The sequence below is a fragment of the Microbacterium sp. K36 genome, assembly GCF_004794355.1.
Classification (GTDB): domain Bacteria; phylum Actinomycetota; class Actinomycetes; order Actinomycetales; family Microbacteriaceae; genus Microbacterium; species Microbacterium paraoxydans_D.
Genome location: NZ_SSDN01000072.1, coordinates 1 through 55,536 on the forward strand (window position 1 = coordinate 1; position 55,536 = coordinate 55,536).

At 70.9% G+C, this 55,536-nt stretch carries 51 protein-coding genes and 1 pseudogene (1 of these 52 only partly in view); 28 read left to right on the plus strand and 24 right to left on the minus strand.

The genetic code is table 11. The annotated features are described in order from the left end of the window. The 3 genes and pseudogenes from DW296_RS07960 to DW296_RS07970 form a co-directional block, all read right to left on the minus strand. Window positions 1–322, minus strand: a pseudogene (locus DW296_RS07960) (hypothetical protein); the annotation flags it as partial. A 2-nt stretch (window positions 323–324) separates the two neighbouring features. Further along, window positions 325–1,296, minus strand: a complete 972-nt coding sequence (locus tag DW296_RS07965; protein ID WP_136051793.1) for an electron transfer flavoprotein subunit alpha/FixB family protein — start codon at window positions 1,294–1,296, stop codon at window positions 325–327. Window position 1,297: 1 nt separating this feature from the next. Further along, entirely contained in the window at window positions 1,298–2,074 is a 777-nt protein-coding gene (locus DW296_RS07970; protein ID WP_136051794.1) for an electron transfer flavoprotein subunit beta/FixA family protein, read from the minus strand. Window positions 2,075–2,249: 175 nt separating this feature from the next. Here DW296_RS07970 and DW296_RS07975 point away from each other — a divergent pair, with 175 nt between their 5' ends. Genes DW296_RS07975 through DW296_RS07985 form a run of 3 tightly spaced genes read left to right on the plus strand, consistent with a single transcriptional unit; the run spans window position 2,250 to window position 3,696 of the window. Further along, on the plus strand, window positions 2,250–2,786 hold the full coding sequence (locus tag DW296_RS07975; RefSeq protein ID WP_136051795.1) for a MarR family winged helix-turn-helix transcriptional regulator: 537 nt from the start codon (window positions 2,250–2,252) through the stop codon (window positions 2,784–2,786). Then, window positions 2,786–3,256, plus strand: coding sequence for an SRPBCC family protein (locus DW296_RS07980; protein WP_136051796.1), 471 nt, complete (start codon window positions 2,786–2,788; stop codon window positions 3,254–3,256). Before DW296_RS07975 ends, DW296_RS07980 begins: the two co-directional genes overlap by 1 nt. Continuing rightward, the gene (locus tag DW296_RS07985; protein WP_136051797.1) at window positions 3,253–3,696 is read left to right on the plus strand and encodes a YdeI/OmpD-associated family protein; all 444 of its coding nucleotides are present in this window, start codon (window positions 3,253–3,255) and stop codon (window positions 3,694–3,696) included. Before DW296_RS07980 ends, DW296_RS07985 begins: the two co-directional genes overlap by 4 nt. Before the next feature lie 93 nt (window positions 3,697–3,789). Here the strand turns inward: DW296_RS07985 and DW296_RS07990 are convergent, their stop codons facing one another. The 4 genes from DW296_RS07990 to DW296_RS08005 form a co-directional block, all read right to left on the minus strand. Then, window positions 3,790–4,566 (minus strand): enoyl-CoA hydratase-related protein, encoded by a 777-nt coding sequence (locus DW296_RS07990; protein ID WP_136051798.1) that lies wholly within the window; start codon window positions 4,564–4,566, stop codon window positions 3,790–3,792. Window positions 4,567–4,668: 102 nt separating this feature from the next. Beyond that, on the minus strand, window positions 4,669–5,547 hold the full coding sequence (gene mmsB, locus DW296_RS07995; protein WP_136051799.1) for a 3-hydroxyisobutyrate dehydrogenase: 879 nt from the start codon (window positions 5,545–5,547) through the stop codon (window positions 4,669–4,671). Continuing rightward, window positions 5,544–6,725 (minus strand): acyl-CoA dehydrogenase family protein, encoded by a 1,182-nt coding sequence (locus DW296_RS08000; RefSeq protein WP_136051800.1) that lies wholly within the window; start codon window positions 6,723–6,725, stop codon window positions 5,544–5,546. The genes mmsB and DW296_RS08000 overlap by 4 nt, the downstream gene beginning before the upstream one ends. A 9-nt stretch (window positions 6,726–6,734) precedes the next feature. After that, window positions 6,735–8,234 (minus strand): CoA-acylating methylmalonate-semialdehyde dehydrogenase, encoded by a 1,500-nt coding sequence (locus DW296_RS08005; RefSeq protein WP_136051801.1) that lies wholly within the window; start codon window positions 8,232–8,234, stop codon window positions 6,735–6,737. A gap of 393 nt (window positions 8,235–8,627) precedes the next feature. Here DW296_RS08005 and DW296_RS08010 point away from each other — a divergent pair, with 393 nt between their 5' ends. Next, on the plus strand, window positions 8,628–9,602 hold the full coding sequence (locus tag DW296_RS08010; RefSeq protein WP_136051802.1) for a DUF559 domain-containing protein: 975 nt from the start codon (window positions 8,628–8,630) through the stop codon (window positions 9,600–9,602). A gap of 154 nt (window positions 9,603–9,756) precedes the next feature. After that, window positions 9,757–10,359 (plus strand): antibiotic biosynthesis monooxygenase, encoded by a 603-nt coding sequence (locus DW296_RS08015; RefSeq protein WP_062765537.1) that lies wholly within the window; start codon window positions 9,757–9,759, stop codon window positions 10,357–10,359. Window positions 10,360–10,368: 9 nt separating this feature from the next. On the opposite strand, the gene DW296_RS08020 is transcribed toward DW296_RS08015, so the two are convergent. After that, complete coding sequence (locus DW296_RS08020) at window positions 10,369–11,856, minus strand: MFS transporter (RefSeq protein ID WP_136051803.1); 1,488 nt, start codon at window positions 11,854–11,856, stop codon at window positions 10,369–10,371. 187 nt (window positions 11,857–12,043) lie between these two features. Here DW296_RS08020 and DW296_RS08025 point away from each other — a divergent pair, with 187 nt between their 5' ends. Beyond that, window positions 12,044–12,484 (plus strand): hypothetical protein, encoded by a 441-nt coding sequence (locus DW296_RS08025; protein WP_205807900.1) that lies wholly within the window; start codon window positions 12,044–12,046, stop codon window positions 12,482–12,484. A 33-nt stretch (window positions 12,485–12,517) separates the two neighbouring features. On the opposite strand, the gene DW296_RS08030 is transcribed toward DW296_RS08025, so the two are convergent. The 5 genes from DW296_RS08030 to DW296_RS08050 all read right to left on the minus strand — a co-directional run bounded on the left by DW296_RS08030 (window position 12,518) and on the right by DW296_RS08050 (window position 18,001). Beyond that, the gene (locus tag DW296_RS08030) at window positions 12,518–13,651 is read right to left on the minus strand and encodes a bifunctional 2-methylcitrate synthase/citrate synthase (protein ID WP_136051804.1); all 1,134 of its coding nucleotides are present in this window, start codon (window positions 13,649–13,651) and stop codon (window positions 12,518–12,520) included. Between the two features lie 2 nt (window positions 13,652–13,653). Next, complete coding sequence (gene prpB, locus DW296_RS08035) at window positions 13,654–14,556, minus strand: methylisocitrate lyase (RefSeq protein ID WP_136051805.1); 903 nt, start codon at window positions 14,554–14,556, stop codon at window positions 13,654–13,656. A gap of 118 nt (window positions 14,557–14,674) precedes the next feature. Then, a complete protein-coding gene (locus tag DW296_RS08040) occupies window positions 14,675–16,201 on the minus strand; it encodes an MmgE/PrpD family protein (RefSeq protein ID WP_136051806.1) in 1,527 nt (508 codons plus the stop codon). Then, window positions 16,198–16,863: a GntR family transcriptional regulator gene (locus DW296_RS08045; RefSeq protein WP_136051807.1), complete on the minus strand. Its 666-nt coding sequence runs from the start codon at window positions 16,861–16,863 to the stop codon at window positions 16,198–16,200. The genes DW296_RS08040 and DW296_RS08045 overlap by 4 nt, the downstream gene beginning before the upstream one ends. Window positions 16,864–17,056: 193 nt before the next feature. Then, on the minus strand, window positions 17,057–18,001 hold the full coding sequence (locus DW296_RS08050) for an EamA family transporter (protein WP_168428998.1): 945 nt from the start codon (window positions 17,999–18,001) through the stop codon (window positions 17,057–17,059). 38 nt (window positions 18,002–18,039) lie between these two features. On the opposite strand from DW296_RS08050, the gene DW296_RS08055 reads away from it, so the two are divergent. The 8 genes from DW296_RS08055 (at window position 18,040) to DW296_RS08090 (ending at window position 26,350) form a co-directional block, all read left to right on the plus strand. Further along, window positions 18,040–18,576 carry a CGNR zinc finger domain-containing protein gene (locus tag DW296_RS08055; RefSeq protein WP_136051808.1) on the plus strand — a complete coding sequence of 179 codons (537 nt, stop codon included), beginning with the start codon at window positions 18,040–18,042 and terminating at the stop codon, window positions 18,574–18,576. 131 nt (window positions 18,577–18,707) lie between these two features. Further along, a complete protein-coding gene (locus DW296_RS08060; protein WP_136051809.1) occupies window positions 18,708–19,976 on the plus strand; it encodes an ABC transporter substrate-binding protein in 1,269 nt (422 codons plus the stop codon). Window positions 19,977–20,075: 99 nt separating this feature from the next. Further along, the gene (locus DW296_RS08065; protein WP_240743034.1) at window positions 20,076–21,059 is read left to right on the plus strand and encodes a carbohydrate ABC transporter permease; all 984 of its coding nucleotides are present in this window, start codon (window positions 20,076–20,078) and stop codon (window positions 21,057–21,059) included. After that, the gene (locus DW296_RS08070) at window positions 21,059–21,913 is read left to right on the plus strand and encodes a carbohydrate ABC transporter permease (protein ID WP_017204137.1); all 855 of its coding nucleotides are present in this window, start codon (window positions 21,059–21,061) and stop codon (window positions 21,911–21,913) included. Before DW296_RS08065 ends, DW296_RS08070 begins: the two co-directional genes overlap by 1 nt. After that, window positions 21,910–23,826: a hypothetical protein gene (locus DW296_RS08075; RefSeq protein WP_136051810.1), complete on the plus strand. Its 1,917-nt coding sequence runs from the start codon at window positions 21,910–21,912 to the stop codon at window positions 23,824–23,826. The genes DW296_RS08070 and DW296_RS08075 overlap by 4 nt, the downstream gene beginning before the upstream one ends. After that, window positions 23,823–24,605 (plus strand): RraA family protein, encoded by a 783-nt coding sequence (locus DW296_RS08080; RefSeq protein WP_136051811.1) that lies wholly within the window; start codon window positions 23,823–23,825, stop codon window positions 24,603–24,605. Before DW296_RS08075 ends, DW296_RS08080 begins: the two co-directional genes overlap by 4 nt. Next, window positions 24,575–25,519 (plus strand): aldo/keto reductase, encoded by a 945-nt coding sequence (locus DW296_RS08085; RefSeq protein ID WP_136051812.1) that lies wholly within the window; start codon window positions 24,575–24,577, stop codon window positions 25,517–25,519. Before DW296_RS08080 ends, DW296_RS08085 begins: the two co-directional genes overlap by 31 nt. A gap of 21 nt (window positions 25,520–25,540) precedes the next feature. Further along, window positions 25,541–26,350, plus strand: coding sequence for an amidohydrolase family protein (locus tag DW296_RS08090; RefSeq protein ID WP_136051813.1), 810 nt, complete (start codon window positions 25,541–25,543; stop codon window positions 26,348–26,350). A gap of 194 nt (window positions 26,351–26,544) precedes the next feature. On the opposite strand, the gene DW296_RS08095 is transcribed toward DW296_RS08090, so the two are convergent. The 4 genes from DW296_RS08095 to DW296_RS08110 all read right to left on the minus strand — a co-directional run bounded on the left by DW296_RS08095 (window position 26,545) and on the right by DW296_RS08110 (window position 32,463). Continuing rightward, window positions 26,545–27,195 carry a GntR family transcriptional regulator gene (locus DW296_RS08095; protein WP_136051814.1) on the minus strand — a complete coding sequence of 217 codons (651 nt, stop codon included), beginning with the start codon at window positions 27,193–27,195 and terminating at the stop codon, window positions 26,545–26,547. Between the two features lie 19 nt (window positions 27,196–27,214). Continuing rightward, the gene (locus DW296_RS08100) at window positions 27,215–27,820 is read right to left on the minus strand and encodes an SGNH/GDSL hydrolase family protein (RefSeq protein ID WP_136051815.1); all 606 of its coding nucleotides are present in this window, start codon (window positions 27,818–27,820) and stop codon (window positions 27,215–27,217) included. Beyond that, the gene (locus DW296_RS08105; protein ID WP_136051816.1) at window positions 27,811–31,884 is read right to left on the minus strand and encodes an Ig-like domain-containing protein; all 4,074 of its coding nucleotides are present in this window, start codon (window positions 31,882–31,884) and stop codon (window positions 27,811–27,813) included. The genes DW296_RS08100 and DW296_RS08105 overlap by 10 nt, the downstream gene beginning before the upstream one ends. A 135-nt stretch (window positions 31,885–32,019) precedes the next feature. Continuing rightward, a complete protein-coding gene (locus tag DW296_RS08110; protein WP_136051817.1) occupies window positions 32,020–32,463 on the minus strand; it encodes a hypothetical protein in 444 nt (147 codons plus the stop codon). A 246-nt stretch (window positions 32,464–32,709) separates the two neighbouring features. Here DW296_RS08110 and DW296_RS08115 point away from each other — a divergent pair, with 246 nt between their 5' ends. From DW296_RS08115 to DW296_RS08140, 6 genes are all read left to right on the plus strand, one after another. After that, window positions 32,710–33,564, plus strand: a complete 855-nt coding sequence (locus tag DW296_RS08115; protein WP_205807903.1) for a carbohydrate ABC transporter permease — start codon at window positions 32,710–32,712, stop codon at window positions 33,562–33,564. Next, window positions 33,561–34,466, plus strand: a complete 906-nt coding sequence (locus tag DW296_RS08120) for a carbohydrate ABC transporter permease (protein WP_025105392.1) — start codon at window positions 33,561–33,563, stop codon at window positions 34,464–34,466. Before DW296_RS08115 ends, DW296_RS08120 begins: the two co-directional genes overlap by 4 nt. A 50-nt stretch (window positions 34,467–34,516) precedes the next feature. Beyond that, window positions 34,517–35,842, plus strand: coding sequence for an extracellular solute-binding protein (locus tag DW296_RS08125; RefSeq protein ID WP_136051819.1), 1,326 nt, complete (start codon window positions 34,517–34,519; stop codon window positions 35,840–35,842). An 11-nt stretch (window positions 35,843–35,853) separates the two neighbouring features. After that, window positions 35,854–37,659, plus strand: coding sequence for a BNR-4 repeat-containing protein (locus tag DW296_RS08130; protein ID WP_136051820.1), 1,806 nt, complete (start codon window positions 35,854–35,856; stop codon window positions 37,657–37,659). Window positions 37,660–37,696: 37 nt separating this feature from the next. Continuing rightward, complete coding sequence (locus DW296_RS08135) at window positions 37,697–39,958, plus strand: FAD-dependent oxidoreductase (RefSeq protein ID WP_136051821.1); 2,262 nt, start codon at window positions 37,697–37,699, stop codon at window positions 39,956–39,958. Between the two features lie 68 nt (window positions 39,959–40,026). Beyond that, the gene (locus DW296_RS08140; RefSeq protein WP_240743035.1) at window positions 40,027–40,914 is read left to right on the plus strand and encodes a LacI family DNA-binding transcriptional regulator; all 888 of its coding nucleotides are present in this window, start codon (window positions 40,027–40,029) and stop codon (window positions 40,912–40,914) included. An 11-nt stretch (window positions 40,915–40,925) separates the two neighbouring features. Here DW296_RS08140 and DW296_RS08145 read toward each other — a convergent pair whose 3' ends face one another. Continuing rightward, on the minus strand, window positions 40,926–41,735 hold the full coding sequence (locus tag DW296_RS08145) for a DeoR/GlpR family DNA-binding transcription regulator (RefSeq protein WP_136051822.1): 810 nt from the start codon (window positions 41,733–41,735) through the stop codon (window positions 40,926–40,928). A gap of 80 nt (window positions 41,736–41,815) precedes the next feature. On the opposite strand from DW296_RS08145, the gene DW296_RS08150 reads away from it, so the two are divergent. The 7 genes from DW296_RS08150 (at window position 41,816) to DW296_RS08180 (ending at window position 48,195) form a co-directional block, all read left to right on the plus strand. Beyond that, a complete protein-coding gene (locus DW296_RS08150) occupies window positions 41,816–42,790 on the plus strand; it encodes an acetylxylan esterase (RefSeq protein ID WP_136051823.1) in 975 nt (324 codons plus the stop codon). A 123-nt stretch (window positions 42,791–42,913) separates the two neighbouring features. Next, a complete protein-coding gene (locus tag DW296_RS08155; protein WP_060923618.1) occupies window positions 42,914–43,489 on the plus strand; it encodes a glucose-6-phosphate isomerase family protein in 576 nt (191 codons plus the stop codon). Window positions 43,490–43,498: 9 nt separating this feature from the next. Then, window positions 43,499–44,989, plus strand: coding sequence for a xylulokinase (xylB, locus tag DW296_RS08160; RefSeq protein WP_136051824.1), 1,491 nt, complete (start codon window positions 43,499–43,501; stop codon window positions 44,987–44,989). Continuing rightward, window positions 44,989–45,966: a phosphoglycerate dehydrogenase gene (locus DW296_RS08165; RefSeq protein ID WP_240743036.1), complete on the plus strand. Its 978-nt coding sequence runs from the start codon at window positions 44,989–44,991 to the stop codon at window positions 45,964–45,966. Before xylB ends, DW296_RS08165 begins: the two co-directional genes overlap by 1 nt. Continuing rightward, window positions 45,963–46,907: a shikimate dehydrogenase family protein gene (locus DW296_RS08170; protein WP_071329172.1), complete on the plus strand. Its 945-nt coding sequence runs from the start codon at window positions 45,963–45,965 to the stop codon at window positions 46,905–46,907. Before DW296_RS08165 ends, DW296_RS08170 begins: the two co-directional genes overlap by 4 nt. Further along, window positions 46,907–47,875, plus strand: a complete 969-nt coding sequence (locus DW296_RS08175) for a phosphotriesterase family protein (protein WP_136051826.1) — start codon at window positions 46,907–46,909, stop codon at window positions 47,873–47,875. The genes DW296_RS08170 and DW296_RS08175 overlap by 1 nt, the downstream gene beginning before the upstream one ends. A 23-nt stretch (window positions 47,876–47,898) precedes the next feature. Next, complete coding sequence (locus DW296_RS08180; protein ID WP_126894150.1) at window positions 47,899–48,195, plus strand: putative quinol monooxygenase; 297 nt, start codon at window positions 47,899–47,901, stop codon at window positions 48,193–48,195. Between the two features lie 709 nt (window positions 48,196–48,904). On the opposite strand, the gene DW296_RS08185 is transcribed toward DW296_RS08180, so the two are convergent. From DW296_RS08185 to DW296_RS08200, 4 genes are all read right to left on the minus strand, one after another. After that, complete coding sequence (locus tag DW296_RS08185) at window positions 48,905–49,906, minus strand: ABC transporter substrate-binding protein (RefSeq protein WP_071329175.1); 1,002 nt, start codon at window positions 49,904–49,906, stop codon at window positions 48,905–48,907. A 135-nt stretch (window positions 49,907–50,041) separates the two neighbouring features. Next, on the minus strand, window positions 50,042–51,076 hold the full coding sequence (locus tag DW296_RS08190) for an ABC transporter permease (RefSeq protein WP_205807905.1): 1,035 nt from the start codon (window positions 51,074–51,076) through the stop codon (window positions 50,042–50,044). Then, window positions 51,076–52,578, minus strand: coding sequence for a sugar ABC transporter ATP-binding protein (locus DW296_RS08195; RefSeq protein ID WP_136051827.1), 1,503 nt, complete (start codon window positions 52,576–52,578; stop codon window positions 51,076–51,078). The genes DW296_RS08190 and DW296_RS08195 overlap by 1 nt, the downstream gene beginning before the upstream one ends. A gap of 179 nt (window positions 52,579–52,757) precedes the next feature. Next, complete coding sequence (locus DW296_RS08200; protein ID WP_136051828.1) at window positions 52,758–53,627, minus strand: sugar phosphate isomerase/epimerase family protein; 870 nt, start codon at window positions 53,625–53,627, stop codon at window positions 52,758–52,760. 186 nt (window positions 53,628–53,813) lie between these two features. Between DW296_RS08200 and DW296_RS08205 the strand changes: the two genes are divergently transcribed. Continuing rightward, window positions 53,814–54,815, plus strand: coding sequence for a LacI family DNA-binding transcriptional regulator (locus DW296_RS08205; RefSeq protein WP_136051829.1), 1,002 nt, complete (start codon window positions 53,814–53,816; stop codon window positions 54,813–54,815). A 9-nt stretch (window positions 54,816–54,824) separates the two neighbouring features. On the opposite strand, the gene DW296_RS08210 is transcribed toward DW296_RS08205, so the two are convergent. Together DW296_RS08210 and DW296_RS08215 are read right to left on the minus strand one after the other, a co-directional pair. Continuing rightward, window positions 54,825–55,244, minus strand: coding sequence for an RbsD/FucU family protein (locus tag DW296_RS08210; protein WP_136051830.1), 420 nt, complete (start codon window positions 55,242–55,244; stop codon window positions 54,825–54,827). 25 nt (window positions 55,245–55,269) lie between these two features. Continuing rightward, window positions 55,270–55,536 carry the 3' end of an aldo/keto reductase gene (locus DW296_RS08215; RefSeq protein ID WP_136051831.1) on the minus strand. 702 nt of this gene lie beyond the right edge of the window, so the window shows 267 of its 969 coding nt (coding positions 703–969); its start codon lies off the right edge, out of view; it ends in the stop codon at window positions 55,270–55,272.

Genomic DNA, 55,536 nt, shown 5'->3' on the forward strand with positions numbered 1-55,536 from the left:
CCGCAGAAGAGGACGCCCGTCGATCGACGGGCGTCCTCTTCGCGTGTCCGGCGGATGCGCGCGGGAGGCCCCGACGGAGAGTCGGGCGCGGGGCGGCGTCCTCCGGGAGAGAGGGGGTCGCGACAGCGGCCTCGACCTCGGGGGCCGTGCCCTCGACGCGCTCCGTCGTCGGGGACTCCGGCGCCGACGCCGACGTCTCGACGGCGGCGGCCACCTCGACCACCTCGGCCGACTCGACGGTCTCGACCGTCACGTCGGCGGGCGGCCACGGCTCGCCGCCCGGCACCCGCGGAAGCCCGCGGCGCAGCACCCGCGTCGCCATGACTACTTCTTCCGCGCCTCGAGCGCGGCGATCACCTGCGGGACGATCGCGAACACGTCGCCGACGATGCCGAAGTCGGCGACGTCGAAGATCGGCGCCTCCGGGTCCTTGTTGATCGCCACGATGTTCTTCGACGTCTGCATGCCGGCGCGGTGCTGGATCGCCCCGGAGATCCCGAGCGCGACGTAGAGCTGCGGCGACACCGAGACCCCGGTCTGCCCGACCTGGTGGGACTGCGGGATGTAGCCCGCGTCGACTGCAGCGCGCGAGGCGCCGACCGCGGCCCCGAGGGCGTCGGCGAGCTCCTCCACGAGCACGAACTTCTCCTTCGAGGCGAGACCGCGGCCGCCGGAGACCACGCGGGTCGCTCCGCGCAGCTCGGGCCGGGACGAGGTGGCCTCGACCGTCTCGATGGGGCCCGCCGTCGCGGCGACTACTCCGGACGGAGTGACCGCGAGCTGCTCGACCTGCGGGGAGGCGACCGCCTCGGCCCTGGCCTCCACCGCACCCTGGCGCACCGTGACGACGAGCGTGCCGTATGTCGCGGCCGCGTCGACGAGGTACGCCCCGCCGTAGACCGAGTGGTGGGCGACGATGCCCTCGTCGTCACGGGAGACCCCGACCGCATCCACGGCGAGCGCACTCTTCGTCCGCACCGCGAACCGGCCGGCGACATCGCGTCCGGCGATCGAGTTCGAGATGAGGACGGTCGCGGGCTGCACCTGCGCGGCGGCGGCCTGCAGCGCGTCGACGATCGGGACCGTCAGCGCGGACGGGTCGCCGTCGGCCGTGAGCACGACCGCGGCTCCCGCCTCCGCCGCCCTGGCGACCGCGGCCTCGGTACCGCCGACGATCAGCGCGACGGGGCTGCCGACACCCGCCGCCGCGCCGAGGAGTCCGGCGGCACTGCTGGCGAGCTCGCCGGACGGGTCGACGTCGAGGAGCACGAGGATCGGGTTCTCGGGGTACGCCATGTCACACCAGCCTGTTCTGCACGAGGAACTCGACGAGCTTCTCGGCGGCATCGCCCTCGTCGGTGATCTTGACGCCGGCGGCCCGCGGGGGCTTCTCCGAGACCGCGGTCATGATGGTGCGCGGCGCCGCCGCCGGGTCGGCCGACACGTCGAGGTCGGCGAGGGACAGCACCTCCAGCGGCTTCTTCTTCGCCGCCATGATGCCCTTGAAGTTGGGGAATCGGGCGTCCGGGAGCGCCTCGGTGATGGAGATCACGGCGGGCAGCGGCGCGGTCACCTGCTGGTTGCCCGCGTCGGAGCCGCGGGTGCCGGAGACTCCCTCGGCGGTGATCTCGACCGCCGTGAGGGCGGTGGCCTGCGCCCAACCGAGGTGTTCGGCGAGCATCGCGGGGAGGACGCCGCCGGCACCGTCGGTGGACAGGTTGCCGGTGATGACGAGGTCGGGGGCGCCGCGGCGGATCGCGGCGGCGAGGACCTCGGCGGTGAGGCCCAGGTCGGCACCGACGAGCTGTTCGTCGACGACGTGCACGGCTGACGCGGCACCGATCGCGAGGGCGCGTCGCACGGAGGCGGTCGCGCTCTCCGGCGCCATCGTGAGGGCCACGACCTCGGTGCCCTCGTTCTTGTCGGCGTGGGCCAGGGCGACCTCGAGGGCTCGCTCCGTGATCTCGTCGAGGACCACATCCCCGGCGCCGCGTTCGGCGAGTCCGGTCTCGAGATTCAACGTGCGATCGCCATAGGTGTCCGGTACCTCTTTGACCAGGACGAAGATCTTCATCGAATGCTCCTCACGACACGCTGAGTCTATCCGCACGCTCTTCTATGTAGCCAAAGGCAGAGGGATCCGCAGGCCGCACCCCCGATTTCCGCCGCGAATGTATACATAGTCGACAGTCGCGCCCCACGGCTCGCCGCTGGCGACCGGGGGCGGCCTCCCCCGGTACCGTAGAGACGTGGTCCGACCCCGCCCGCTTCCCGTCGACCCGCTCGCCGAGGCGAAGCGGCAGTGGATCGCGCACGGCTGGACCGAGGCCGCGGACGGCATGACCGTCGTCACCTCGGTGATGCGCGCTCAGCAGCTGCTCCTGGCCCGTGTCGACGCGGCCCTCAAGCCCTTCGCGCTGAGCTTCGCCCGCTACGAGGTCCTCCGCCTGCTGGCCTTCAGCCGCGCCGGACGCCTGCCGTTGTCGAGCGTCGTCGCGCGCCTGCAGGTCCACGCCACCACCATCACGAGCACCGCCGAGCGGCTCATGCGCGACGGCCTCGTCATCCGCGAACCGCACCCGCACGACGGACGCGCGGCGATGCTCGCCCTGACCGACGACGGCCGCGACCTCGTCGAGCGCGCGACGACCGCCCTCAACGCCGACGTCTTCGCCGACCCCGGCATGAGCGAGACCGACGCCGCCGAGCTCGTCGCCATCGTCGCCCGCCTGCGCCGGGACGCCGGCGACTTCATCGACCCGCGCCCTCTCCCCGAACCGCTCTGATGCCCCGGTTCGTGATCGAGACCGTGATCGCGGCATCGCGCGCTGTCGTCTTCGCCGCGGCACTGGACCCGGAACTGCATCTGCAGTCGATGGCGCGCTACGACGAGACGATGATCGAGGAGCCCGCGGGCGGCGCGTTCACCGAGGGGTCCACGGTCACCTGGCGCGCGCGGCACTTCGGCATCCCTTTCCGCCTGCGCTCCGTGGTGTTCGACATCGACGCGCCGCATCGGTTCACGGACCGACAGATCGCCGGGCCGTTCCGCGAGCTCCGGCACGAGCATGTGTTCGAGGATCACCCGCGCGGCACCCTCATGCGCGACACGATCGAGTTCCGCTCGCCCTTCGGACCCCTCGGCCGCCTCGTCGACGCCCTCGTGCTCAGCCGGTACATGGAGCGGCTGATCGCCGAACGCAACTCCGCTCTGGTCGCCGCGATCGAGGACGGCGGGCGTACTCTTCCTGCATGAGCGAACTGCGCGTGCACACCGTCCTCACCGGTCGCGGCCCCGCTGCGGCGATCCTCCTCACCGACGAGCAGGTGGCCTCCTTCGGCGCGGGCAAGGCCTTCCCGGTCGCGGTCACGATCGGCGGCCGCACCGCTCGCCTGCGCCTGGCCCGCATGGGAGGCGAGAACATGATCGGTCTCAGCAAGGCCGCCCGCGCGGACCTCGGGGTCGAGATCGACCAGGAGGTCGACGCCGTGATCCGGCTCGACACCGCCGAACGCACGGTCGAGGTGCCGTCGGCGCTGGCCGCCGCCCTCGACGCCGATCCGGCCGTGCGCGCGGCGTTCGACGCCCTCTCCCCGTCGGCTCGCAAGGAGCACGCCAGGGCGGTCGCCGAGGCCAAGCAGGAGGCGACGCGCGAGCGCCGGATCGCCAAGATCGTGGAGTCCCTGCGCGGCTGACCCGTTCACAACTCAGGAGAATTGCGGCCGACCGGGCCCCGACACCGCAGAACGGCGATTCCGCGACCGATTTTCCTGAGTTGTGAACCGCGGTCAGCGGTTCTGGAAGTCCGGCGTGCGCTTCTCGCGGAAGGCTGCCATCCCCTCTTTCTGATCATGCGTGTCGAACAGTGCCGCGAACGCCTGCTTCTCGTGGGCGAGGCCCGCGGAGAGCGTCGTCTCCATCGCCGCATCGAGCGCGGCTTTGGCGGCGTAGACCGAGGGCAGCGACTTCGACGCGATCGTCTCGGCCAGCGTCGTCGCCTCGGCCAGCAGCTCCGCCGCGGGGACGACCCGGGACACGAGTCCGGAGCGCTCCGCCTCGTCGGCGCCCATGAAGCGGCCGGACAGCACGAGCTCCGCCGCCTTGTAGTACCCCACCGCGCGGATGAGCCGCTGCGTGCCGCCCATACCGGGGATCACCCCGAGGTTGATCTCCGGCTGACCGAACTTCGCGCTGTCCGCGGCGAGGATGATGTCGCACATCATCGCCAGCTCACAGCCGCCGCCGAGCGCGAATCCGGAGACCGCCGCGATGACTGGCGTGCGCACGGCCGCGAAGTCGTGCCAGACGCCGAAGTGGTCGGTCTCGAGCATCTCCGCCGCGGACATGCCCTCCATCTCCTTGATGTCGGCGCCGGCCGCGAAGGCCTTCTCGGAGCCGGTCACGACGATGGCCCCGACGCCGTCATCCGCATCGAAGGCCTGCGCGGCCGCGGTGACGTCCTCGGCGAGCCGGCTGTTCAGCGCGTTGAGCGCCTCCGGACGGTGGAGGGTGATCCAGCCCACGCGTCCGCGCTGCTCCACCAGGATCGTCTCGTACTCGGTCATCGCTCCCGCCTTCCTGTCGTTATCCACCCTCCCCTTCGAATCGCCCGATTTGCTGCATTTCGGCCGGATTCGCGACCATTCAGGCGATTCGAAAGCCGGAGGTCAGCCACGGATGTCCGTGATGATGCCGGAGAAGTCGCGGGTCGCGCCCTCGCCGGCGGCGTACGCGGCGTACAGCTCCTGCGCCAGACGGCCCATCCGGGCGTCCGTCGAGGTCTGCTCGATGGCCTGCAGCGCGAGACCGAGGTCCTTCGCCATGAGGGCACCTGCGAACCCCGGCTGGTAGTCCCGGTTGGCGGGGCTCGTGGGCACCGGTCCGGGGACGGGACAGTTCGTGGTGAGCGCCCAGCACTGCCCGGACGCCTGGGACACCACGTCGAAGAGGGCCTGATGCTCGAGCCCGAGCCGCTCCCCCAGCACGAAGGCCTCGGCGACGGCGATCTGCGACACCGCGAGCACCATGTTGTTGCAGACCTTCGCCGCTTGACCGAGCCCGGGTCCGCCGCAGTGCACGATGCGCTTCCCCATGATCTCCAGCAGCGGCAGCGCCGCCGCGAAGTCGTCGTCGGAGCCCCCGACCATGAACGCCAGGGTCCCGGCCTCCGCCCCGACCACGCCGCCGGAGACCGGAGCGTCGATGTGCCGGTGGCCCGCGGCGAGCGCGAGCGCATGCGCGGCCCGCGCCTCGTCCACGGCGATGGTCGACGACTCGATGAACAGCGTCCCGGGGCGCGCGGCCGCCAGCAGCTCCGTGCGGTAGGCCTCGATGACGTGCTTCCCCGCCGGGAACATCGTCACCACGACCTCCGCGTCCGCCACCGCCTCCGCGCCGCTCGCCGCCACGGGGATCCCGGCCGCCCCGGCCGCCTCGATCGCCGCGGGCACGAGGTCGAAGCCGTGCACCTCGTGTCCGGCGGCGACGAGGTTCTTCGCCATCGGCAGCCCCATGTGCCCGAGCCCGAGGAACGCCACGCGGGTCATGACGCGCTCCGCATCGACGTCGACCCCGCGGGTCGCAGCATCTCCCGGCCGACGATCAGGCGCATGATCTCGTTCGTCCCCTCGAGGATCTGGTGCACGCGGAGGTCGCGGACGATCTTCTCGATGCCGTAGTCCTGCAGGTAGCCGTAGCCGCCGTGCAGCTGGAGGGCGCGGTTGGCCACCTCGAAGCCGGCGTCGGTCGCGAAGCGCTTGGCCATCGCGCAGCGCATCGTCGCGTCCGGCGCCTTTTCGTCCACCGCCTGCGCGCCGTCGCGCATCATCAGCCTCGCGGCCTGGAGGTCGGTGCGCATGTCGGCGATCGCGAAGAGGATCGACTGCTTCTCCGCGAGCGGCTCCCCGAACGCGACGCGCTCGTGCACGTACTGCACGGCCTTGTCGAGCGCGGCCTGCGCTCCCCCGAGAGAGCACGCCGCGATGTTGAGGCGGCCGCCGTTGAGCGCCGACATCGCGATCGCGAAACCGCGCCCCTCGTCGCCGAGCATCGCGGACGCCGGCACCCGCACGCCGTCCATGATCACGGGGCGGGTCGGCTGCGCGTGCCACCCCATCTTCTTCTCCGGAGCACCGAAGCTCAGGTTCTCGGCGTCGCCGGGGACGAGGAAGGCGCTGATCCCGCGGGCTCCCTGCTCGCCGGTCCGCGCCATGACGACGTACACCGCGGCCTCACCGGCTCCGGAGATGAACTGCTTCACCCCGGTCAGCACGTACTCGTCGCCCTCGCGGACGGCACTGGTCGCGATGTTCGCCGCGTCGGATCCGGCCCCCGGCTCGGTGAGGCAGTAGCCGCCGAACTCCTGCATGGCGGTCAGCGACGGCAGCCAGCGCGACCGCTGCTCGTCGTCGCCGTAGGTGTCGATCATCCACACCACCATGTTGTGGATGGAGATGTAGGCGGCCACCGCCGGGTCGGCCTTGGCGAGCTCCTCGAAGATGGCGACGGTGTCGACGCGGGTGAGGCCCGTGCCGCCGAACTCCTCGCTCACGTAGATCCCGCCGAGGCCGAGCTCGCCGCCGCGCTGCAGCGACTCCCGCGGGAACAGGTGCTTCTCATCGCGTTCCGCGGCGAACGGGGCGAGCTCCGCATCGGCGAACTCTCGCACGGCGTCGAGGATCGCCTCGCGCTCGTCATCGGTGGTGGTGACGGTGGTCATGGTCATCGCGTGTCCTTAGTGCATCGTGGGGATGACGAAGCTGGCGCCCTCGCGTATCCCCGACGGCCAGCGGCTCGTCACCGTCTTGGTCTTCGTGTAGAAGCGGAAGGCGTCGGCGCCGTGCTGGTTGAGGTCGCCGAAACCGCTGCGCTTCCAGCCGCCGAACGTGTAGTAGGCGATCGGCACCGGGATGGGCACGTTCACGCCCACCATCCCGACCTCCACGCGTGCGGCGAAGTCGCGGGCGGCGTCACCGTCGCGCGTGAAGATGGCGACGCCGTTGCCGTACTCGTGCTCGGAGGCCATGCGCAGCGCCTCTTCGTAGTCGGCGGCGCGGGCGATCACGAGCACCGGGCCGAAGATCTCCTCGCGGTAGATCGCCATGTCGGTCGTCACGTGATCGAACAGGGTCGGTCCGAGGTAGAAGCCCTCCTCGTGCCCGTCGACCGTGAAGCCGCGGCCGTCGGCGAGTAGCGTCGCGCCCTCGTCGATCCCCTGCTGGATGTAGCCCTCCACCCGCTCGACGGCTGCCCGCGTGACCAGGGGTCCGTAGTCGACGTCCGCGGCGAGGGAGGGCCCGACCCGCAGCTGAGCGACGCGTTCGGTGAGCTTGGCGGCAAGCGCGTCCGCGGTCTCCTCGCCGACCGGCACGGCGACCGAGATGGCCATGCACCGCTCCCCCGCGGAGCCGTAGCCGGCGCCGATGAGGGCGTCGACGGCCTGGTCGAGGTCGGCGTCGGGCATCACGATCATGTGGTTCTTCGCGCCGCCGAAGCACTGCGCCCGCTTGCCGTGGGCGGCCGCGGTGGCGTAGATGTACTCGGCGATGGGTGTGGAGCCGACGAAGCCGACCGCGCGGATGCGGTCGTCGGTGAGCAGCGTGTCGACCGCCTCCTTGTCGCCGTGCACCACGTTGAGGACGCCGGCCGGCAGCCCCGCTTCGAGGAACAGTTCGGCGAGGCGCACCGGCACCGAGGGGTCGCGCTCACTGGGCTTGAGGACCACGGCGTTGCCGGCGGCGAGCGCGGGACCGGCCTTCCACAGCGGGATCATGGCGGGGAAGTTGAAGGGGGTGATCGCCGCGACGACCCCGAGCGGCTGCCGCATCGAGTACACGTCGATGCCGGCCCCTGCCCCGGTGGAGTACTCGCCCTTGAGCAGGTGCGGGGCTCCAGCGGAGAACTCGATGACCTCGAGCCCTCGCTGGATGTCGCCCTTGGCATCGTCGACGGTCTTGCCGTGCTCACTCGCGAGGAGTTCGGCGAGCGAGGTCATCTCCTGCTGCACGAGGTCGAGGAACCGCAGGAGGACGCGGGCGCGCTTCTGCGGGTTGGTCGCCGCCCACGCGACCTGCGCCTCTTCGGCGTTCGCGATCACGCGGCGCACCTCCTTCGCGGACGCGAGCGGCACCCGGGCCTGCACGGCTCCGGTGCTCGGGTCGAAGACGTCGGCGAAGCGGCCGTCTTCCGGGGTGACATGCGTTCCGCCCACGAAGTGCGGGATAGTACGGGTCATTGTGCGACATCCCTCCGTGCCCTCTTTGGCACATCGGCGAGTTTACTCCGACGACCGTGAAAATACGAGGACGTCCTTGTATCTTGCGGCGCCCCACGTCCGGACGTCGCCGTCGCCCGTTCTCCGGCCGTTCACCCGCCGGACATCCGGGCCGATTACAACTGCAGATGCACGGCACAGACTCAGACCGGATCGGGTAGTCGCGTCTCCCGTGCACACGGTGAGCACTCTCGCTCCCGAGACCCCCGCCGAATCGGGTCGGCGGGGGTCTTCTCTTCCTTCGAATCGCTTGCTTCGCTCCACTTCGGCCGGGGATGGAGCAAAGCAAGCGATTCGAACGGGGGCTGTGGACAGCCGGCCCCGGCCCGACCGCAGGGGTGCGAGCGTGGGGGCATGGGACGACGACAGCAGCTTCCGGCCCGCTTCGAGGCGGACTTCGCGGTGCGGACGGCGCGCCTGCACGGGGTCAGCCGCGGCCGGCTGCGCGGATCCGACCTCGAGGCTCCGTTCCACGGGGTCCGCGTGCGCCCCCGCCCGGCTCTCGGGCCGGACATCGCAGACCCGTACGAGCGGCAGCGGCGAGCGCGGGTGGCACGAGCGCAGTCCTATGCCCCGATCCTGCACACCGGGCACTTCTTCAGTCACGAGACCGCCGTGTCGATCTGGGGAGGCCCGCTGCCGCTCGCCTTCGACGACCACGGGGGTATCGCGACGGCGGACGGCCTCGCCCTCCACGTCAGTGCGTCCGGCGGGATCCCGTTCCCTCGCGCCCGCGGCGTGACCGGACACCGCACGCTGTCCAGCCTCACCTCGATCCGCTATCGGGACGGCCTCCGCGTGACCTCCCCCGCCGCGACCTGGGTCTCCCTGGGCACGCTGCCGCTCGTGGACCTGGTGGCGCTTGGCGACTACTTCTGCCGGCACTGGAGACCGGGTGTCGGAAGGCCGGGTGTCGGGCGGCAGCCGTGGGCGACGGTCGACGAGCTGCGGGAGATGCTGGCGGCCGGGCGCAGACGCGGGGCGGCACGGTTGCGGGAGGCGGTCGAGCTCGTGCGGGAGGACTCGTGGTCGCCGCGGGAGAGCCGGCTGCGGTGCCTCCTGGTCGCGGCCGGAATCCCGGAACCGCAGCTCAACGTGGACGTGTTCGACGACCGGGGCCGCTTCCTCGCCTGCGTCGACATGGTCTGGGAGGCCGAACGCGTCGCAGTGGAGTATCACGGCATGGTGCATGGCGCGCAGTGGGCACGGGATGTCGAGCGGGTCGCGGCGCTGCGGGCTGCCGGGTGGACGGTGATCGAGGTCACCGCGCCTCTCCTCCACAAGCGAGAGGAGCTGATCCGTCGAGTGGCGTCGGCGCTGCGGCAGTGACCCCGCGTTCGAATCGCGCGAATGGCGGCATCCGGCCCGGATTTACAGCCAATCGCGCGACTCGAACGGGAACTAGAATCGACCAGGCGCCGCGACCCTGGCGCCGCCACCCCGCGTCCGCACCCCGACGCCGCTCACCCCCGAGGACCGCACCATGTCCGCATCCGCGCCCGTCTCCGAACCCGTCACCGTCTCCATCCGCCGCGAGGTCGACCCGGAGCGCATCGCCGAGGCCACCGCGTGGGTGCAGACCGGGGTGAACCTCGCGACGAAGTACCCGGGATTCCTCGGCTCCGGCTGGGTCCGTGCCGGCGAGGACTCCCAGGTCTGGCACATGCTCTACCGCTTCGCGAGCGAGGACGCGCTCACCGCGTGGGAGCAGTCCGGGGAGCGCGCGTGGTGGCTGTCGATGGGCCAGGGCTTCGTCCGCAGCGAGCGGTCCAAGCGCCGCTCCGGCATCGAGGGCTGGTTCGACGAGCCGTCCACGGGCTCCATCCCCGTCGTCGACCCGGACGGCACGACCAGCACCGTGACCGTCGCCCCCGCGCCGCCGCGGTGGAAGCAGGCCGTGTCGATCTGGCTCGGCTTCTTCCCCGTGAACCTCGCGTTCACCTACGCCATGAGCCCGGTGCCGGGATGGGACGCCGTGCCGCTGTGGCTCCGCGTGCTCATCACCACCCTCGTGCTCACGCCGATCATGACGTACTGGGTGCTTCCGTTCGTCACGCGCTCCCTGCGGAACTGGCTCGCCCGCTAGCGCCGCCCCTCAGGAGCCGGACTCCGCGCCCGGGGTGACACCCTTCTTCGCCGGTTCCACGAGCGAGAGCGGATCGGCGATGTCCTCCAGCGACTTCCCGGCGGCACTGACGCCGAAGACACCGCACACGACGCCGCCGAACATCATGATCGCCGCGCCGAGCACGTAGCCCCAGAACAGCGGACCACGGTCGCCGGACTCCGCGCTCGCACCGATCAGCGCGCCGTAGAGCACCGGGGCGACGGCGCCGACGAGCTGCCCGATCGAGAAGACGTACGAGATCACCTGGCTGCGCAGCTCGAGCGGGAAGATCTCGCTCACCGTCAGATACGCGGCGGAGGCTCCGGCTGAGGCGAAGAAGAACGACGCACACCAGAACGCCGTGTGCGTGCCCGCGTTCAGCACCCCCGCGTTGAAGAGGAAGGCGCTGACAAGCAGGATCAGCCCCGCGAGCACGTAGGTGCCGAACAGCATCCGCCGACGACCCCACGTGTCGAAGAAGTGGCCGAGGATGAGCGCGCCGGCGAGGTTGCCCACCGCGAAGACGATGAAGTACTGCGACGCGGACGCGGGCGGGGTGTCGTAGAAGTTCTCCAGCACGAGCGCGTACGTGAAGAAGATCGCGTTGTAGAGGAAGGACTGCGTCACCATCATCGTGATGCCGACGAGCGTGCGCCGCGGGTACTTCTTGAACAGCACCTTCGCGATCACGAGGAACGGGACGCTGCCGTACTCCTTGACCGTGATGGCCTTGCTCTCGTCGACGGGCTCGATCGTCTTGCCCTCCTTGCGGATGCGCTCCTCGATCTCGTCGACGTTGCGTTCCGCCTCCTCCTCGCGGCCGTGCGTCATCTGCCAGCGCGGGCTCTCCGGGATGTGCCGCCGCAGCCAGATGATGAGGAGGCCGAGGATCGGGCCGACGAAGAAGCTCAGCCGCCAGCCGATGTCGGCGGGCAGGATGTCGGTGTTGAGGAAGAACATGTTGGCCACGGCGCCGAGGGCCGCACCACCCCAGTAGGTGCCGTTGATGGCGATGTCGACGCGGCCGCGGTACTTGGCGGGGATGATCTCGTCGATGGCCGAGTTGATGGCCGCGTACTCGCCGCCGATGCCCGCCCCGGCGACGAAGCGCCAGATGTAGAAGAACCAGGGGGCGAACGCGAGGCCGGCGACGGCCGACCCGACGAGGTACACCCCGAGGGAGAGCAGGAAGAGGTTCTTGCGGCCGAGGCGGTCGGCGAGACGGCCGAACACGAGGGCGCCGAACACCTGGCCCAGCAGGTAGCAGGTGCCGGCGAGGCCGACCTCGGCCGGGCCCATCCCCAGCGTCTGCGCGTAGCCGTTCGCCGCGACGATCTGCACCTCGAGGCCGTCCAGGATCCAGGAGAACCCGAGTCCGACGACGATCATCCAGTGGAATCGCGACCAGGGGAGCCGGTCCATGCGCGCGGGGACGAGCGACCGGACCTCCTTGACGGTGACGTCGGACGCGGACATGGGGGCCTCCTTCTCGCGGGACCCGCTGTGGTCCCGGATCCGGTTTACTCCTCCCGGAAATCCGCCGCATCCGCTTGACCCCCGGGCCGCCGGCACGCTACCGCTTCTAATCGCGCGATTGGCTCCATCCCGGGTGGAGATGGAGCGATTCGCGCGACTCGAACGGGGAGGACGCTACGGTGAGCCCATGCGACCGACGCTCCGCATCCTGCTCTTCACCCTCGCTGGCTTCTCCGTCGTGTCCGCCCTGATCGGGATGATCGGGCTGACGATCGGCGGCGGCATGGGCCTGCCCGCGGAGTGGATCACCGGGACGATCTTCGCGTCCTACTTCTGGCCGGGCGTGATCCTCGGCGTGGTCGTGGGAGGGGCTCAGGCGCTGGCGCTGATCGCCCAGATCGGCCGCTTCCAGGTCGCATGGGGGCTCCACGCGGCCGCCGGCCTCACGATGATGATCTGGATCTTCGTCGAGATCGCGCTGATGCTGGTGTGGTCGCCGCTGCACGGCATCTTCTTCGCGACCGGGCTGGTCCAGACGGTGTGCGCCGTTCTCATGCTCGGCGCCTGGCCGCGCCCGCTCCTCGCTCGCACCGCTCCGAATCGCGCGAATGGCTCCATCCCGGGGTGAGATGGAGCCATTCAGGCGACTTGAACGGAGGGGTCAGCCGGTGACGTGCCGCTCGTCGGGGCCGTCGTAGTGCGACAGCGGGCGGATCAGGGCGTTCGCGCCGGCCTGCTCGATGACGTGGGCCGTCCACCCCGTCACCCGCGCCGCGACGAACAGCGGCGTGAAGGTGAGGGTGTCGAAGCCGATGAGGCTGTACGCGGGACCGGACGGATAGTCGAGGTTCGGGTGGATCCCCTTGCGCTCGACGAACTGCGACTCCAGGGCGTCGTACAGCGCGGCGACGTCCTCCCGGCCGTAGTGCGCGACGAGGGTGTCGAGCGCGGCCTTCATGGTCGGCACGCGGGAGTCGCCGTTCTTGTAGACGCGGTGCCCGAAGCCCATGATCTTGCGCTTCTCGGCGAGGGCCTTGTCGAGCCAGGCCTCGACGGCGTCCGCCGACCCGATCTCGTCGAAGATGTGCAGCACGGCCTCGTTCGCCCCGCCGTGCAGCGGGCCCTTGAGCGCGCCGATGGCCCCGACCACAGCCGAGTAGATGTCGCTGAGGGTCGAGGTGATGACCCGGGCGGTGAAGGTCGAGGCGTTGAAGGAGTGCTCGGCGTAGAGGATCATCGACCGGTTGAACGCGTCGACCACGACGTCGTCGGCCTCCTCCCCGAAGGTCATCCAGAGGAAGTTCGCCGAGTAGTCGAGGTCGTCGCGCGGAGCGATGAGCTCCTGGCCGCGACGGCGACGCTGACCGTAGGCGACGATGGCCGGCAGCGCCGCGAACAGGCGGATGCTGCGCGCCAGGTTCTGCTCGGGGCTGCCACCGGCGTCGAGCACCGAGCCGCCGGCCTCGGGGTCCGATGCGCCGATCAGGCTGACCGCGGTGCGCACCTCGTCCATCGGATGCGCCTCGAGCGGCACGAGATCGATCGCGGCCTTCACGTTGTCGGCCAGGGCGCGGTGCTTCCGCTCCTCCAGCCGGAACGCGGCGAGCTCGTCACCCGTCGGCAGCTCGCCGTTCCACAGCAGGTACGCCACGGCCTCGAAGGACTGCGTGTCGGCGAGCTCCTGCACGGGATAGCCGCGGTAGAGCAGGCTGTTCGTCTCGGGGTTGACCTTCGAAATCGCGGTCGTGTCGACGACGACCCCCGCGAGGCCCTTCTTGATGTCCGGCTCGGTCATGGTCACTCCTTCGTAACGGTGAAGTTGAAGACGCCCGAGTCGAAGTGGTTGTACGACTCGTAGTCGATCAGCTCGTAGAGGTCGGCGCGGTGCTGCATCTCCCCGAGCTTCGAGGTCAGGTGCCCCTCGTCGTTCAGCGTATCGAGCGCACGACCCGCCGCCCCCATCGCGATCCGCAGCAGCGACACGGGCCAGATGACCATACGCACCCCGGCATCGCGGAGAGCGTGGACGGAGAACAGCTCGCTCTTGCCGAACTCGGTCATGTTCGCCAGGATCGGCACGTCCAACGCCGCGGCCATGGCCTCGAACTCGCCGATCGTGCGCATGGCCTCGGGGAAGATCGCGTCCGCCCCCGCGTCGACGAGGGCCTTGGCCCGGTCGATCGCCGCGTCCAGCCCCTCGATCGCCCGGATGTCGGTGCGCGCCATGATGAGGAAGTTCTCGTCGCGACGGGCGTCGGCGGCGGCGCGGATCCGCTTGATCGCGGTGTCCTCGTCGACCACGGCCTTGCCGTCGAGGTGACCGCAGCGCTTCGGGTTGATCTGGTCCTCGATGTGCGTACCGGCGAGGCCGGCGTCTTCGAGCTCTTGGATCGTGCGCGCGACGTTCATCGGCTCACCGAAGCCGGTGTCGGCGTCGACGATCGCGGGAAGGTCGGTCATGCGGGCGATCTGCTTCGCCCGCCCGGCGACCTCGGTGAGCGTGGTGAGGCCGATGTCCGGCAGGCCGAGGTCGGCGGAGAGCACGGCCCCCGAGATGTAGACCCCCTCGAAGCCCTTGTCCTCGATGAGCCGGGCGCTCAGCGGATTGAACGCGCCGGGGAACCGCAGCAGCTCCCCCGAGGCGAGCCGCTCCCGGAACAGGCGCCGCTTCTCGGCCGGCGTCGTGGTGGAGTACAGCATCAGTTGCTCCCCTTCGATCGGTGTTCACAACTCAGGAGACCGGCGGGGGAGAGAGCCGTGTAGGCGGTCGGCCGACGCGTTCCGCGCCGAGTCTCCTGAGTTATGAACGGCGTGGGCATCAGAACAGACCGGCGGGCGCCGCGGCGTCGTCGAGCAGACCGGGCTTCGCGACGATCGAGAGCTCGGCGACCTCGGCGGCCGTGAGCTCGGGCAGGCGCTGCACGAGCTCCAGGAACCGCTCGATCTCGGCGGGCTCGAGCACGGGCTCCGCGAGCAGGCGGAACTTGGCGATGTAGTTCTCCCGCGCGAACGGGCGCGCGCCGAGGGGGTGGGCATCGGCGACGGCGATCTCGTCCACCACGGTCGAGCCGTCGGTGAGGCGGATCTCGACGCGGCCGCCGAAGGCCTTCTCGTCCGGGTCCTCCGAGTGATAGCGGCGTGTCCATTCCGCGTCCTCGGCCGTGGTGATCTTCTGCCAGAGCGCGACGGTGTCGGGGCGGCCGGCGCGCTCCGGCGTGTAGGAGTCGACGTGGTGCCAGCCGCCGTCCTGCAGCGCCACCGCGAAGATGTACGGGATGGAGTGGTCGAGCGTCTCGCGGGAGGCCGTCGGGTCGTACTTCTGCGGGTCGTTCGCGCCCGAGCCGATCACGTAGTGCGTGTGGTGGCTGGTGTGCAGCACGATCGAGGCGATGTTCGCGGGGTCGCGGAGGGCCGGGTTCGCGGTGCCGAGCTTGCGGGCGAGGTCGATCCACGCCTGCGCCTGGTACTCCGCGGAGTGCTCCTTCGTGTACGAGTCGAGGATCGCGCGCTTGGCCTCGCCGGCGGCGGGCAGCGGCACCTCGTAGGCCGCGTCCTTGCCGTCGAGCATCCAGGCGATCACGCCGTCCTCGCCTTCGTAGATCGGCGCGGGGCTCGTCTGTCCGCGCATCGCCCGGTCGACCGCCTCGACGGCCATCTTCCCGGCGAAGGCCGGGGCGTGCGCCTTCCAGGTGGAGATCTCGCCCTTGCGGCTCTGACGCGTGGCGGTCGTGGTGTGCAGCGCCTGACCGACCGCCTGGTAGATCGTCTCGACGTCGAGGCCGAGGAGCGTGCCGATACCGGCGGCGGCGGACGGGCCGAGGTGCGCGACGTGATCGATCTTGTGCTTGTGCAGGCAGATCGCGCGCACGAGGTCCATCTGGATCTCGTACCCGGTGGCGATGCCGCGAACGAGAGCGCGACCGTCCTTCCCCGCGTGCTGCGCGACCGCGAGGATCGGCGGGATGTTGTCGCCGGGGTGCGAGTACTCGGCGGCGAGGAACGTGTCGTGGTAGTCGAGCTCGCGCACGGCCACGCCGTTCGCCCAGGCCGCCCACTCCGGGCTGGTGCGGCGGTCGAGCGGCGTTCCGAAGAGGTTGGCGCCGGCCCCGCCCGTCGAGACGGGGTGGCTGAACGCCTGCGCGCGGGCGGCGACGATCGGCGCGCGGGTGAGGGAGGCCGCGGCCACGGCGGCGTTGTCGATGATGCGGTTGATGATCATGTCGACGACGGGCTGCTCGACCTCGACCTGGTCGACCGCGACCTCGGCGATCTTCCAGGCGAGCTGATCCTCGCGGACGAGGTTCTCGGAGCTGGCGTGCACGCGGACGTGGTGGGTGACGGTCATGAGTGTCCTTCGCTGTCGGGGAGGGAGTCGAGTATGCCGGTGAGCGCGTTGTGCAGGTGCACGTGCGTGGCGTGGGCGGCGAGGTCGCCGTCGCGGGCCGCGAGCGCCTCGGCGATCGTACGGTGCTCGGCCGCGGAGGCGGCGAGGCGGGCGGGCTTGTCCCGCGCCATGCGCCGCACGCGGACGAGGTGGGTGCGGACCGTGCGCAGCGCCGCAGCGATGTAGTCGTTGGCGACGGCATCGTCGAGGGCCGCATCGAATCGCGCGATCAGGGCGTAGTAGGCATCGCGGCCCTCCGCCCTGGCGAGGTCCACGTGCGCGAACTCCGCGGCGAGCGCGGCGAACCGGTCGGCGTCACCCCGGACGGCGGCGAGCCGGGCGGAGGTCTCCTCCAAGGCGCGGCGGATCTCGAACAGGGATCGGATGTCGTCGGCGTCGAGGTCGGCGACGACGGTGACGCGGGGCGACTGCTGCACGACCAGACCGTCGGCGGCCAGGCGACGCAGAGCCTCCCGCAGCGGCGTCCGGCTCACACCCAGGCGCTCGGCCTGCTCCACCTCGCCGAGCACGTATCCGGCCGGCAGCTCCCCGGACTGGATGCCGTCGAGGAGCGCCGCATAGGCACGATCGCCCATGGACGTGCGCTCGGCAGGGAGGACCATTCCGTCAGTGTATACATAAACCGCCCGACGTGGTCCACTTCTTCGGCACGAGGGGTCCATTCGTATACATAGTCTCCGTCCGCCCGCCCCCATCCGGGAACAGCTTCGGAGATCGCTCGGGACACGCCGCACGGCGGGGCCGGGGGCCGGCGTGTCGGCTCCGATGTCCGAAGTTGTGCGCGCAGGACCGGGCTCAGGCGGCGGGGCGGGGCTCGCCAAGCTTCACCACGACCACGCCGGCGAGCACGAGCACGCCACCGAGGGCCTGCAGCGGGCCGGGGAGCTGTCCGAGCAGGAGCCAGCCGAAGAGCAGGGCCGCCACGACCTCGGCGAGCGCGACGAACGAGGCCAGCCGGGAGCCGAGCATGCGCGTCGAGACGATGCCGAGCACGTACGCGAGGGCCGTGGCGATCACGCCGATCGCGAGGACCGGCACGAACCACGGCACCGCGCCGAACCGGTAGTCCACGTCGGCCGTCGTCCATGCGAACGGCAGCACGCCGACGAGCCCGGCGAGACTCAGACCCACGGCGCCGAGCAGCAGGCCGCTGCCCGCGAGGGCGATCGGCGGGATCCCGGTGTCGGCTCGGGCGGACAGCACGAAGTAGCTCGCGGCACCCACCATCGCCCCGAGCGCCCAGAGGACACCGACCACGTTCACCTGCGCCCCGGTGACGATGTCGAGCATGAGGACGAGTCCGACGAAGGCGATGCCTGCACCGAGGATGCTGCGCCGCGTGGGACGCTCGCCCCGGCGCAGCCAGAGCCAGAGGAGCACCGCGACCGGGGCGGTGTACTCGATGAGCAGCGCGATCCCGACGTCCATCACCGCGACGGCCTGGAAGTAGCAGAGCTGGGTGGCCGCGACGGCGAGGAGGCCGTACGCGCAGACCATCCCCGCGTTCCGGCGCAACGCGCGCCACCGCCCCCGCAGCGCGAGGAGCGTGGGGACGAGCAGCACGAGCGCCGCGACCCATACCCGCACCGTGACGGCGGCACCCGGCGTCCACCCCGCATCGATGAGCCCGCGCGCCCAGGCCCCGGAGGAGCCGAACGCGAAGGCGGCCGCGACGGCGAGCGGGAGACCCAGGCGCATGCCGGTCCGCGTCCGGGTGATGTCATCAGCCACAGCGCTCATGAGACGTGACGCTACGCCGACCGGAGTAAGCTGTCAATATGGTCTTCACCGATGACACAGAGGATGCGCTGCGCGCGGCGGTCTGGCTCGCGAACTCGGCGGAGGACCCGGACACCCTCGTCGACATCGAGGACGAGAAGACCTTCCTGCAGGTGTTCCCCTACACGGGGCGCGTGGACGGGGACACGGTGGAGCTGGACGACCTCCGCGCCCTACGTCCGCGGCTCCGCGCGATGCTGTTGGCCCCGCGCGACGAGATGGCCGCGCACGTCAACGCCGCCCTCGCCGAGGTGCGCCTGACCCCTCGCCTCGTCCGCCACGGCGAGCTGGACTGGCACCTGCACGGCCTGGCCGACGAGCGCCCGCTCGCCGAACGCGTGCTCGTGGAGACGGCGATGGCCCTGATCGACGTCATCCGCACGGACGAGGGCTCCCGGCTCACCGTCTGCGAAGACGCGACCTGCCAGGCGATCGCGCTCGACCTCTCCCGCAACCGCTCCAAGCGGTACTGCTCCACGAGCTGCGCCAATCGCAACGCCGTAGCGGCCTACCGCGCCCGCCGCGCCGCCGGCTGACCCCGTCGCCCACCACGCTCGGAGTCCGCCTTCTCCGAGCGTGACCTGATGCTGCCCGCTCTTCACAAACGATTATCGATTAGTGTAATGTCGCGAGCGGCCCTCCCTCATGCATCAGGAAAGGATCAACGATGATCAAGGCCCGAGTCCTCCCCCTCGCCGGCATCGCGGCGGTATCCGCCCTCGCCATCGCCGGCTGCTCGACCACCGCCGGTGACGACGGCGGCGACGCCGGCGGCGACGTCACCGTCCGCATGCTCGTGAACGTCACCCCGAACCTGACCGAGGAGTTCTGGAACGATCTCGTCGCCCCGTTCGAGGACGCCAACCCGAACATCGACGTCGTCATCCAGAACCCGGGCGCGGAGGGGGTCGAGGCCGCCGTGCCGCGCCTGCTGGCCGCCGGTGACGCTCCTGACGTCGTGCAGTCCATCGCCCCCACCACCAAGCTCGCTCCCGAGCTCGTCGATCTGTCGCAGTACGAATGGGCCTCGTCCGGCCCGCTCGCCGACCAGTACTCGATCGACGGCAAGAACTACATGGCCGGCATCGGCGTGCAGCTGCAGAGCCTCTTCTTCTACAACAAGACCGCCTTCGAGGAGGCCGGGATCACGGAGCTGCCGACGACCGTCGACGAGCTCACGGACGCCCTCGGCAAGCTCAAGGACGCTGGGTGGACCCCCGTCCAGACCGGCGGAGACTGGATGACCAGCCACACCCTGCAGGCGCTCGGGCTGCCGACCATCATCGCCGAGGACCCGGAGTGGTTCCAGGACATCTCGGCAGGCGACGTCACCTTCAGCGAGACCTACGGCGATGCGGTCGAGACCTACGCGGACTGGGTGTCCGAGGGCTACATCCCGGGCGACGCCCTGGGCATCAAGTACCCGGACGCCGAGCAGGCCTTCCTCTCGGGCAAGACGGCGGTGTACTCGATGGGCAGCTGGTTCGCGGGCACGCAGGCGAAGGCCGCCGACTCGGCCGACATCGGCGTCTTCCGCGCCCCCGCCACGAGCGCCGACGAGCAGCCCGCGATGGGCGCCAACATCGCCAGCCCGTACTCGATCCTCAAGGCGAGCAAGAACCAGGACGCGGCGGCGAAGCTCATCGAGTTTCTCACCACCGATCAGACGGCGGTCAGCGACCAGCTCGCGGTCGACGGCAACTTCCGCGACGGCTACGAGTACGACATGACGCCGCTCGGCGAGGAGCTGCTGCAGATCGTCGCGGACACCCCCGCCGAGGCCTACACGCCCACCGGCGGCGGCTACGGCGAGCGCACGCTCCCCGACGGCTACGCGGGCGAGATCAACACCCAGACCCAGGCCCTCCTCGGCGGCGCGCCCGCCGACCAGGTGCTGCAGGCCATGGACGACTGGTTCGCCGCCAACGCCGGCTGACCCTCGCGGCGCCCGGGACGCGACGTCCGTCCCGGGCGCCGTCCCGGCGCTGCCCCAGCGCCTCCCCCTGAACGCGCCACCGAGAACGAGAGTGCCGCCATGACCCCGCCCACCACGACCGCGCCGCCGCCGGCCGCCGCCGCCACCCCGACAGGACCATCGACGCCGATGAGCTCGCCCCCCGCCCCGCGCCGCCGCACCGCGCTGCAGCACTGGCGGAACCGGATCCCCGGCATCCTCATGGGCGGCCCGGCCGTCGCGGTCTTCCTCGCGATGTTCGTCATCCCGATGATCCTCGCGGCGGTGCTCAGCTTCACCGACTGGAACGGCTACAGCCTCAACTTCAACTTCATCGGCTGGGACAACTACATCAAGGCGTTCCGCAGCCCGCGCTCGACGCAGGCCGCGATCTTCACGGGCATCATCGCGGTGGTGGGCACGATCCTCTGCAACGCCATCGGCCTCGCGATCGCCGCCCTCATCTCCGGGCCCGGCCGCTCGAACACGATCCTGCGCACGATCTTCTTCTACCCGTACGTGATCAGCGCCCTCATCATCGGCTTCCTCTGGTCGGCGATGCTCTCCCCCACGGGCGCCGTCAACGGCCTGCTCAGCACGCTCGGCCTCCCGGCGATGCCGTTCCTCACGGACCCGACCTTCGCCAAGGCGAGCGTGATCTTCACGATCGTGTGGTCGCACTTCGGCTTCAACATGATCCTGTTCCTCGCCGGCATCAAGTCCGTCCCCGCGGAGTACTACGAGGCGGCGACCGTGGACGGCGCCTCGCGGTGGCAGCAGTTCCGCTCCATCACGCTGCCGCTCATCGCGCCCGTCTTCACCGTGAACCTCGTGCTCACCCTCGTCGGGCTCCTCAAGGCGTACGACGTGGTGCTGTCGCTCACCGACGGCGGGCCTGCGGGCTCGACGCAGACGATCGTCTACCAGATCCTCAAGGACTCCTTCGCGAACTCGGCCCTCGGCTTCGGCGCCGCGCAGTCCATGATCCTCCTCATCGTCACCGCGGTCGTCGGCCTCGCCGTCACCCTGGTGCGACGCCGCGCCGAGCAGAAGGCGACCGACTGATGAAGCAGACCCGCAACCGCCCGGCCCTCGCCGTCAGCACGATCCGGTGGATCGTCCTCGGCGTCGTCGCGATCACGATGCTGATCCCGATGTACACGATGCTGATCAACGCCTTCAAACCGCAGGCCGACATCATCGAGAACCCGCTGCTGATCACCCCGCAGATGTTCACGTTCGACTACCTGTGGGCCGCGATCACGAGCAGCAAGTTCAACGTGATCGCCGCGTACGGCATCACGCTGCTGTTCGTCGTGCTGGTGAACCTGTGCTGCATCGCCCTCGCCGCACCGGTCGCGTACGTCATCGCCCGCGGACGGTCGAAGTGGCACCTGGGACTGCTGCTGCTCTTCGTGTCCGGGCTCTTCATCCCGGGCCAGGTGACGCTGATCCCGGTGGTCTTCGTGCTCCGCGTGCTCGGGCTCATCAACACGATCCCGGGGTTCATCCTCTTCGAGACCGCGGCGACCCTGCCGGTGACGATCTTCCTGTTCACCGCCTACCTCCGCAGCGTGCCGCGCGACATCGACGAGGCGGCGTCACTGGACGGCGCCGGTCCCATCCGCGCGTTCTGGGCGTGCATCTTCCCGATCATGAAGCCCGTGGTCGCGACGGTCGTGGTGCTCAACTCGATCGGGGTGTGGAACGACTTCGTGAGTCCGCAGATCATCCTCGGGCCGAGCTCCGGGATCTACACGGTCACCACCGGCGTCTACGCGGCGGTCGGACAGTTCTCGACCGACTACACGCAGGTGTTCCCGACCCTCCTGCTGGCCGTGCTGCCCGCGATGGTGTTCTTCATCGTGATGCAGCGCCACATCATCGGCGGCCTGGTCGCCGGAGCGACGAAGGGATGATCGTGCCGGAGACCCCGCTCACCCGTCCGCTGCGCACGATCCCGGCCTGGGCCGTGCTGCAGCGCCGGCTCTTCGCCGAGGTCGAGGAGGCCCGCCGCCTCTTCCGCGACCGCTACACCCTGCCGGACGGCCGCCTCCGCGGCGTCGCCGAGTTCATCGACCGCGACGGCGTGGACGACCTGTACGAGCCCTTCTTCAACTGGCCGGCGTTCTATCTGCTCGGCGGCCCCGACGAGGTCCTCGCCGACGCCAAGCGGCACTGGGAGGGCGTGACCGTGCAGCTCGCCGAGGCGGGCATGCTCGCCGAGGAGTACGACAACGGCTACGACTGGTTCCATCAGGGCGAGTCGCTGTTGTTCCTCGCCGGCATCTGCGCCGCCGACCCGGCCGATACCGCGTTCGCCGCGCGGGCCGCCCGGTTCGCGGCCCTCTTCACCGACCCCGCGAAGGGCAACTACGACGCCGAGCGCAACATGATCCGCTCACCGCACAACGGAGCCCTCGGCGCCCGCGAGGGGCTGGACGAGAAGATCGTGCCGTACTCGGCGGATCGGGACGAGATGCGCCCGTACGGTCTGCCGCTGCACGGCCTGGACGGCATCGCCTCCTGGGACGACCTCGCCGACCCCGCGCACGCGCAGCGGATGGCGGAGGAGATGCAGCGCCGCGCGGCCGGCGACATCGCCGTGAACCTCGCCGCGACCTCCCTCGCCGCGAACCGGTGGCTCTACGACGGCGACGAGGAGGCGGCCGCCTGGATCCGCCGGTACGTCGACGGCTGGCGTGCGCGGGCGGCGGGCGGGCTGCTCCCCGACAACGTCGGCCCCGACGGCACCGTCGGCTCTCTCCACGACGGCCGCTGGTGGGGCGGCCACTACGGCTGGGCCTGGCCGCACGGGCTGCACTCCGTCGGCATGAGCGCCCTGATCGGCGCGCTCAACCACGCGCTCGTCACCGGCGACGACGCCGCCCTCGACCTCGTGCGCACGATGCTCGACACGGTGCTCGCCGAGGCGCGCAGCGGCATCGTCGAGGAGTCCACCTACAGCCTGCGCGGCGGGTGGATGGCCCGGCTCGGCGCCGCCGCCACCGAGCCCGCTCTGCTCGTCCCCTACCGTCACGGCGCGGACGGCTGGTTCGACTACGGTCCGCTGCAGCTCGACCTCCCGCTGTGGCTGTGGTGGTGGTCGCGACGGGCGTCCGACCGGGAGCGGCTGGAGACCGCGATCGCCGGCCTTCCCGACTCCACCGACCTCGTCGCGCCGTTCCGCGACAAGGAGGAGGCGGGTCACGAGGCCGGCTGGTTCGCGTACCTCTCCGGCGACCTGCCCGATTATCCGGTGCGGGCGCTGGAGATGGCGCTCGGCCAGGTGGCACGCCGTGCCGCGATGATGCTCGCCGACGACCGCGACCCCGACGCCGCGCACCTGCACTTCTGGCAGCGTGTGAACCCCGTCGTGACGGAGGTGCTGACCCAGCTCGTCGGCGGGGCGCCGCAGGTGCTGTACAACGGCGGACTCGGTTTCACGGCCCTCCGCTACGAGGACGTCGACCGCGCCCGGCCCGGACTCCCGGAGGACGTCGCCGCGCTCGTGCACCGTCTCGACGACAGCGGCATCGGCGTGCAGCTCGTGAACACCTCTGCCGTGCACACCCGCACCGTGCGCCTGCGCGGGGGGCGCTTCGGCCTCGACCGGATCGTGCGGGTCACGGCGACCGGCGAGGAGCCCGGCTTCTGGCCCGGCGCCTCAGGTACCTACACGGCCCCGGACGCCCCGACCGTCACCACGACGTTCGACGTGGACGACGACCTCGTGGTGACCCTGCCCCCGGCGCACACCGCCGACCTCGACCTGACCATCGCGCGTGCGACCGGATCGCCGCGCCACCTGTTCCCTGAAGGAGACGCATGAGCGCCGATCTGATCCGACCCGACTTCGCCCTGCCCGTGCGGGGTGGGGCCTACCAGCGGCCCTCGCGCGAGGTGGTCGACTCCTTCGACGCGATCTCGTCCGCCACCGCGTGCGCCAAGCTGCACGGGCTCGGGATCCGCCGCAGCTACATCGACGGGCCGGAGCCGCTGAGCCTCGGCCAGCGCGTCGTCGGCTCGGCGCTCACCCTGCAGTTCATGCCGCAGCGCGAGGACATGGCCTCGGGCGACGGCCAGGAGTACGCCGAGCGGCACACCGCCCTGTGGCACGTGCTCGAGGCCGTGCAGCCTGGCGACGTGCTGGTGATCCAGGCCTACGGCAGCCGGTTCTCCGGGTGCATCGGCGACATCCTGGCGCGCTACTTCGCACGCAAGGGGGGCGCGGGGATCGTCGTGGACGGCCGCATCCGCGACGCCGGCCGCATCCGCGAGCTCGGGATCCCGGTGTGGTCGACGGGCACGACCCCGCACTACGCCTCGCAGTCGGAGCTCGTGCCGTGGGCCTACGACGTGCCGGTCGCGGTGGGCGGTGCGCTGTGCATGCCGGGCGACCTCGTGGTCGCCGACGACGACGGCCCCGTCGTGGTGCCGCAGGCCCTGGCCCCGCAGGTCGTGGACGACGCGCGCGATCATGAGGAGTGGGAGGTGTTCAGCCGTCGCCGCCTCGACGAGGGCGCGCGCCTGAGCGACTATTACCCGTTGACCCCCGACAGCCGCGAGGAGTACGAGGCATGGCGTTCCGTCCAGAGCTCCGTCCGCTGAACCCTGCCGTCGCCGCGCGCGACGACGTCGGACTCGGGTGTGCGCCGATCGGCAACCTCTTCGCCCCCGTACCCGACGACGATGCGGTGGCGACCGTGCAGGCGGCGCTCGCCCGCGATGTGCGTTTCTTCGACACCGCACCGCTGTACGGCTCGGGCGAGAGCGAGCGGAAGCTCGGCCTCGCCCTCCGCGGCGTGCCGCGGGACGACTACGTGATCGCGACGAAGGTCGGCCGGGTGCTCGTCGATGCGGACGGCCGCCCCGTCGCGGGCGCCGCGAGCGGACACGACTCCGTCGTCGACCTCAGCAGGGACGGCGTGCGGAGGAGCCTCGACGGCAGCCTCGCCCGGATGGGCGTCGACCGCGTGGACGTGCTGCACCTGCACGACCCCCTGGACGTGGAGGCGGCGTTCGCGACGGCACTCCCGGCCCTCGTCGAGCTGCGCGAGGAAGGAGTGGTGCGCGCGATCAGCGTGGGCCTCGGTCGACTCGATCCCCTGGAGCGCTACGTCGCCGAGGCGCCGCTCGACGTGGTGATGGAGGCCGGGCGGCTCACGCTGCTCGACCGCACCGCGCTGGACCGGCTGCTGCCGACCGCGGCGGCCCGAGGCATCGGGGTGCTCGCGGCCGCGGTGTTCAACTCCGGCATCCTCGTCGACCCGGTCGGCTCCCCCTTCTTCGAGTACAAGCCGGCACCCCCGGAGCTCCGGGAGCGGGCACAGCGCCTGCAGGCCGTGTGCGCCGCGTACGGCGTGCGCCTCGCGGATGCCGCGGTGCAGTTCCCGCTGCGGCAGGGTGCGGATGCGGTGGTCGTCGGGGCGCGCACCCCCGCCGAGGTGGACGCGTTCGCGGACGGCCTCGACGCCATGCTGCCCGCCGCGCTGTGGGACGCCCTCGATGCGGAGGCTGCATGACCGCGCGGCACGGGAGCTGACGTGCGGATCGTCGACGCCCATGTGCACGTCTGGGATGCGGACGCCGTGCCGATCCCGTGGTTCCGCGACGACCTCGGGCTCCCCCGGCAGGCCGCGGCCGCTCGTCTCGCGCAGGAACTGGCCGACGCCGGCGTCTCCTCCGCCATCGCCGTGCAGGCCGCGGACTCGGTGGCGGAGGCGGAGTGGCTGACCGCGACGGCCGCCAGGGACCCTTACCTGCGGCGCGTGGTGCTGCAGTACACCCCCGCGCCGGGACGAGCCGCCGGCGCCACCGCTGTCGCGTTCTCCCCCGCCGTGGTCGGCGTGCGCGCCGCGGTGCCGCAGTACGCCGCGGATCTGTCCGATGTGGACGGCCTCGACGCCCTCGCCGACCACCTGGGTGCGACCGCCCGCACCCTCGAACTGCTCATCCGCCCGGATCAGCTGCCCGCCGCGGCCGCCCTCTCCCGACGGCACCCCGACACCGCGATCGTCGTCTGCCACCTCGGCCTCGGCGCCCGGACGGCCGATGCCGCATGGCTCTCCGCCCTCGCCGAAGCCGCGTCGGCACCAGGGGTGTCGGCGAAGGTCTCCGGACTCGACTTCGCGGCGCGCGGGGCGGACGAGTCGCGGGAACTGCTGCGCTCCGCCTTCGCCCTCTTCGGCGCGGAACGGCTGATGTACGGCAGCGACTGGCCGATGTCCACGCGGACCACGACCTACGCGGAGGTGCTCGCCGCGACCCGGCAGGCTCTCCCTCCCCTGTCCCCGGCCGAGGCTCGAGCATTCTGGTCCGGCACCGCCGACCGCCTCTCCCCCTTCACCGCGTAGCCCCCGCGCCGCAGTTTCGCACCGAGGTCGCAGGGACTCCGGGGATGGATGCGACCCCGTGCCGAAACTGCGACCTCGCGCCGGAACACCCCATCCCGGAAGCAGAGTCGCATCCCGTCGCGGATTCGCACCGCGTAGCAGGGGCTCCGGGGATGGATGCGACCTCGGTGCGAAACTGCGACCTCGCGCGGGGGTCAGTCGAGGAGAGTGCCGGCGGCGTGGGCGCGGAATAGGGAGGACGCGGCCTCTTCGTCACCGGCGTCCAGGGTGTCGAGCAGGCCCTTGTGCCAGTCCGCGACCTCGTGCCAGTCCCCCGTGAAGGTGGGGTCGCCGAGCACGTGCATGACGCGCAGGCTCGGCTCCAGGAGGTCCCACATGCGCGGGAGGTACACGTTGCCGCTGGCCTCGATCACCGCACGGTGGAAGGTGAAGTCGAGCTCGCGGAACCGGGCGAGGTCTTCCGCCTCGGCCGCCTCGTGCATCTGCGCGATGAGGCCGACGAGCTCGGCACGGCGGGCGGGGTCGAGCGCTCCGCAGGCCAGCCGTCCCGCCAGTCCCTCCAGCTCGACGCGCGCGACCTTGGCCTGCGCCGCCTCCTCCGCGGAATAGCTCGCGACGAAGTTGCCCTGATGCCGCACGTGCGACACGAGACCCTCGTGGGCGAGCCGCTTGAGGGCGTCGCGCACGGGCGCCTGGCTCACCTGCATCTGCCGGGCGAGCTGCGACTCCACGAGCTGCTCGCCGGGAGCCAGCGTGGAGTCCTTGATCATCGCCTTGATGAGCGCGTAGATCTGATCGGACAGCAGTCCGCGTTGCAGTCCGGCCGTGCCGAGAGCATCCGTCATGACCATCAGTCTACGTCCATTATCGACTATCGCTAATGGACGCGGCCGTGCGCCAGGCATCCGCGATGATGGCGGATCCGCGGGGTGTCGGGTGCACCCCGTCCGGCGCGAGCTCGACGACCGGATGCTCCTCCGCCGCCGCCGTGAAGACCTCGTGCAGGGGCACGAACGCCGCCCCGTGCTCCGCGGCGAGAGCCCGCACCGCCGCCCGCTTCCCGTCGAGGTCGTCGAGCCATGCGCGCTGCTCCTCCGTCACCGGGAGGAAGTACGGCTCCATGAGGATCAGCCTCGGGGCGTGCGCCGCCACCGCGCGGCCGAGGAGGTCGCCGAGCGTCGCGGCGAAGTCCTCGGCCGAGGTCGGGTCGCCGCTGTCGAACCGCCGCCACATGTCGTTCACGCCGACGTACACGGTCAGCAGCTCCGGCGCCGTCGGCAGCAGCTCCGCGTCCCACCGCGCGGCCAGGTCTCGGGCGCGGTCCCCGGCGATCCCGAGGTTGCGGACCGTGGCTCCCGCGGCCTGCAGCTCGGGGGCGAGGAGCGACACATAGCCGTCGCCGAAGGACTCCGGGTCGGAGCGATCCCGCCCCGCGTCGGTGATCGAGTCTCCGATGAAGGTCACCCGCATCGTGGCACGTCCTGTTCGTCGTTCTTGAGCTTCGGTCGCACCGAGATCGGGAGCTCGACGCTCGCGCCAGCGTACGTCACGGTGAGCGTGTGATGCGGGCGCACCTTGCTGCTGTCGAAGCCGCTGACCATGTCCGCCGTCACCTGCTGGGTGGTGCGGGATCCATCGCTCCAGTCCACGCCCAGCAGCATGCCGGTCACGTCGAGCTCCTCGCCGCGCACGTAGCGGGTCTTCGGGTCGGCCTCGGGGGCCCAGCAGATGCCGGTCACCGTCGCGGGCGGCGGCGTCGGCCGCACGGCCAGGGCGTTCGTCTTGCCGTAGTGGTAGACGTTGAAGAAGCCGTCGGCACCGATGCGGAGGTTCTCTCGGGCGTCGATCATGTTCCACACCGTCACGTCGTCCACCCGGAGCACGATGCGCGTGCCGCCGTCCTCGGCGACGGCGCCGAACTCGATCCGGTGCGTGGAGCCCGGCTCGATGACCGTGTTGGGGATGCTGTCGAGCATGGTCTGCCCCGGGGTCCAGCTCTGGAACTCGATCACGTCCTCCTTGATCACCGCGAGGTACCCGGTGTTGGAGTTCTGCCAGGCCGGGAGGCCGGTCTGGTCGGAGCGCGCCTGGAAGCCGTACCAGCCGCCGTCGAAGGCGCCGAACTCCGCCTCGAACTGCAGCAGGGTGTCGCCGAAGCGCTCGGCCTCGTAGCCGTGCACGCCCTGACCGCTGATCACGACACCCGTGTCGTCCACCGCGATGAGGTCGGACTGGCTCCAGTTCTCCCCGTCCTTCAGCTGGCCGTCCAGGTGGGTGGTCGGGTACTCGGCGTCATCCACGGTCACGGTGACCGTGTCGCTGAGGCTGGGATCGGCGACCGAGGTCGCGGTGATCGTCGCCGTGCCGGCCGTCACCCCCGCGATCCGTCCGCCGGAGACCGTGGCGACTTCCGGGCTGTCGGTCGTCCAGGTGACCCGGGCGTCGCTGGCGTCCTCCGGGGCGACCGTGGCCGCGACCGACCGCCGCTCCCCCACGGTCAGCCCCACGGCGTCGGCGTCCAGGCTCACACCCGTGACCGGCACGCCGGAGAGCGAGAACCCGATGTCGTCGAAGTCGAGCGAGGCGTAGTTCTCCACGTAGAACCCCACCCGACCCGCTTTGCCGGGGCCGGGGTCGGCGCCTTCCAGCGCGATCGCCCCGTTGACGGAGATCCGGATCTGCCCGTCCTGCACCGCGATGCGGACGTGCGAGGTCTCGCCGGGGGTCAGGCCCTGCGCCGCCGGCACGACCTTCTCGGCGACGACCTTCCAGGCGTCGTCGAAGATCGTCCAGGTCGGCCCGGCCGCGGCCTGCCGGAAGCGGATGTAGCCGCCGCCCTTGCCGTTGCGGTCGTAGACGATGAGCCCCGCGTTGGCGGGAGTCGTCGCCGGCGCCGTGACGTCGAAGTCGAGCACGAACTCCGTGAAGTCCCGCGGCAGGATGCTGTTGGCGCCCTTGAGGATGCGGTACACCTTGTCGCCCGACGCATCCACCTGGATGCTGCGGTTCGGGTCGGTCGGCCAGCCGTTCGCCCCCGACTCGAAGTCGGTGAAGTGCAGCACGCCGTCGCCCTCCTCGACGATCACCTCGATGGTGGCGGTCTTGGCGGCATCGGCCTTCGCCGTCGCCGTGACCGTGGTCGTGCCGGGGCCCATGCCGAGCACCACGCCCTTGTCGTTGACGGTGGCGACCGCGGCATCGGCGGAGGCATAGGTCACCGCGGCGTCGTCGGCGTTCCAGGGCAGCGGCACGGCGCGTACGCGCACCTCGTCGCCCGCGTCGATCGTGAGCGTGTCGCTGTCGAACGCGATGTCCTCGAGCGGGATGGTCTGCGGCTGCTGCGTCTGCCCGATCGCGCCGTCGACCCCGATCTCGCCGAAGGCGATGGCCTCGAAGCCGGGGATCTGGTCGAACACGGCCGCATCGGCCTTCAGCGTGTAGTCGCCGTTTGCGGCGTCCACGAAGCCGGGGTCGGCGTCGGCCACCCAGTTGTTCTCGTAGTTCAGGAGGTTCTTCCCGTCCTTCGCGCCGTGCTCGTTGACGCCGGCCATCCGGGCCCGGTTCGGGTTCCACACGACGTTCTCGGCGAACGTGCTGTGGTTCGGGAAGTGGTGGTCGTCCTCGAAGAAGTGCGCGAGCTCGGGGTACTTCGTCAGGTACGGCGTGCCGACGAAGTCGTTGTTGTCGGCGAACACCTTCTCCCAGGCCGGCATGTAGTCGCGGTCGACGACGTTGCCCTCCTGGTCGCCCATCCACTGCTCGTAGTTGTCGTACGGGGCGTAGGCGTCGACGAAGACGTTGTTGCGCGCCTCGATGTAGTCGGCCGAGCCGCTCTTGATCGCGCCGTTGCCCATGTTCACGAACACGTTCTTCTCGATCGTGAGGTCCCACGTGAAGTTGTCGGCGTAGATGCCCTCGACGCCCGCCATGCCGATGCCGATGTCGTGGAAGTAGTTCTCCCGGAACACGTGGCCGCGCTGCTGCGGGGTCTTGCCGGAGTTCATGTAGATCGCACCGAGGTCGTGGAACTGCTTGCAGACGTCGTACACCTCGTTGCGTTCGAACAGGTGGTCGTTGCCGTGCACGATGATCCCGGGGTGCGGAGCGTCGTGGATCTCGTTGTCCCTGGCGATGTTGCCGACGCCGTCGAACATCACACCGGGGTTGTAGGCCTTGTGGTAGTAGGCGAAGTCGGCGATCTCGGAGTTCTCGACCCGGTTGCGGCCGGGCTCGAGCGTCGTCTTGTCGCCGCCCTGGAGCACCACGCCGACGCCGCCGACGTGCGTGAGCCGGCTGTCGGTCACGGCGTGGTCGCGGCCGCCGCGGTTCACCGGGATACCGTCGTACGTGTAGCGCCCTGGCGAGTTGATGAGCACGCCGCCGTCGGTGAAGTTGCGGATGTCGCTGTGCGAGATCGTCACGTGCGAGCCGCCGAGGATCACCGCGGCCGTCGCACGGCCGTACTCCATCACGAGGTCGTCGAAGTTCACGTAGGAGGCCCCGTCGGCGCGGAGCATCGGCTCGTCGAGCGTCGTGACCGTCACGGCGCCGCGACCGGACGTGAAGGCCGCGTTCGGGATGAGGTACAGCTTCCCGGCGTCACGGTCGATGTAGTACTCGCCGGGGGCGTCGAGCTCCTCCAGCAGGTTCTGCGCGAAGTGGAAGTCGGGGAACCAGCTCTTCATGATCCCGGACATCTCGCCGTAGCGGAGGGTGATGGTCTTCGCCTCGGTGTCGATGCTCTCGATCTTGTTGTACGACCACTCCCAGCTGTAGCCGAAGATGCCGTCCAGCCACACGTCCTCGGCCTGCGTCCAGTGCTTCGGACGGTCGTAGCCGTAGCTGAACGTGCCGCCGCGCTCCTGCAGGTCGGCGTCGTTGCGGTCGGGCCCGGCGTCGATGATGTCGCCCATCTGCACGGTCGGGGTGGCCGCGTCGGCGTTGGGCCAGCGCGCGAGGGTCATGCCCTGGCCGTCGATGAACAGCTCCATGGGCGGCGTGGTGCTGACGTCGTTGGCCTTCCAGTAGCCGTGGCGGCTGAGCTGGCCGTAGTCGGTGATGCCCAGGTCGGCGAGATCGATCCCGACGACACGGTCGCGGGCAGCCGGGTCGATGATGCGGTCGGTCACCGCCGCGTCGTCGACCGCGGCGAACTGGTCGCGCGGCAGCTCGCGACCGCCGGTGAGGGTGGCGGTCTCCCCGGGGTACGAGCGGTAGGTGATGGGGGCGTCCGCGGTCCCCGAGTCCTGCGCGCCGATCTCGAACGACGCCGAGCGGGGGTACGTGCCTTCCCGCAGGTACACCGTGAGGCCGTCGTCCGGCAGGGCGGAATCCGCCTTCAGCGCGCGGATCCGGTCGCGGGCGCCTTCCAGCGTCGCGAGCGGGTCGTCGATCGTGCCGGAGGCCGTGTCGTCACCTCCCGGGGCGAGGTAGAGGGCGTCATCGTCCGCGGCCGCAGCCGCCGACGGGACCGCCGCAGCGAGGGCGGATCCGAACACCGCCGCCAGGGTCAGGCTTGCCAGTACACGCTTCATCGCGTCTCCGAACTGTCGCTTCCCGCACGGCCGATGCGCGCGGCGCCGCGGGAGCGGCTGCTCCGACCGTAGCCAATCGATAATCGACTAGCAAGGATCGATACTGATCGTTTCGGATCGGCGGACTCAGGTCGCCTAATGCGCCCGGGCCGCGAGGAGGGAGGTCGGGATGTGTCCGATCGCGAGGATCACCGCGGCGAGCGCGATCCACGGGTTCTGCAACCAGGCCGCCGTGCCGAGGAAGGTGGCCACCGGCGCGAGGGCCATCGGGACCGGGATGCCGAGGACGGTGTCGAACAGCGCCGACCGGGGCCGGCCGCGACGGAGGTAGCGGATCCAGAGGGCCCCGTACGCGAGCACCGCCAGCGCCACCGGCACCGCCCACCCCCACGCGAGTGGGCCGGCCGCCGTGATCGCAGGGACCGTCATGCAGAGCGCTCGCCCTGCCCTCTCGAACACGAGGAGCACGCGGGGCACCGCCGGGCTCTCGAGCTTCGGCCTCGGCGGGAAGGGGATCAGCAGCAGGTTCGGCACGAAGATCGCGAGACTCACCGCCAGGCCGAGCAGTGAGAACCCCATGTCGCGATCGTACCGAGGGCGCCGTCCGGGTGAATCAGTTCACAAAGCAAACACTTTCCACCACTTTCTGACTATTGCGCTCTCCAGTTGACGTCGCTGTAATCTGCCGGAAATACTGAGGAAGCCCGAGACCGCACCGCGAGAGTGCGGACACATCACCCCAGGCCAAGGATGACCTAGATGACAGAACAGACCATCTCCTCACAGATAGGAACAGGTCGCCGACCCCGTCGCCTCTCGGACGGGATGTTCGCGCTCCTCCTCACGGCTCCCGGCCTCGCGCTCCTCGCCGCCGTGGTCGTGTACCCGCTGATCACGGCCCTCATCACCGCGTTCTACAAGCAGAGCCTCGTCGAGCCCGGCCGCGAATTCGTCGGCTTCCAGAACATCGTCGACGTGCTCACCGGTGAGTTCTTCCCGCTCCTCACCCAGACGCTCGTCTTCACCCTCGGCACGACCATCGCGCCGTTCGTGATCGGCTTCGGCCTCGCCCTCGCCCTGAACACGCGCATCCGCGGCGCCAAGGTGCTCCGCGGCCTCATGCTCATCCCGTGGCTGATCCCCGGCGTGGTCGTGTCGTTCCTGTGGATGTGGATCTTCAACGCCAACTACGGCGTGCTCAACGCCGCCCTGGAGACCGTCGGCCTCATCGACTCCCCCCAGGCGTGGCTCGCGAACCCCACCACCGCCATGATCGCCGTGATCGTCGCGAAGACGTGGCAGTCGTTCCCCTGGATGATGGTCATGCTCCTCGCCGGCCTGCAGACCGTGCCGATCGAGCTGCACGAGGCCGCCGAGATCGACGGCGCCGGCACCATCCGCCGCTTCTTCTCCATCACGGTCCCGCAGATGAGCGGCATCATCGGCCTCGTGATCCTGCTGGAGTTCATCTGGAACTTCCAGCACTTCGACATCATCTACGTCCTCACCGGCGGCGGTCCCGCCGGCTCCACCCAGACGTTCGCGACCGCGGTGTACGAGACCGCGTTCGACGGCTTCGACCTCGGCCACGCCGGGGCGATCGGCCTGCTCTGGATGATCCTGCTGTTGGCGCTCGTCGTCGTCTACGTCCGTCTGTCCGAGAAGGGAGAGAAGCGATGACCGCCGTGCTGACCGAGGAGACGGTGGCCGCCGTCTCCGCCCCGCCCGCCGCGCCCCGCCGTCGACGCCACCGCGCCGACCGCCGCGCCTCCACCGTGAGCGCCTGGATCGCCGTCGTCGTGTTCGGCGGGTTCGCTCTGCTGCCCGTGTACTGGCTGCTCGCGACCTCGCTCACCCCGCGCACGGAGGTGTTCAGCTACCCGCCGAAGCTGTTCCCCACCGAGATCACGTTCGAGGCCTACGCCGCGCTCGCGAACAACCCGGCCCTGTTCGGCTACCTCCGCAACAGCATCGTCGTCTCCGTCATCACCGCGATCCTCTCGGTGCTGGTGTCGGCGTACATGGGCTACGCGTTCTCGAAGTTCCGCTACCGCGGCCGCCGCAGCCTCATGTACTTCGTGCTGGCGTCGCAGATGTTCCCGCAGGCGCTGCTGCTCATCACCCTGTACGCGGTGTTCTCGGCCTACGGCCTGCTCAACACCTACACGGCGCTCGTGCTGTCGTTCACGACGTTCACGCTGCCGCTGTGCGTGTGGATGCTGAAGGGCTTCTTCGACACGATCCCGGACGAGCTCATCGAGGCCGCCCGCGTCGACGGCGCCTCCCGCCTCCGCATCATCCACTCGATCGTGCTGCCGCTGGCCGCCCCCGGCCTCATCGCTGCGGGACTGTTCGCGTTCGTCCGGGGCTGGAACGACTTCATCTTCGCCCTCACGCTCGCCGGTCCCGACAAGCAGACCCTGCCGCCGGGACTCGTCAACACGTTCATCGGCGAGGCATCCACCGCCTGGCCGGAACTCATGGCGGCTTCGCTCGTGGTCTCGCTCCCCGTGGCCATCGCGTTCATCGCCCTGCAGCGCTTCCTCGTCGGCGGACTCACCGCCGGCGCGGTCAAGGGCTGACCCGCACCACCCCCTCATCCGCAGTCCCTCGAAGAAGAGAGAGCACCCCCATGTCCGAGAACACCACCGTCTCCCGTCGCCAGCTCCTGCAGTTCGCCGGGCTCGGCGCCGCCGGCCTCCTCCTCGCCGGTTGCATGCCGAGCGGCGGCGGCAGCGGCAGTCCGTCCTCCTCCCCCGGCGCCGGGCTCGGCGCGGGGGACTTCACCGCCACCGACTTCTCCTTCTCCAGCTGGTCGCTCACCGAGGAGGCCGCCGCCCCGGCCACCCGCGCACTGCTCGACGGCTACAAGAAGACCAACGAGGTCGGCATCACCGAGGTCTCCTTCCCCTACAACGAGTACTTCAAGCAGCTCATGCTCCAGGTGCGCGGCGGGCAGTTCACCGGCGCCGCGCACGTCGACGTCGCCTGGCTCGCCTCGCTGGCCGCGCTCGGCAAGCTGGAGGACGTCTCGGCGCTCACGAAGGGTCGCGGCTACACCGCGTCGAGCCTGGACGCGACCCAGCTCGACGGGAAGCAGTACGCGTTCCCGTGGACCATCGGCGCGATCGGCCTCATCACCAACTCCGAGCTGCTGAAGAAGGCGGGGGTCTCCACGTTCCCGACCACCGTCGACGACTTCGAGGCGGCGCTGAAGAAGCTCAAGGCCCTCGGCGGCGGCCTCATCCCCTACGCCGCCTCGACCAAGGCCGCCCAGCTCAAGGACGTCCTCATCTGGATGCAGACGTTCGGCAGCGACCTCGTCAAGGACGGGAAGGTCACGATCGGCGACGACGCGAGCATCGAGGCGGTCACCTGGTACAAGTCGCTCTACGACCAGGGGCTCATCGCCGCCGACGTCGACCGCTTCGACGCCCGCTCCCTGTTCTCCCAGGGCCGCGCCGCCATCTACGACGACGCCCCCGTCGGTCGCGCGTCCGTCACGAAGGACTCGCCGGATCCCGACCTCGCCTCCAAGCTCGTGCCCGAGTCCCGCCCGGTGCTGAAGAAGGGCGACACCCCGCGCGCCCTCGTCTGGGGCGGCGCCATCGCCATCGTCGGCGGCGGCTCCGGCGACAGCACCCGCACGGCCGCGGACTTCGGCCAGTGGGCGACGAGCGACCTGAAGGCGGTGCTCGGCGACTACGAGCTGCGCGGACTGCCGCCCGTGACCGAGGAGGCGCAGGCCTCGAAGGAGGTGGCGTCCGACGCGTTCGGCGCCCGCTTCGCGGAGAAGATCACGGCGACCGCGACCACCAACCCGTTCTGGCAGTACCCGCAGTACGCCCAGATCGAGACCGTGATCGCCGACCGCGTGCAGGCCGTCCTCGTCGGTCAGCAGAGCGCCAAGGACGCGATGGCGCAGGCCGGCGACCAGGCGCAGAAGCTGCTGGGCTGAGGAGCATCGCCATGACCCTCCGCTGGAAGGCCGGCGCCACTGCTGCCGCCGCCCTCACCGCACTCGTCCTCGCCGTGCCCGCTCCGGCGGCCGCCGCGACCCCCGACGTCGAGACCGTGCCCGTCACGGTCGACAGCTCCAACCAGTCCGGCTGGTGGAACCCGCTCGTCGTCGACGGCGACGAGACGTACTTCGCCTACAACGTGCCCGGCTCGGTGGCGGCGAAGCATCAGGTGAACCTGGCCGTCCGCGCCGCCGACGGCACGTGGACCTCGGGCTGCCTGCGGCTGGCCACCGGGGTCTGCGCGGAGTACCTCGACGACAACGGCCACAATCAGCCGTCCATCGCGATCGACGGCGACGGGTACATCCACGCGTTCGTGTCGATGCACCACGAGCCCTGGAAGTACTTCCGCTCCACCGTGCCCTATGACGCGACCTCGCTCGTCGACGTGAGCGCCGAGATGCCCGACGCCGGAGCCGCGGTCTCCTACCCGGTCACCGCGCAGGGCGCCGACGGTGACATCTGGCTCATGGTGCGCATCGGCGCCGACCCGCAGGCTCGCCGTGACGGGGTGCTGTACCACTACGACCCCGTGGCCGGGACGTGGAGCCGCGAGACCACGATCGCCGCGGCCGTGAACCACTCCTTCTACCCGGACGACCTCGAGGTCGACGCGGACGGCAAGGTCCACGTGCTGTGGGAGTGGGGCCCGTGGCCCGCTGATCCCTACCGTCACCTCGGCTCCTACGCGGTGTACGACCCGGCCGCGGGCGGCTTCCGCGACGTCGCCGGGCAGGCGCTGCCGACCCCGATCCGCCCGGACACCCCCGGCGCCGTCGTGTGGCGCGGCTACGAGCCCGGCGAGACCATCGGCGACGCCGTGCCGGCGGTGCAGACCGCGAAGATGGCCATCGCCGACGGCGAGCTCGTGGGCGTGACCTACCGGTACGCGGACGAGACCGAGAACGCCTTCGACGTGCGGTGGGCGACCTGGACCGGCTCCGCCTGGACGAGCAAGACCCTCGTGGACACGGACGCCCTGGGTGGCGGCGTGCAGACCATCGCCGCCCTCGACACCACCACCGCCGGCGGCGAGACCCGCGTCTACGCCGTGGTGTCGGTGCAGGACTGCGGCATCACCCGCAGTCAGACGGTGCTGCTCACCGCCGGCGCCTCCGGTTGGACCGCCGACACCGTGGGCGCGCCGGTCGTGGGCCAGCAGCGCCTCCGCGCGGCCACCCGCGCCGACGGCACCGACGTCGTCTACCTCAGCGCCCCCGCCGTTCCCAGCGGAGGGACGCTCCGGCACGCCGAGGTCCCGCGCGACGGGCAGCCGGGGGCGACCACCCTCCCCGCCATCGTCGTCTCCCTCCGCGGCGACGCCGGCGGCGAGAACGTGGCGCTCGGCGGCACCGCGACCGCCTCGTCCCAGCTCCGCGCCGACACCGGTCCGGAGAAGGCGATCGACGGCGGCTGCACGGATGCGAGCCGGTGGATCTCGGCGGCCTCCGACACCCAGCCGACCATCACCGTCACGTGGGACGAGGCCGCGCCGCTCGACGTCGTCCGCGTCCGCAGCGGGTACACGGTCGGCCCGCCGCAGACCTCCGTACTGCGCGACTTCACCGTCCAGCTGCGCACCGCGAGCGGCTGGGTCACGGTCGGCACCGTCACCGGCAACACCCAGACGACGGTCGTGGTCGACGCCCAGGGGCGGACGGCCGATGCCGTGCGCCTCGTCATCACCGACCCGTCGGACTCCGCCACCGACGTCGCCCGCGTCTACGAGATCGAAGCGATCGCCGCGCGCTGAGCGGCATCATCCCCCCTCCCGAAAGGAAGCCATCCCCATGCGCACCCAGACCGTCGAAGCCGACATCATCGTCGTCGGCGGCGGCCTCGCCGGAGTGAGCGCCGCCGTCGCGGCCGCCCGCCTCGGCCGACGTACCGTGCTGATCAACAACCGGCCGGTGCTCGGCGGCAACTCCTCCTCGGAGGTGAGGGTCTGGGTGTGCGGAGCGACCGCCCACGGCAACCAGCGGTGGGCGCGGGAGACCGGGATCATCGGCGAGATGTACCGGGAGAACCAGTTCCGCAACCCCGAGGGCAACCCCGTGTACTGGGATGACGTGGTGCTCGACATCGTGCGCCGCGAGCCCAACCTCACGCTGTTCCTCAACACGGAGGTGCTCGAGGCCGAGGCCACCGGACCCGACGACGCCCGTCGGGTCCGGTCGGTCACCGGCTGGACGATGGGCTCGGAGATCCGCACCGTCTTCCGCGGGCCGCTCTTCCTCGACTGCACCGGAGACGGCCTGGTCGGACGGCTCGTCGGCGCCCGCCACCGACTGGGCAAAGAGAGCCGCAGCGAGTTCGGCGAGGACTGGGCGCCCGAGCAGCCCGTGCGCGAGTTCCTCGGCTCGACGCTCCTCTTCTACACGAAGGATCTCGGGCACCCGGTGAAGTACGTCGCGCCAGAGAGCGCGAAGGACATCTCGACCACCCCGATCCCCTCGTCACGCATCATCCGCAGCGGCGACAGCGGCGCGCACTACTGGTGGATCGAGTGGGGCGGCACGCTCGACATCGTCGACGACAACGAGGCGATCCGCGACGAGCTGCGGTCGGTGATCCTCGGCATCTGGGACCACATCAAGAACTCCGGCGAGTTCGACGCCGACAACCTGACCCTGGAGTGGATCGGCAACGTCCCCGGCAAGCGCGAGTACCGCCGCTTCATCGGCGACTACACGCTGCGCCAGCAGGACATCCTGGAGCAGACGTCGTTCGACGACGGCATCGCGTTCGGCGGCTGGTCCATCGACCTCCACCCCGCCGAGGGGATGTACGCGACGGGCGCGGGCGCGGTGCAGCGCTTCTCGGACGGCGTCTTCGAGATCCCGTTCCGCTCGCTGTACTCCGTCAACGTCGACAACCTGCTCATGGCGGGCCGCGACATCTCGGCCACGCACATCGCCTTCGGTGCCGCCAGGGTGATGGCCACGTGCGCGGCGATGGGCGAGGCCGCGGGCACCGCCGCCGCCCTCTGCTACGCGCACGACGCCACGCCCCGCGAGCTGTACGAGCACCACCGTGCGGAACTCCGCCAGACGCTGCTCCGCGCCGACGCCTCCCTCATCGGAGTCGCGAACGAGGATCCCTCCGACCTCGCCCGCACCGCCGCCGTCACCGCGTCCAGCACCCTGCGCACGATCGGCACCCCGGAGAGCACCGTGGCCGCGGCGACCCCGCACACCCTGACGGACGACCTCGGCATCGTCGTCCCCGTGCACCCGCGCCTCGACACGACCGAGCTGCTGCTCGGCGCCGAGGTCGACACGCAGGTCACGGTGGAGGTCTGGTCCACCGGTCGTCCGCAGAACATCGTGCCCGCGGTGCTCGAGCACCGCACCGTGATCGACGTCCCCGCCGGGGGTCCGTCCTGGGTGCGGGCGGAGACGCCTTTCGGCCCGGAGGAGCCGCAGAACGCGATCATCGTGCTCCGCGCGAACCCGCAGGTGCAGGTGCAGCTCGCCTCCGAGCTCCCACCAGGGGTGCTCACCCTCGTGCACCGGGTCGACAACGACGACCGGAACGTGCAGGTCGACCGCGACGGTCTCCTCGTGCAGTGGCCGACCAAGCCGCTGCGCGGACGGGTGCCCGCGTTCCGCACGAGCCCGGACTCCGAGGCCGTCGCCCCGGAGCGCGCCGTCTCCGGGTACAACCGCCCGTTCGGCGGACCGCACCTGTGGGCGTCCGCCCCGGAGGCCGAGGGTCCGCAGTGGCTGCGCCTGGACTGGGAGCAGCCGGTCACGGCCTCCGAGATCCGCCTCGTGTTCGACGACGACGTGGACCTCGAGCTCAACACCCTGCATCACCACCGCAGCCCCGACGAGGTGCTGCCCCAGCTCGTGCGCGACTACCGGGTCGAGGTGCAGCAGGCGGGTTCCGAGGAGTGGCGCACCGTGGCGGAGGAACGCGACAACCGCCATCGCCTGCGGGTGCATCCGCTGCCGGACGACCTCGGCGCCCTCACGGCCGCCCGCCTCGTGGTGGAGCGGACGAACGGCGTCGCGGAGGCACGCGTGATCGCGTTCCGAGTGCAATCGTGACGGAGGGCGCTAACGTGAAGGGCATCCGTCGTCCCGGCGGAGACCGTCGTCCCTCCAGGAGGCCGCAGGTGACCACCTCGCCCGGCGGCCGCGTGCTCCCCGTCGCGCGGGCCACCCGCACGGGACTCATCGCGCTCGCGGTGCCGCATCTGGAGGAGCCGTACTTCGCCGAGCTCGGCTCGCGCATCGTCCGGGGCGCCGACGACCGAGGGCTGGCCGTGCTCATCGTGCAGACCGAGGGCGATCACGGCCGTGAGATCGACGTCGCCAACGGCGTCGGCCTGCCGCCCATCGACGGGCTGATCCACATCCCGCGCTCGCTCACGGTCGCCGACCTCACGCGCCGCACCTCCCCCGGCCCCTTGGTGCTGCTGGGCGAGCACATCCAGGTGAGCCCGTTCACGCACGTCACGATCGACAACCGGGCCGCCGCCTACACCGCCACCGAGCACCTGCTCGCGGTCGGCTGCCGCCGCATCGGCTTCGTCGGACGCCGCGACGCCCGCCCCTCGGACGCCGCCGACCGTCGGCACGCCGGGTACCTGGAGGCGCTGGCCGCCGCCGGCATCCCGGCCGACCCCGCGCTCACCGCGCAGGTCGACGCTTTCACGGCGGAGGAGGGCGAGCGCGTGGCGGGTGCCATGGCCACCGCGATCCCCGATCTCGACGGCATCGTCTGCTCGAACGACTCGGTCGCCCTCGGCGCGCTGGCCGCTCTCCAGGCCCAGGGGCGGAGCGTGCCGGGCGACGTCGCCGTCGTCGGCATCGACGACATCCGGGCCGCGCGCTTCGCCGTGCCCGCCCTCAGCACCATCGCCCCCGACCACGCCCGCCTCGTGGACGCGGCGTTCACGGAGCTCGAACGGCAGATCGCCGCGCCGCCGGGAGCGGATCTGCCGGTGCGGCATGTGACGGTCGGCGCCCGGCTGATCCCGCGGGCGAGCACGGCCCGATGACGGCGGCGGACTCAGTCCGCGAGGGCCGTCGCGAGCGCACGCTCGTCGCCGCCGTCCCGCGGCGCGACGTGCAGGGTGCCGACGTGGGCCGCGAGCAGCTCCCGCGCGCCGTCGTCGAGGCCGTCGTCGGTGACCAGGCGGTCGATGTCGCTGAGATCGGCGACGGTCGTGAGCCCGACCACGCCCCAGCGGGTGTGCTCCGCGAGGACGACGACCTCACGCCCCGCAGCCATGAGCGCCCGGTTGGTCTCGGCCTCCAGCAGGTTCATGGTCGTGATGCCGGCCTGCTCGTCGAGGCCGTGAGCGTCGAGGAACACGAGGTCGCAGTGCAGGTGCTCCAAGGCGCGGACCGCGACCGGCCCGACGAGGGCCTGAGAGGGCGTGCGCACGCCCCCGGTGAGCACGACCGTCTGCGTGTACGGGGCGTCGGCGCGATCCGGTGGCGAGAACAGGTCGGAGACCGGCAGGGCGTTCGTGACGATCGTGAGCTCGGGAACGCGCACGAGCTCCCGCGCGAGCGCCAGGGCCGTGGGTCCGCCGGAGATGCCGACCGCCATGCCGGGCTCCACGAGGTCCGCGGCCGCCGCGACGATCGCCCGCCGTTCGGCCGAGGCCGCCGGAGCCGGAACCAGACGTTGGAGGCCCCGCGCCCGCACGCCGCCACGGATGCGCTCGACCGCGCCCTCCTCGGCCAGCTGGTCGATGTCGCGCCGCACCGTCATCTCGCTCACCTGCAGCGTGGCGGCGAGCTCGCCGATGGAGGCGGTACCGCGATCGCGGGCCAGGGCGAGGATGCGCTCGCGGCGTTCCGTGACCAGCACGCGGTCTCCTTCCGATGGAGCCTCCAGTCTGCCACGCACCCCCGCCCGCCCCACTCCCGGAACAGGATCCCTCAACCCGCATGACCTTCCCCGCGCCCTATGCCACCTGGTTCCCCGATGCCGCATTCGACGGCAGCTACGGCCGGACCGAAGCCGACCTCCGTGCCGTGCGCCCGGTACCCGCGCCGCCCGGGTTCGCCGACCGCTGGCGACGCTGGCGGCGGGAGACCGCCGCGGTGGACGCCGCCCCCGTCGTCCTCTCCACCTCCGAGGAGCAGGGCCGTCGGGTGTCCGTCGTCGAGCACGCCGGCGTCGACGGCGTGCGACTGCGGGCCTGGGTGGTCGAGCCGCTCGACGGCCCTCCCCGCGCGGGCGTCGTGCACGGCCACGGCTACGGGGGTCGCGACGCGGTCGATCTCGCCCGGGTGCCGGACGACGTCGCGGCGATCTATCCCGTGGCCCGCGGGCTCGGCGTGCTGAACGCGGGGATCGGAGCGCCCGAGCCGACCCCGGAGCACGTGCTCGCGGGCATCGACGATCCGGAGCGCTACGTGCTCGGCCTCTGCGCCCGTGACCTGTGGCTGGCGGCCGACGTCCTCGTCTCGGTCGTCGGCGCGCTTCCTCTCTACTACGTCGGGGAGAGCTTCGGCGGCGGCATCGGCGCGCTCGCCCTGCCGTGGGACGACCGGTTCGTGGGGGCCACCCTCATCGTGCCGAGCTTCGGCCAGTACGACGAACGGCTGGCGGTGCCGTGCCTGGGGAGCGGGGAGACCGTGCGTCAGCACGTGCAGCGCCACCCTGAGGCACGGGAGGCGCTGCGCTGGTTCGATTCCTCCACCGCGATCGGGTTCACGGAGGTGCCCGTCCGCGTGGAGGCGGCCCTGTGGGACCAGTACGTGCCGCCGCAGGGGCAATTCGCGGTCGCCGCCGGGGCCCGCGACCTCGACCTGGCGGTCCTTCCGGCCGGTCACGCCGAGTACCCGGGGTCGGCGGACGTGACGGCGGCCGCCATCCGTGGCGGGCGCGAGCACATGGAGCGCGTGCTCGCCGGCTGACGGCCGTCGCGCGCGCGTCCTCCTCCGCGCAGGAGAGCACTGGACGCAACCTGTCATAACAGGTACAGTGAGCTTGTCATTACAGGTTGCGCGACGACGCAGCACCCGTTTCGAGGAGCATGGATGCCCGAGTACCAGACCCCGCCGATCTCCCCGATGGCGATCGCCTTCGACGCCGAGAAGCTCACCCTCTCCCCCGAAGGCCCCACCCTGACTCGGCGGATGTCCGACCTCGAGGGCCTGTTCCGCGACCACGACGCCTGGGCGGCCGCCGCCGCGGGCGAGGACCCGATCGTCTACACGGTCGTCAGCTCCCCGGTCCCCGAGATCGAGCGGGAGCTGCCGCAGTCGATCACCACGATCATGCCCGGCGACACGGGCGGCGAGCTCTGGATGACCAAGGGCCACCAGCACCCCGACCACCAGGGCGAGATCTACCTCGCGCTGCACGGCCGCGGCGGACTGCTCATGTTCGACGGCGAGCGCACCGAGTGGCTCGACATGCTCCCGGGCACCATCGGCTACATCCCGCCGGGCTGGGCGCACCGCTCCGTGAACACCGGGGACGAGCCCTACTCCTTCCTCGCCGTGTACCCCGGGGGCGCCGGCCACGACTACGGCTGGGTGCTGGAGCACGGCATGGGCTCGCGGGCGTACCGCGCGGAGTCCGGCGTCGACCTCCGCCCCTACGCGGAATAGGCTCCGGCCATGATCATCGCCCACGACCTCGGCACCACCGGGAACAAGGCGTCCCTGCACCACGACGACGGTCGCCTGATCACCGCGGTCACCGTGCCGTACCCGGCCCACTTCGCGGCCGGCGGTGTCGCCGAGCAGGACCCGGCCGACTGGTGGCACGCGGTCGTCACGGCGACCCGCGACCTCCTCTCCCGCACCGGCACCGCCTCCGCCGAGGTCGCCGGCCTCGTGGTCAGCGGACAGATGATGGGCGCCGTGCTGCTCGACGCGGACGGCGAGCCCGCACGACCCGCGATCATCTGGGCCGACACCCGCGCCGGCGCCCAGCAGCGCGAACTCGAGGCGGCGGTCGGCGCCGAGCGCGCCTACGGGATCCTCGGCCACCGTCTGAACCCCACCTACTCCGTCGAGAAGATCATGTGGGTGCGCGACAACGAACCCGAGGTATGGCAGCGCGTGCGTCGGGTGTGCGTCGCCAAGGACTTCATCGTGCTGCGGCTGACCGGGCGGCTCGCCACGGACCGCTCGGACGCCTCCGGCACCAACGCCTACGACCAGGTCGCGGGCACGTGGTCCCCGGAGATCCTCGCCGCGGCGCGGCTCGACCCCACCTTGTTCCCCGAGATCCTGGAGTCGACGCAGATCGCGGGTCCGCTCACGGCCGCGGCCGCGACGGCGCTCGGGCTGCACACCGGCGTCCAGGTCGTGATGGGCGGCGGCGACGGGCCGCTCGCCGCGGTCGGCTCCGGCGTCGTGGCCCCGGAGGACGGCGCCTACGTGTGCCTCGGCACCTCCTCCTGGATCTCCTTCGCGGCGGACGCCCCGCTGCACGACCCCGCGATGCGGACCTTCACGTTCGACAACGTCGTCCCCGCGTCGTTCGTGCCGACCGCGACCATGCAGGCCGGTGGCGCCTCGGTGCAGTGGATCGCCGAGGCCCTCTCCGTCGACCCCGCGCACCCGGAGACGGGGCGCCTCGTCGCCGAGGCCGCGAGCGACATCGACACCGACGACCTCTACTTCCTCCCCTACCTGCTCGGCGAGCGCTCCCCGCTGTGGGACCCGGATGCGCGCGGGGCCTTCGTCGGCCTCGCCCGCCACCACGGGCGGGCCCACCTCGTGCGCGCGGTCCTGGAGGGGACGGCGTTCAACCTCCTCACCTGCATCCAGGCGTTCCGCGAGGCCGGCGCGACGATCGACCGCATCGACGCCGTCGGCGGCGGGGCGCAGAGCGACGCCTACCTCGCCGTCCTCGCCGACGTCTGGGGCGTGCCGGTGCGACGCCGCACGATCGTGGAGGAGGCGAACAGCCTCGGTGCCGCGGTCACGGGAGCCGTCGGCCTCGGCCTCACCGACTTCTCCGCCGCCCGAGCGCTCAGCGAGGTCACCGCCGAGTTCACGCCCGATCCGTCCCGGCACGCGGTCTACGCCGAGCGCCACGCGCGCTTCACCGACGCGTACACGGCGCTCGCACCGTGGTTCGCCGGAAGGCCCCGCTGATGGGCGTCATCCTCGTCACGAGCCGTTCCTTCTCGGACGGCGACCTTGACCTGGTCGGGCGCGCCGCGCAGGCCGGCCATCGCATCCTCCGCGGCCCTGCCCACCACGACCTCGACGAGCTGCGCGTGCTGCTGCACGGCGCCGACGCCTGGATCGCCGGGACCGGACCGGTCACCGACGCGCACCTCGCCGCCGGCCCGAAGCTCAAGGTCGTGGCACGCTACGGGGTCGGCACGGAGGCCGTGGACCTCGCGGCGGCGCGCGACCGCGGCATCCCGGTCACGAACACCCCCGGCGCGAACGCGGACGCGGTCGCCGACCACGCGGTCGGCCTCATGCTCGCCGTTCTGCGCACGATCCCGGACGGCGACCGCCGCGTGCGGACCGGCGACTGGAGCGTCCGCCGCGGGCGGGAGCTCGGCGCCGCGACCGTCGGCATCGTCGGCTTCGGGCGGATCGGCCAGGGGGTCGCGCGGCGACTGGGCGGGTTCGGTCCGCGGCTGCTCGCCTCCGATCCGTTCCTGCCCGCCGACCTCGTGCGGGACCGCGGCGCCGAACCCGTCGACCTCGACGACCTGTTCCGCACCGCCGATGTGATCACCCTGCACGCCCCCGGCGGGCAACGGCTCGTCGACGCCGACCGCCTCGCCGGGATGCGACCGGGCACCGTGCTCGTCAACACCGCCCGCGGCGACCTCGTGGACGAGCAGGCCGTGGCCGACGCGCTCCGCGACGGCATCCTCGCCGGGTACGCGGCCGACACTCTCGACGGCGACACCGCCGCGCACGACAGCCCCCTGCTCGCGGCGGACCTCGCCGACCGTGTCATCGTCACCCCGCACCTCGGCGCCCAGACCACCCAGGCCGTCGACAACATGGGAGAGCTGTCGCTCGCGGATGTGCTCGCCGTCCTCCGCGGCGCCGACCCCGCCCACCCCGTGCCCCTGCCCGCGTCCGCTCCCGAGGAGAACCGATGACCACCGCCGCGACGTCCGCCCCCGCCACCGCCGACTACATGGGCTTCGTCGGCGTCACCACCGCCTCGTCGTCGATCATGAAGGTGTTCCCGCTGTGGGCCGACATCCTCGGCCTCCCCACTCGGACCCTCGTCGGCCACGACCTGCCGATGGATGCCGACCCCGCGCAGTACCGCGCCATGGTCGAGCAGATCCGCGACGACCCGCACCACCGCGGTGCGCTGGTCACCACGCACAAGATGAACGTGTACGCGGCGGCGTCCGACCTGTTCGACGAGCTCGACCCGTTCGCCGTGTCCTGCGCCGAGGTCTCCAGCATCGCCAAGCGCGGGTCCACGCTGTCCGGCCGCGCGAAGGACCCGATCACGGTCGACCTGGCGCTGCGCGACTTCCTCCCCGCCGACCACTTCGCGCGCACCGGGGCCGAGGTCGTGATCCTGGGTGCGGGCGGATCGGGCACCGCGCTGAGCTGGGCCCTCGCCGAGCGGGAGGATGCCCCAGCCCTCATCACCGTCACCGCGCGCACGCAGGATAAGCTCGACCACCTCCGCGAGGTGCACCGCCAGCACGGCACCCCCGAGGGACTCCTCCGCTACGTCGTCACCGAGACACCGGAGGAGGCCGATGCCCTGGTCGCCGCGGCGCCCGCGGGATCGGTCATCGCGAACGCCACCGGGCTCGGCAAGGACCGTCCGGGCTCCCCGCTGACCGACGCCGTCGTGTTCCCCGAGGGCGCGTACGTGTGGGAGTTCAACTACCGCGGGTCGCTGGAGTTCCTGCACCAGGCCGAGGCCCAGGAGGACGATCGCGCGCTGCACGTGGTCGACGGCTGGCGCTACTTCATCCACGGCTGGTCGCAGGTCGTGGCGGACGTGTTCGACCTCGACCTCACGCCCGAGACCGTCGAGCGCCTCGCGGAGGCCGCGGAGTCGGTGCGCTGATGCCCGCCGTGCGGACCGTCCTCGGCGACGTCGACCCGTCGCGACTCGGGCGGGTGGACTACCACGAGCACCTCTTTCAGGTGTCGCCGCTGCTGGTCGGCGACGAGCTCGACGACGAGGCCGCGTCCGGCGAGGAGGCCGGTCTGCTGCGGGCGAGCGGCTTCGAGGCCATGGTCGACGCCACCCCGTTCGGCCTCGGTCGCGACCCGGCCGCCGTCGCCCGCATCAGCGCCGCGACCGGGCTGCACGTGATCGCCACGACGGGTCGGCACCGCGAGGCCCACTACGGCGCTGACCATCCGATGCAGGTGTGGGGTGCGGACCGCCTCGCCGCCCTGTTCGTGTCCGACCTCACGCGGGGGATGCCGGCGGACGACGCCGCGGTGTTCGAGACGCCAGACGTGCCTCTCGCGGCGGGTCCCGACGGGCAGCCCGTCCGCGCCGGCATGCTCAAGGGCGGGGCCGACTACTGGCGCCTCAGTCCGTTCGAGCGGACGACCCTGGTCGCCGTCGCTCAGGCGCACCGGGAGACCGGAGCGCCCGTCATGGTGCATCTGGAGTTCGGCACCGCTGCCCACGAGGTCCTCGACCTGCTGGCGGCCGAGGGGGTGCCGGCGGATCGCGTCGTGCTGGCCCACGCCGACCGCGACCCCGACCCCGGTCTGCACGTCGCGTTGGCCGAGCGCGGTGCCCACCTCGGGTACGACGGCTTCGCCCGCCCGCGCACCCGCTCCGACGCGGAGCTGCTGGCCCTCACGGTCGCCGTGGTGGAGCGAGGGGTCGGCGACCGGATCCTGCTCGGAGGCGACGTCGCCCGGCGCACCCGGTACATCGCGTACGGCGGCATGCCGGGTCTCGCCTACCTCGGCGACCGCTACCTTCCGCGGCTCCGCGAGGCCGTGGGCGAGGACGCCGTGCACCGGATGCTCGTGACCACGCCGGCGCGCTTCCTGGCCCTCCACTCCTGACCACCCGAAACCGAGGAGTCGTCATGCCCGAACCCACCGTCCTCCACGCCGTCTTCACCGCGCAGCCCGGAGCCGCCGACCGGGTCGCCGCGCTGCTGCGGGACTTCGCCGAGGTCGTCCGCGCCGAGGAGGGCAACATCGTCTTCGAGGCCCACCGCCTCGTCGACGACCCTGACCGCTTCTTCGTCTACGAGGTCTACCGCGACGAGGACGCCTTCCAGGCCCACCTCCACGCACCCGCCGGCGTCCCCTTCAACGCCGCCCTGCAGGAACTCATCGTCGAGCCCACCTCGATCCTCACGTTCCTCCGCCCCCTCTGACCCCACCCCGTCTGCCCCCTCCGTCTTCCCCACTCCGTCTCCGTCTCCTCCGTCTCCTCCTCCCCCCTGCACGACCTAGCAACGCCCGCACGCCCACTCCGGCCTCCCCGCCCTGCCCCCGTCCCCAGGTCGTGCATCCGTCCCGCCTCGTGCCCCGTCCCCCGGGCTGACGGTCCCCTTGGGCTGACCGTCCCCGGCCCGAACGACTCCACTCGGCCATCCGGTTTCACTTGCACACCCCTGTCACGACGGCACGACCGAACCGCCCATCCGGCCACACCTCAGTCTCCCCGTCGTGCATCCGTCCCACAGTCGTGGATCCGTCCCTCAGGCCGGCTGTCCCCGTGCCGAACGACTCCGCTCGGCCATCCGGTTCACCTGCACACCCCTGTCACGACTGCACGACCGAACCACCCATCCGGCCACACACCGGTCCCCGCGTCGTGCATCCGTCCCATCCACGGCCCAGCCCCGGACCCACCCCAGACCCAGACCCAGACCCAGACCCAGACCTCCCCGACTCCGGACCCGGTTCGTCTGCACGACCCCGACACGGGTGCACGAGGAACCCGGGGATCCGGTCGTGCAGTCGCCCCGGGATCGTGCAGTCGGACCACGGACCTCGGACCACGGACCACGGACCACGGACCGGAGTTCCCCGGACACGACGAAGCCCCCCGCCCGAGGGAGAGGGGCTCCGTCGTGCAGGTCACTCGTAGAGGACCGCGGCGATCTTGTCGTCGTCGATGTTGTTCTTGTCGTACCAGTAGGAACCGGTGTCGTAGAACTCCTCGACGTCGTCCCCGTTGGCCGCGTCGTAGGCCGCCTGCACGACCTGGGCGCCGATGCCGATCGGGTCCTGCGTGATGGCGCCGGCCATGGTGCCGTCCTTGATGGCGTTGATCTGGGCCGCACCGGAGTCGAAGCCGACGATGGTGATCTTGCCCTTCTCGAGGCCGAGCTCGTTCACGGCGTTCACGACGCCGATGGCCGAGCCCTCGTTGGTGCCGTAGATGCCCTTAAGGTCGGGGTGGGCCGCGATGAGCGTCTTGGCGATGTCGGCCGACTTCAGGTGGTCGCCGTCACCGTACTGGATGTCGACGATCTCGATGTCGGGGTAGTCCGCCTCGATCTTCTCGACGAAGCCGTCGCGACGCTCGACACCCGTCGAGTTGATCTGCGAGTGGCCGACGATGGCGACCTCGCCCTCGCCGCCGATCAGCTCGGCCATGTGCTCGGCCGCCAGCGCGCCGGCGACCTTGCTGTCCGTCGCGGAGAGGCTGAGTCCGACGTCGCCGTTGCACGGGGCGTCGAAGTAGACGACGGGGATGTCCTTCGACTTCGCCTGCTCGAGCGGGGCGACGCACGCCTCGGGGTCGAGGGCGGCGTAGGCGATGGCGTCCGGGTTCTTGTCGATCGCGGCGGTCAGCATCTCGAGCTGCTGCGCGATCTCCGTCTCGGCGGCCGGGCCCTCGAAGGTGATCTTGACGCCCAGCTCCTGGGCCTTCTCCTCCGCGCCCTTCTTGACGGCCTGCCAGAACTGGTGCTGGAAGCCCTTCGAGACCATGGCGATGTACATCTCGCCGTCGCTGCTGCCGGTGTCGCCACCCGAGCCCTCTTCGATCACGTCGCCGCCGCCGGCACAGCCGGCGAACACGAGCGCGGATGCGGCCACGAGTGCCGCGAATGCGGTCTTCTTGCCGAATTTCATGGAAACTCCGTTGTTCTGTGTGGGTGCCGGCCAGGACCGGCGGGTGGACATTCGTGGTGCCTGTGCGGAGGGTTTCCGCGGGGTCCGGCCGGAGCCGGGGACGGCGGCGGGCACGGGTTTCGCCGCCGCCGTGTCTCAGGTCCGCTGGCGGTTGCGCAGCGAGTCGAGGAAGACGGCCAGCAGGACGACGACGCCGACGACGATGTTCTGCCACTCGGGCTGGATCGACATGATCCGGAGGCCGTTGACGAGGACGCTCATGATGAGCGCACCGATCACGGTTCCGAGGATCGAGCCGCGGCCGCCGAGCAGCGAGGTGCCGCCGATGATCACGGCCGCGATGGCCTGCAGCTCGTAGCCGGTGCCGATCTGCGGCTGGGCCGAGTCGAGGCGGGCGGCGATCACGATGCCCGCGATGCCGGTGAAGGCGCCGGCGAACATGTAGATGAGGATCGTCCAGCGGCGGGTGTTGACGCCGGAGAGGCGCGTGGCCTCCTCGTTCGATCCGATCGCGAAGGTGTACCGGCCGAGCAGCGTCTTCGACAGCACGAGCCAGGCGACGATCGCGAGGGCCGCGGTGATGAGCACCGCGTTCGGGATGCCGGGGATGAGCACGCCGAGCGCGATCTTCTTGAAGTCGGGAGCCGAGGTCGAGAAGTAGATCGGCGCGACGTTCGAGATGACGAGGGCGAGGCCGCCGGCGATCATCATCATGGCCAGCGTCGCGATGAACGGAGGCAGCCGCAGGAACGTGATGTTGACGCCGTTCACCAGGCCCATGAGCACACCTGTCGCGATGCCGCCGAGCACGCCCACCCACACCGGCAGGCCGAGGTTGGTGATGAGCACACCCGTCATCACGGCGCAGAGCGCCATGCCGGTGCCGATCGACAGATCGATGCCGCCCGTGATGATGACGAACGTCGTGCCGAGGGCGAGGATGCCGATGACCGCGGTCGACAGCAGCACCGTGGCGATGTTGCTGAAGGTGAAGAAGTTCGGGCTGGCGACCGAGAAGAAGATGACCAGGACGATCAGGGTGCCGAATGCGAGCGACTGCTGGAACTGCCGCTTGAGGAAGCCGGCGACGTCGCGCTTGTCGGTGTCCTCGTTGACGGCCGTCTGGATGATCGTCGTCGTCGACGATCCGGACTGCTGTGGGGTGCTCATCAGTCTTCCTCCCCGTGGGCTGCGAGTTGCATGATCTTCTCCTGGCTGGCTTCCTCGTTGCGGAGCGTCCCGGTGATGCGACCGTTCGCGAACACGGCGATGCGGTTCGCGACCCGGAGGATCTCGGGGAGCTCCGACGAGATGACGATGATGGACTTGCCCGCGTCGGCGAGCTGCTGCATGAGGCGGTAGATCTCCTCCTTCGCGCCGACGTCGATGCCTCGCGTCGGCTCGTCGAAGATGAGGATGTCGCAGTCGCGCATCAGCCACCGGGCGATGACGACCTTCTGCTGGTTCCCTCCGGAGAGGAGCTTGACGACCTGGTTGACCGAGGGGGTCTTCACCCGCAGCTGCTGGACGTACTCCTTGGTGCGGTTCTTGGCCTTGCTGTCGCCCATCCAGCCGATGCCGTTGGCGTAGGAGCCGAGCGACGCGAGCACGGTGTTGAAGGTGACGTCCTGCTCGAGCATGAGGCCGAGCAGCTTGCGGTCCTCGGAGAGGTAGCCGACGCCGTGCTTGACCGCGTCCGCGGGCTGCGCGATGCGGACGGTACGCCCGCCGATCGTGATCGTGCCGCCGTCACGGTGGTCCGCGCCGATGACGGCACGGGCGGTCTCGGTGCGGCCGGCGCCCATGAGGCCGGCGAATCCGAGGATCTCGCCCTTATGCAGCTGGAACGACACGTCCTTGAGGAGCTTCCGCGTGGAGAGCCCCTGCACGTCGAGCACGACCGGGTCGTTGAGGTGCTCGCGGGCCTGCGGGCGGGTGCCCTCGTCGATCACGCGGCCGACCATCATCTCGATGATCGTCGGGATCGTGATCTCGGACTTGTCGAGTGATCCGATGTATGTGCCGTCGCGGAGGACGGTCACCCGGTCCGCCAGGCGGCGCAGCTCGTCCATGCGGTGCGAGATGTACACGATGCCGGTGCCACGGGCCTTGAGCTGCTCGATGAGGACGAAGAGGGTCTCGACCTCGCTGTCGGTGAGGGCCGACGTCGGCTCGTCCATGATGAGGACCTTGGCGTTGAAGGACAGCGCCTTGGCGATCTCGACCATCTGCTGCTCAGCCACCGTCAGCTCGCCCACGCGCTGGCGCGGGTCGAGGTGGATGTCGAGGCGCTGCAGCAGCTCCGCCGTCTGCCGGTTGAGCTTCCGCTCCGACAGGAACGGGCCCGTCGTGGGCTCGCGGCCGACGTAGATGTTCTGCGCGACCGTGAGGTCGGGCATCAGGTTGAGCTCCTGGTGGATGATCGTGATCCCCAGCTCCTGCGCCTGCAGCGGGCTGGTGAGCTCGACCTCCTGCCCCTCGAACGTGATCGTGCCCTCGTCCTTGGTGTAGATCCCGGAGAGGATCTTCATCAGGGTGGACTTGCCGGCACCGTTCTCACCCACGAGTACGAGCACCTCGCCGGCGCGCACCTCGAGATGCACGTCCTTCAGCGCCTGGACACCGGGGAATCCTTTGCTGATCCCCTCGACCCTCAGGATGGGTCCACTCATGCGCTCACCTGCTTCCTTGAAGGTTCTGTCGCGATTGCGGCGGACCGTTCCGCCGTAAACATCGGATCAATTCTGCGACCTGCACCCGGGTCAGTGCAAGTTGTATCTAAATGTATCTAACGATCGGCGGCGAGGGAAGACCTGTAATAACATCTTGGTCTCGAACCGCCGCCCGGGCGTCAGTGGAGGCGGATCGAATCGACGGCGACGAGCTTGTCGCGGGTGTAGGCGTTCGCGTGCGCACCCAGCTCGTCGTTGTCGGTCCAGAGGTTGCGCCAAATGCCGAGCATGCGGCTGAGGTCGGGCGCGACCACCGCCGAGGAGAACGACTCGAACACGATGGGGCCGTCGTAGCCGATGCGCCCGAGCGCCTTGAAGAACGTGTCGAAGTCGACCGTCCCGGTGCCGAGATAGCCGCGGTGGCTCTCGCCGATGTGCACGTACCGCAGGGCGGGAGCCGCATCGAGCACCGGCGCGAACATATCCGACTCCTCGATGTTCATGTGGTACGTGTCCAGGTGGATGCCGAGGTTCGGGCGGTCGACCTCGCCGAGGTACGCCAGCGCCTGCCGCGCGGTGTTCAGCACGTTGGTCTCGTAGCGGTTGACGACCTCGAGCGAGACCGAGACCCCGCGCGCGGCGGCGTGGTCGGCGACCCGCGCGATGGTGCGACGACTCGCTGCCAGACCCGCCGGCGTCACCGGATCCATGTACTTCTTCATCGCGCTGTAGATCACCCCGCAGAAGTGCGTACCGCCGAGCTCGGCGAGCACGTCGACCGCGCGGAGCAGGAGCGCCTCGCCCGCGGCGACCACGGCAGGGTCACCGCTCGTGATGTCGGTCTCGTCGGAGAGCCCGAGCGAGGCGCTGACCGCGAGTCCGTGCTCCGCGAGGGCGGCCTGGGCGGCGGCAACGTCGAACGAGAACGGGTCCATCAGCGGGAACTCGATGAGGTCGAAGCCCGCCTGCTTCGTCTTCTCGACCGCGAGCCGGATGCCGTCCGCGTCGAAGGTCCCCGTCCAGACGAGTCCGTGGCAGCCGATGTTCATGAGCGCTCCTCCGGCGGGTGTCCGGCACCGTCGCCGCGCAGACTTGGCACGTTACAAGTCCGGTGTTCGAGTCACGCTACGTCGCCCTCCGCCGGGGTGTCAAGAACTTTCTTGGCACGTTACAAGTCCTCCGCTAGCCTGGGCCTCATCCGGCCGCGCCAGCGGTCCCATCGCCGAAGGAGGCCCATGCCCGCGAGCGTGAAGGATGTCGCGGCTCTCGCGGGGGTCTCGGCGTCGACGGTGTCGAACTACCTGAATCACCCGCACGTCCTCGGCGCCGCCAGCCGCGAGCGCGTGCGCGCCGCGATCGCCGAGCTCGGCTTCGTGCCGAACGAATCGGCCCGTCAGCTCCGCGCCGGATCGAGCAAGGCCCTCGCCCTCATCCTCCTCGACGCCTGGCTGCCGTACTTCAACGACCTCTCCCGCGGCGTCGACGACGTGGCCCGCGAGGGCGGCTGGTCGCTCTTCTTCAGCGACAGCGCCCGCGATGCCGCCCGCGAGGAGCAGAACATCGACATGTTCGAGGCCCACCGGGTGCAGGGCATCGTCATCTACCCGCGCGGCGATGTCGTGCCACGGCTGGAACAGCTCGCGACCCGCGGGATCCGCTCGGTGGTCGTCGGCCCCATCCGGGATTCGCCCTCCGTCGCCGCGGTCACCTTCGACGACCGCGGTGGCGGACGGCTGGCCGGCGAGCACCTGCTCTCCCTCGGCCGTCGCCGCATCCTGTTCCTCGGAGCCCCGACGGTGAGCCAGTCGAACGACCGCCTGGCGGGCTTGCAGGACGCCGTGGCGGGGACCGACGCCCGCGTCTCCGTCCTCGACGTCGAGCATCTCACGACCGAAGACGGCCTCCGTGCCGGGGCGCACCTGACGGACCTCCCGACGGAAGAGCGTCCCGACGCGGTCTTCGCCGCGAACGACGGGGTGGCCCTCGGCGTGCTGACGCAGCTGCTGCGCCACGGCATCCGGGTGCCGGAGGAGATCGCCCTCGTCGGCTTCGACGACGTGGCCGCCGCACACCAGGGCGTGGTGCCGCTGACGAGCGTCCGGCAGCCCGGCTACGAGATCGGTCGCGCCGCCGGGGCCGCGCTGCTGCAGCTCCTCGCCGATCCGACCGCCGCGCCCCCGGCGCCCACGCCGTTCCCCGCCGAGCTCATCGTGCGGGAGTCGACCGTCGGGCGCTGAACCCCCGGGTCAGGCCGAGGGGTGGCCGACCACGCCCTTCCGGAGGAGCGCGTTGCCGTACTTCCGCGTCTCTCCCGTGCGCACCATCAGATACGCCTCCTTCGCGACCTCGTAGTACGCGAACCGCTCCACGAAGCGCGTGCTGTCGAGCTCCGTGCCCGCCGCGGCCATGAGCTCGCGCTGCACATCCAGCACCTCGCCGTCGGCCGAAGTCATCAGGTCGATACCGGGCGCGTCGTCCAACGGCAGCACGCTGCGGATGGCCGCGACGACCTCGGGCGTCGTGGTGCCGGGAAGATCGACCACGCGCGCCCCGAGACCCCAGGCCGGGAAGTGCGCGTCGGCGACGACCACCGCGTCGGAGTGCCCCATGCGGTCGAGATGCAGCAGCAGCTCCCCGGTCAGCAGCGGGTGGATTCCTTCGAGCACGGCGGCTCCTCTCGGTGGGCGGAGGTCAGGAGGCGGGGATGAGGCCCTCGGCCGCGAGGTTCTCCCACAGGGCCGACGGGATCTCCAGGGCAGCGTACTCGGCGTTCTGCCGGAGCTGCGCGGGCCGACTGCCGCCGACCACCACGGAACGCACCACGTCGGCCTGCAGCGGGAACCGGATCGCGGCGGCCGGCAGGGGCACATCGTGATCGGCGCACACCGCGGCGATCCGCACGAGCCGATCCCACAGCTCGTCCGGAAGCTGCCCGTACTCGTAGCGGCCGTCCCGTCG

What these genes read in the sequence shown, in the direction of transcription:
- DW296_RS08120 (WP_025105392.1), top strand. Translation starts at nt 33,561, where the DNA reads ATGACCGCCGTGCTGACCGAGGAGACGGTGGCCGCCGTCTCCGCCCCG.
- DW296_RS08020 (WP_136051803.1), bottom strand. Translation starts at nt 11,856, where the DNA reads ATGTCCGCGTCCGACGTCACCGTCAAGGAGGTCCGGTCGCTCGTCCCC.
- DW296_RS08190 (WP_205807905.1), bottom strand. Translation starts at nt 51,076, where the DNA reads ATGAGCACCCCACAGCAGTCCGGATCGTCGACGACGACGATCATCCAG.
- DW296_RS08000 (WP_136051800.1), bottom strand. Translation starts at nt 6,725, where the DNA reads ATGACCATGACCACCGTCACCACCACCGATGACGAGCGCGAGGCGATC.
- DW296_RS07980 (WP_136051796.1), top strand. Translation starts at nt 2,786, where the DNA reads ATGCCCCGGTTCGTGATCGAGACCGTGATCGCGGCATCGCGCGCTGTC.
- DW296_RS08055 (WP_136051808.1), top strand. Translation starts at nt 18,040, where the DNA reads ATGGTCTTCACCGATGACACAGAGGATGCGCTGCGCGCGGCGGTCTGG.
- DW296_RS08075 (WP_136051810.1), top strand. Translation starts at nt 21,910, where the DNA reads ATGATCGTGCCGGAGACCCCGCTCACCCGTCCGCTGCGCACGATCCCG.
- DW296_RS08110 (WP_136051817.1), bottom strand. Translation starts at nt 32,463, where the DNA reads ATGGGGTTCTCACTGCTCGGCCTGGCGGTGAGTCTCGCGATCTTCGTG.
- DW296_RS08045 (WP_136051807.1), bottom strand. Translation starts at nt 16,863, where the DNA reads ATGGTCCTCCCTGCCGAGCGCACGTCCATGGGCGATCGTGCCTATGCG.
- DW296_RS08005 (WP_136051801.1), bottom strand. Translation starts at nt 8,234, where the DNA reads ATGACCCGTACTATCCCGCACTTCGTGGGCGGAACGCATGTCACCCCG.
- DW296_RS08030 (WP_136051804.1), bottom strand. Translation starts at nt 13,651, where the DNA reads ATGACCGAGCCGGACATCAAGAAGGGCCTCGCGGGGGTCGTCGTCGAC.
- DW296_RS07990 (WP_136051798.1), bottom strand. Translation starts at nt 4,566, where the DNA reads ATGACCGAGTACGAGACGATCCTGGTGGAGCAGCGCGGACGCGTGGGC.
- DW296_RS08010 (WP_136051802.1), top strand. Translation starts at nt 8,628, where the DNA reads ATGGGACGACGACAGCAGCTTCCGGCCCGCTTCGAGGCGGACTTCGCG.
- prpB (WP_136051805.1), bottom strand. Translation starts at nt 14,556, where the DNA reads ATGCTGTACTCCACCACGACGCCGGCCGAGAAGCGGCGCCTGTTCCGG.
- DW296_RS08170 (WP_071329172.1), top strand. Translation starts at nt 45,963, where the DNA reads ATGACCACCGCCGCGACGTCCGCCCCCGCCACCGCCGACTACATGGGC.
- DW296_RS08040 (WP_136051806.1), bottom strand. Translation starts at nt 16,201, where the DNA reads ATGACCGTCACCCACCACGTCCGCGTGCACGCCAGCTCCGAGAACCTC.
- DW296_RS08065 (WP_240743034.1), top strand. Translation starts at nt 20,076, where the DNA reads ATGACCCCGCCCACCACGACCGCGCCGCCGCCGGCCGCCGCCGCCACC.
- mmsB (WP_136051799.1), bottom strand. Translation starts at nt 5,547, where the DNA reads ATGACCCGCGTGGCGTTCCTCGGGCTCGGGCACATGGGGCTGCCGATG.
- DW296_RS08185 (WP_071329175.1), bottom strand. Translation starts at nt 49,906, where the DNA reads ATGAAATTCGGCAAGAAGACCGCATTCGCGGCACTCGTGGCCGCATCC.
- DW296_RS08155 (WP_060923618.1), top strand. Translation starts at nt 42,914, where the DNA reads ATGCCCGAGTACCAGACCCCGCCGATCTCCCCGATGGCGATCGCCTTC.
- DW296_RS08050 (WP_168428998.1), bottom strand. Translation starts at nt 18,001, where the DNA reads ATGAGCGCTGTGGCTGATGACATCACCCGGACGCGGACCGGCATGCGC.
- DW296_RS08130 (WP_136051820.1), top strand. Translation starts at nt 35,854, where the DNA reads ATGACCCTCCGCTGGAAGGCCGGCGCCACTGCTGCCGCCGCCCTCACC.
- DW296_RS08195 (WP_136051827.1), bottom strand. Translation starts at nt 52,578, where the DNA reads ATGAGTGGACCCATCCTGAGGGTCGAGGGGATCAGCAAAGGATTCCCC.
- DW296_RS08135 (WP_136051821.1), top strand. Translation starts at nt 37,697, where the DNA reads ATGCGCACCCAGACCGTCGAAGCCGACATCATCGTCGTCGGCGGCGGC.
- xylB (WP_136051824.1), top strand. Translation starts at nt 43,499, where the DNA reads ATGATCATCGCCCACGACCTCGGCACCACCGGGAACAAGGCGTCCCTG.
- DW296_RS08060 (WP_136051809.1), top strand. Translation starts at nt 18,708, where the DNA reads ATGATCAAGGCCCGAGTCCTCCCCCTCGCCGGCATCGCGGCGGTATCC.
- DW296_RS08080 (WP_136051811.1), top strand. Translation starts at nt 23,823, where the DNA reads ATGAGCGCCGATCTGATCCGACCCGACTTCGCCCTGCCCGTGCGGGGT.
- DW296_RS08205 (WP_136051829.1), top strand. Translation starts at nt 53,814, where the DNA reads ATGCCCGCGAGCGTGAAGGATGTCGCGGCTCTCGCGGGGGTCTCGGCG.
- DW296_RS08100 (WP_136051815.1), bottom strand. Translation starts at nt 27,820, where the DNA reads ATGCGGGTGACCTTCATCGGAGACTCGATCACCGACGCGGGGCGGGAT.
- DW296_RS08180 (WP_126894150.1), top strand. Translation starts at nt 47,899, where the DNA reads ATGCCCGAACCCACCGTCCTCCACGCCGTCTTCACCGCGCAGCCCGGA.
- DW296_RS08125 (WP_136051819.1), top strand. Translation starts at nt 34,517, where the DNA reads ATGTCCGAGAACACCACCGTCTCCCGTCGCCAGCTCCTGCAGTTCGCC.
- DW296_RS08025 (WP_205807900.1), top strand. Translation starts at nt 12,044, where the DNA reads ATGCGACCGACGCTCCGCATCCTGCTCTTCACCCTCGCTGGCTTCTCC.
- DW296_RS07970 (WP_136051794.1), bottom strand. Translation starts at nt 2,074, where the DNA reads ATGAAGATCTTCGTCCTGGTCAAAGAGGTACCGGACACCTATGGCGAT.
- DW296_RS08175 (WP_136051826.1), top strand. Translation starts at nt 46,907, where the DNA reads ATGCCCGCCGTGCGGACCGTCCTCGGCGACGTCGACCCGTCGCGACTC.
- DW296_RS08095 (WP_136051814.1), bottom strand. Translation starts at nt 27,195, where the DNA reads ATGACGGATGCTCTCGGCACGGCCGGACTGCAACGCGGACTGCTGTCC.
- DW296_RS08015 (WP_062765537.1), top strand. Translation starts at nt 9,757, where the DNA reads ATGTCCGCATCCGCGCCCGTCTCCGAACCCGTCACCGTCTCCATCCGC.
- DW296_RS08165 (WP_240743036.1), top strand. Translation starts at nt 44,989, where the DNA reads ATGGGCGTCATCCTCGTCACGAGCCGTTCCTTCTCGGACGGCGACCTT.
- DW296_RS08200 (WP_136051828.1), bottom strand. Translation starts at nt 53,627, where the DNA reads ATGAACATCGGCTGCCACGGACTCGTCTGGACGGGGACCTTCGACGCG.
- DW296_RS08070 (WP_017204137.1), top strand. Translation starts at nt 21,059, where the DNA reads ATGAAGCAGACCCGCAACCGCCCGGCCCTCGCCGTCAGCACGATCCGG.
- DW296_RS08105 (WP_136051816.1), bottom strand. Translation starts at nt 31,884, where the DNA reads ATGAAGCGTGTACTGGCAAGCCTGACCCTGGCGGCGGTGTTCGGATCC.
- DW296_RS08085 (WP_136051812.1), top strand. Translation starts at nt 24,575, where the DNA reads ATGGCGTTCCGTCCAGAGCTCCGTCCGCTGAACCCTGCCGTCGCCGCG.
- DW296_RS07965 (WP_136051793.1), bottom strand. Translation starts at nt 1,296, where the DNA reads ATGGCGTACCCCGAGAACCCGATCCTCGTGCTCCTCGACGTCGACCCG.
- DW296_RS08150 (WP_136051823.1), top strand. Translation starts at nt 41,816, where the DNA reads ATGACCTTCCCCGCGCCCTATGCCACCTGGTTCCCCGATGCCGCATTC.
- DW296_RS07985 (WP_136051797.1), top strand. Translation starts at nt 3,253, where the DNA reads ATGAGCGAACTGCGCGTGCACACCGTCCTCACCGGTCGCGGCCCCGCT.
- DW296_RS08115 (WP_205807903.1), top strand. Translation starts at nt 32,710, where the DNA reads ATGTTCGCGCTCCTCCTCACGGCTCCCGGCCTCGCGCTCCTCGCCGCC.